The sequence below is a fragment of the Nocardiopsis sp. CNR-923 genome (assembly GCF_001942255.1).
Lineage (GTDB): Bacteria > Actinomycetota > Actinomycetes > Streptosporangiales > Streptosporangiaceae > Nocardiopsis.
The window spans coordinates 1-57,054 of sequence record NZ_MKKC01000060.1; the positions used below are offsets into that span (position 1 = coordinate 1).

The 57,054-nt window shown below is 72.1% G+C and carries 50 protein-coding genes and 8 pseudogenes; 31 read left to right on the plus strand and 27 right to left on the minus strand.

Going from position 1 to position 57,054, the window contains the following annotated elements:
* Positions 1-165: pseudogene (locus BJF83_RS30855) on the plus strand (hypothetical protein); the annotation flags it as partial.
* 75 nt (positions 166-240) lie between these two features.
* Here the strand turns inward: BJF83_RS30855 and BJF83_RS03815 are convergent.
* Positions 241-1,026 (minus strand): sporulation protein, encoded by a 786-nt coding sequence (locus BJF83_RS03815; RefSeq protein WP_075925192.1) that lies wholly within the window; start codon positions 1,024-1,026, stop codon positions 241-243.
* A 119-nt stretch (positions 1,027-1,145) separates the two neighbouring features.
* On the minus strand, positions 1,146-1,766 hold the full coding sequence (locus tag BJF83_RS03820) for a TetR/AcrR family transcriptional regulator (protein WP_075925193.1): 621 nt from the start codon (positions 1,764-1,766) through the stop codon (positions 1,146-1,148).
* 269 nt (positions 1,767-2,035) lie between these two features.
* Between BJF83_RS03820 and BJF83_RS03825 the strand changes: the two genes are divergently transcribed.
* On the plus strand, positions 2,036-2,422 hold the full coding sequence (locus BJF83_RS03825; RefSeq protein WP_075925194.1) for a hypothetical protein: 387 nt from the start codon (positions 2,036-2,038) through the stop codon (positions 2,420-2,422).
* A gap of 115 nt (positions 2,423-2,537) precedes the next feature.
* Positions 2,538-2,900 carry a GntR family transcriptional regulator gene (locus tag BJF83_RS03830; RefSeq protein WP_075925195.1) on the plus strand — a complete coding sequence of 121 codons (363 nt, stop codon included), beginning with the start codon at positions 2,538-2,540 and terminating at the stop codon, positions 2,898-2,900.
* 42 nt (positions 2,901-2,942) lie between these two features.
* On the opposite strand, the gene BJF83_RS03835 is transcribed toward BJF83_RS03830, so the two are convergent.
* The 3 genes from BJF83_RS03835 to BJF83_RS03845 all read right to left on the minus strand — a co-directional run bounded on the left by BJF83_RS03835 (position 2,943) and on the right by BJF83_RS03845 (position 6,693).
* Positions 2,943-3,305, minus strand: a complete 363-nt coding sequence (locus BJF83_RS03835) for a hypothetical protein (protein WP_075925196.1) — start codon at positions 3,303-3,305, stop codon at positions 2,943-2,945.
* Positions 3,306-3,591: 286 nt separating this feature from the next.
* On the minus strand, positions 3,592-5,007 hold the full coding sequence (locus tag BJF83_RS03840) for an RNA polymerase sigma factor (RefSeq protein ID WP_075925197.1): 1,416 nt from the start codon (positions 5,005-5,007) through the stop codon (positions 3,592-3,594).
* 537 nt (positions 5,008-5,544) lie between these two features.
* Positions 5,545-6,693: an AMP-binding protein gene (locus tag BJF83_RS03845; protein ID WP_394329290.1), complete on the minus strand. Its 1,149-nt coding sequence runs from the start codon at positions 6,691-6,693 to the stop codon at positions 5,545-5,547.
* Positions 6,694-6,970: 277 nt separating this feature from the next.
* On the opposite strand from BJF83_RS03845, the gene menB reads away from it, so the two are divergent.
* The 5 genes and pseudogenes from menB to BJF83_RS30315 all read left to right on the plus strand — a co-directional run bounded on the left by menB (position 6,971) and on the right by BJF83_RS30315 (position 11,783).
* Positions 6,971-7,810, plus strand: a complete 840-nt coding sequence (gene menB / locus BJF83_RS03850) for a 1,4-dihydroxy-2-naphthoyl-CoA synthase (RefSeq protein ID WP_075925198.1) — start codon at positions 6,971-6,973, stop codon at positions 7,808-7,810.
* Positions 7,807-8,787, plus strand: coding sequence for an o-succinylbenzoate synthase (locus BJF83_RS03855; RefSeq protein WP_075925199.1), 981 nt, complete (start codon positions 7,807-7,809; stop codon positions 8,785-8,787). The genes menB and BJF83_RS03855 overlap by 4 nt, the downstream gene beginning before the upstream one ends.
* 335 nt (positions 8,788-9,122) lie before the next feature.
* Positions 9,123-10,837, plus strand: a pseudogene (gene menD, locus BJF83_RS03860) (2-succinyl-5-enolpyruvyl-6-hydroxy-3-cyclohexene-1-carboxylic-acid synthase).
* A gap of 87 nt (positions 10,838-10,924) precedes the next feature.
* The gene (locus tag BJF83_RS30310; protein WP_316042195.1) at positions 10,925-11,419 is read left to right on the plus strand and encodes a DUF952 domain-containing protein; all 495 of its coding nucleotides are present in this window, start codon (positions 10,925-10,927) and stop codon (positions 11,417-11,419) included.
* Entirely contained in the window at positions 11,343-11,783 is a 441-nt protein-coding gene (locus BJF83_RS30315; protein ID WP_316042198.1) for a cupin domain-containing protein, read from the plus strand. Before BJF83_RS30310 ends, BJF83_RS30315 begins: the two co-directional genes overlap by 77 nt.
* A 27-nt stretch (positions 11,784-11,810) precedes the next feature.
* On the opposite strand, the gene BJF83_RS28415 is transcribed toward BJF83_RS30315, so the two are convergent.
* Both BJF83_RS28415 and BJF83_RS03870 read right to left on the minus strand, forming a co-directional pair.
* Positions 11,811-11,945: a hypothetical protein gene (locus BJF83_RS28415; RefSeq protein WP_262391292.1), complete on the minus strand. Its 135-nt coding sequence runs from the start codon at positions 11,943-11,945 to the stop codon at positions 11,811-11,813.
* Positions 11,915-13,171, minus strand: coding sequence for an acyltransferase (locus BJF83_RS03870; RefSeq protein WP_262391293.1), 1,257 nt, complete (start codon positions 13,169-13,171; stop codon positions 11,915-11,917). The genes BJF83_RS28415 and BJF83_RS03870 overlap by 31 nt, the downstream gene beginning before the upstream one ends.
* Before the next feature lie 421 nt (positions 13,172-13,592).
* On the opposite strand from BJF83_RS03870, the gene BJF83_RS03875 reads away from it, so the two are divergent.
* The 5 genes from BJF83_RS03875 (at position 13,593) to BJF83_RS26520 (ending at position 17,515) form a co-directional block, all read left to right on the plus strand.
* A complete protein-coding gene (locus BJF83_RS03875) occupies positions 13,593-13,964 on the plus strand; it encodes a hypothetical protein (protein ID WP_075925200.1) in 372 nt (123 codons plus the stop codon).
* Positions 13,961-14,329 (plus strand): DUF6507 family protein, encoded by a 369-nt coding sequence (locus BJF83_RS03880; protein ID WP_075925201.1) that lies wholly within the window; start codon positions 13,961-13,963, stop codon positions 14,327-14,329. Before BJF83_RS03875 ends, BJF83_RS03880 begins: the two co-directional genes overlap by 4 nt.
* Positions 14,326-14,898, plus strand: a complete 573-nt coding sequence (locus BJF83_RS03885; protein ID WP_075925202.1) for a hypothetical protein — start codon at positions 14,326-14,328, stop codon at positions 14,896-14,898. The genes BJF83_RS03880 and BJF83_RS03885 overlap by 4 nt, the downstream gene beginning before the upstream one ends.
* The gene (locus tag BJF83_RS03890; RefSeq protein ID WP_075925203.1) at positions 14,850-16,553 is read left to right on the plus strand and encodes a hypothetical protein; all 1,704 of its coding nucleotides are present in this window, start codon (positions 14,850-14,852) and stop codon (positions 16,551-16,553) included. The genes BJF83_RS03885 and BJF83_RS03890 overlap by 49 nt, the downstream gene beginning before the upstream one ends.
* 539 nt (positions 16,554-17,092) lie before the next feature.
* Positions 17,093-17,515 (plus strand): hypothetical protein, encoded by a 423-nt coding sequence (locus BJF83_RS26520; protein ID WP_143831776.1) that lies wholly within the window; start codon positions 17,093-17,095, stop codon positions 17,513-17,515.
* A 4-nt stretch (positions 17,516-17,519) separates the two neighbouring features.
* Here the strand turns inward: BJF83_RS26520 and BJF83_RS03895 are convergent, their stop codons facing one another.
* Positions 17,520-18,992, minus strand: a complete 1,473-nt coding sequence (locus tag BJF83_RS03895) for a DUF6177 family protein (RefSeq protein ID WP_075925204.1) — start codon at positions 18,990-18,992, stop codon at positions 17,520-17,522.
* A 168-nt stretch (positions 18,993-19,160) separates the two neighbouring features.
* Positions 19,161-19,391 (minus strand): hypothetical protein, encoded by a 231-nt coding sequence (locus BJF83_RS03900; RefSeq protein ID WP_075925205.1) that lies wholly within the window; start codon positions 19,389-19,391, stop codon positions 19,161-19,163.
* Positions 19,392-19,725: 334 nt separating this feature from the next.
* Here BJF83_RS03900 and BJF83_RS03905 point away from each other — a divergent pair, with 334 nt between their 5' ends.
* The 3 genes from BJF83_RS03905 to BJF83_RS03915 all read left to right on the plus strand — a co-directional run bounded on the left by BJF83_RS03905 (position 19,726) and on the right by BJF83_RS03915 (position 21,278).
* Entirely contained in the window at positions 19,726-20,580 is an 855-nt protein-coding gene (locus BJF83_RS03905) for a helix-turn-helix transcriptional regulator (RefSeq protein ID WP_075925206.1), read from the plus strand.
* The gene (locus BJF83_RS03910; protein WP_075925207.1) at positions 20,577-20,840 is read left to right on the plus strand and encodes a DUF397 domain-containing protein; all 264 of its coding nucleotides are present in this window, start codon (positions 20,577-20,579) and stop codon (positions 20,838-20,840) included. The genes BJF83_RS03905 and BJF83_RS03910 overlap by 4 nt, the downstream gene beginning before the upstream one ends.
* A gap of 75 nt (positions 20,841-20,915) precedes the next feature.
* Positions 20,916-21,278: a VOC family protein gene (locus BJF83_RS03915; protein WP_262391294.1), complete on the plus strand. Its 363-nt coding sequence runs from the start codon at positions 20,916-20,918 to the stop codon at positions 21,276-21,278.
* 45 nt (positions 21,279-21,323) lie between these two features.
* Here BJF83_RS03915 and BJF83_RS03920 read toward each other — a convergent pair.
* From BJF83_RS03920 to BJF83_RS03965, 11 genes and pseudogenes are all read right to left on the minus strand, one after another.
* A pseudogene (locus BJF83_RS03920) lies at positions 21,324-22,750 on the minus strand (glutamine synthetase family protein).
* Complete coding sequence (locus BJF83_RS03925) at positions 22,747-24,588, minus strand: IucA/IucC family siderophore biosynthesis protein (protein WP_075925209.1); 1,842 nt, start codon at positions 24,586-24,588, stop codon at positions 22,747-22,749. Before BJF83_RS03925 ends, BJF83_RS03920 begins: the two are co-directional and overlap by 4 nt.
* A 27-nt stretch (positions 24,589-24,615) precedes the next feature.
* On the minus strand, positions 24,616-26,439 hold the full coding sequence (locus BJF83_RS03930; protein WP_083678402.1) for an IucA/IucC family siderophore biosynthesis protein: 1,824 nt from the start codon (positions 26,437-26,439) through the stop codon (positions 24,616-24,618).
* Entirely contained in the window at positions 26,429-26,779 is a 351-nt protein-coding gene (locus BJF83_RS03935; protein ID WP_143831777.1) for a hypothetical protein, read from the minus strand. Before BJF83_RS03935 ends, BJF83_RS03930 begins: the two co-directional genes overlap by 11 nt.
* Positions 26,776-27,831 carry an MFS transporter gene (locus tag BJF83_RS03940; RefSeq protein WP_075925212.1) on the minus strand — a complete coding sequence of 352 codons (1,056 nt, stop codon included), beginning with the start codon at positions 27,829-27,831 and terminating at the stop codon, positions 26,776-26,778. The genes BJF83_RS03935 and BJF83_RS03940 overlap by 4 nt, the downstream gene beginning before the upstream one ends.
* A pseudogene (locus BJF83_RS30860) lies at positions 27,828-29,173 on the minus strand (lysine N(6)-hydroxylase/L-ornithine N(5)-oxygenase family protein). The gene BJF83_RS03940 and the pseudogene BJF83_RS30860 overlap by 4 nt, the downstream one beginning before the upstream one ends.
* Positions 29,170-30,753 (minus strand): pyridoxal-dependent decarboxylase, encoded by a 1,584-nt coding sequence (locus tag BJF83_RS03950; protein ID WP_083678403.1) that lies wholly within the window; start codon positions 30,751-30,753, stop codon positions 29,170-29,172. Before BJF83_RS03950 ends, BJF83_RS30860 begins: the two are co-directional and overlap by 4 nt.
* 205 nt (positions 30,754-30,958) lie before the next feature.
* Positions 30,959-31,222: a hypothetical protein gene (locus BJF83_RS28430; RefSeq protein WP_262391296.1), complete on the minus strand. Its 264-nt coding sequence runs from the start codon at positions 31,220-31,222 to the stop codon at positions 30,959-30,961.
* Entirely contained in the window at positions 31,219-31,530 is a 312-nt protein-coding gene (locus BJF83_RS28435; RefSeq protein WP_262391297.1) for a hypothetical protein, read from the minus strand. Before BJF83_RS28435 ends, BJF83_RS28430 begins: the two co-directional genes overlap by 4 nt.
* A 158-nt stretch (positions 31,531-31,688) precedes the next feature.
* Positions 31,689-32,933, minus strand: coding sequence for an alanine racemase (locus BJF83_RS03960; RefSeq protein ID WP_262391298.1), 1,245 nt, complete (start codon positions 32,931-32,933; stop codon positions 31,689-31,691).
* Positions 32,934-33,068: 135 nt separating this feature from the next.
* The gene (locus tag BJF83_RS03965; RefSeq protein WP_262391299.1) at positions 33,069-33,929 is read right to left on the minus strand and encodes an iron-siderophore ABC transporter substrate-binding protein; all 861 of its coding nucleotides are present in this window, start codon (positions 33,927-33,929) and stop codon (positions 33,069-33,071) included.
* Between the two features lie 490 nt (positions 33,930-34,419).
* Here BJF83_RS03965 and BJF83_RS03970 point away from each other — a divergent pair.
* The 7 genes and pseudogenes from BJF83_RS03970 to BJF83_RS03990 all read left to right on the plus strand — a co-directional run.
* Positions 34,420-35,211, plus strand: a pseudogene (locus BJF83_RS03970) (FecCD family ABC transporter permease); the annotation flags it as partial.
* Positions 35,212-35,255: 44 nt separating this feature from the next.
* A complete protein-coding gene (locus BJF83_RS28440; protein ID WP_262391300.1) occupies positions 35,256-35,372 on the plus strand; it encodes an iron chelate uptake ABC transporter family permease subunit in 117 nt (38 codons plus the stop codon).
* 166 nt (positions 35,373-35,538) lie between these two features.
* Positions 35,539-36,270 (plus strand): annotated as a pseudogene (locus BJF83_RS28445) (FecCD family ABC transporter permease); the annotation flags it as partial.
* A gap of 68 nt (positions 36,271-36,338) precedes the next feature.
* Complete coding sequence (locus tag BJF83_RS28450) at positions 36,339-36,473, plus strand: iron chelate uptake ABC transporter family permease subunit (RefSeq protein WP_262391301.1); 135 nt, start codon at positions 36,339-36,341, stop codon at positions 36,471-36,473.
* Positions 36,470-37,324 (plus strand): ABC transporter ATP-binding protein, encoded by an 855-nt coding sequence (locus tag BJF83_RS03980; RefSeq protein WP_075925213.1) that lies wholly within the window; start codon positions 36,470-36,472, stop codon positions 37,322-37,324. Before BJF83_RS28450 ends, BJF83_RS03980 begins: the two co-directional genes overlap by 4 nt.
* Positions 37,325-37,649: 325 nt before the next feature.
* A pseudogene (locus BJF83_RS03985) lies at positions 37,650-39,669 on the plus strand (PhoX family protein).
* Between the two features lie 239 nt (positions 39,670-39,908).
* Complete coding sequence (locus BJF83_RS03990) at positions 39,909-40,097, plus strand: DUF2293 domain-containing protein (RefSeq protein WP_394329291.1); 189 nt, start codon at positions 39,909-39,911, stop codon at positions 40,095-40,097.
* Between the two features lie 25 nt (positions 40,098-40,122).
* Here BJF83_RS03990 and BJF83_RS30320 read toward each other — a convergent pair whose 3' ends face one another.
* Both BJF83_RS30320 and BJF83_RS30325 read right to left on the minus strand, forming a co-directional pair.
* Complete coding sequence (locus tag BJF83_RS30320) at positions 40,123-41,490, minus strand: PEP-utilizing enzyme (RefSeq protein WP_316042196.1); 1,368 nt, start codon at positions 41,488-41,490, stop codon at positions 40,123-40,125.
* Entirely contained in the window at positions 41,436-42,617 is a 1,182-nt protein-coding gene (locus tag BJF83_RS30325; protein WP_316042197.1) for a PEP/pyruvate-binding domain-containing protein, read from the minus strand. The genes BJF83_RS30320 and BJF83_RS30325 overlap by 55 nt, the downstream gene beginning before the upstream one ends.
* Positions 42,618-42,814: 197 nt before the next feature.
* Between BJF83_RS30325 and BJF83_RS04000 the strand changes: the two genes are divergently transcribed.
* Positions 42,815-44,221 (plus strand): sulfotransferase, encoded by a 1,407-nt coding sequence (locus BJF83_RS04000; RefSeq protein WP_083678404.1) that lies wholly within the window; start codon positions 42,815-42,817, stop codon positions 44,219-44,221.
* 219 nt (positions 44,222-44,440) lie between these two features.
* Here the strand turns inward: BJF83_RS04000 and BJF83_RS04005 are convergent, their stop codons facing one another.
* On the minus strand, positions 44,441-44,950 hold the full coding sequence (locus tag BJF83_RS04005; protein ID WP_075925215.1) for a pyridoxamine 5'-phosphate oxidase family protein: 510 nt from the start codon (positions 44,948-44,950) through the stop codon (positions 44,441-44,443).
* A gap of 118 nt (positions 44,951-45,068) precedes the next feature.
* On the minus strand, positions 45,069-45,584 hold the full coding sequence (locus tag BJF83_RS04010) for a helix-turn-helix domain-containing protein (RefSeq protein WP_262391302.1): 516 nt from the start codon (positions 45,582-45,584) through the stop codon (positions 45,069-45,071).
* 298 nt (positions 45,585-45,882) lie between these two features.
* On the opposite strand from BJF83_RS04010, the gene BJF83_RS04015 reads away from it, so the two are divergent.
* On the plus strand, positions 45,883-46,773 hold the full coding sequence (locus BJF83_RS04015) for a trans-aconitate 2-methyltransferase (RefSeq protein WP_075925217.1): 891 nt from the start codon (positions 45,883-45,885) through the stop codon (positions 46,771-46,773).
* Positions 46,774-46,954: 181 nt separating this feature from the next.
* On the opposite strand, the gene BJF83_RS04020 is transcribed toward BJF83_RS04015, so the two are convergent.
* The gene (locus tag BJF83_RS04020) at positions 46,955-47,707 is read right to left on the minus strand and encodes a nuclear transport factor 2 family protein (RefSeq protein WP_075925218.1); all 753 of its coding nucleotides are present in this window, start codon (positions 47,705-47,707) and stop codon (positions 46,955-46,957) included.
* Between the two features lie 621 nt (positions 47,708-48,328).
* Here BJF83_RS04020 and BJF83_RS04025 point away from each other — a divergent pair.
* The 6 genes and pseudogenes from BJF83_RS04025 (at position 48,329) to BJF83_RS04050 (ending at position 52,902) form a co-directional block, all read left to right on the plus strand.
* A complete protein-coding gene (locus BJF83_RS04025; RefSeq protein WP_075925264.1) occupies positions 48,329-49,096 on the plus strand; it encodes a trans-aconitate 2-methyltransferase in 768 nt (255 codons plus the stop codon).
* 140 nt (positions 49,097-49,236) lie between these two features.
* Entirely contained in the window at positions 49,237-49,638 is a 402-nt protein-coding gene (locus BJF83_RS04030; RefSeq protein ID WP_075925219.1) for a molybdopterin-binding protein, read from the plus strand.
* A pseudogene (gene modA / locus BJF83_RS04035) lies at positions 49,631-50,478 on the plus strand (molybdate ABC transporter substrate-binding protein). The gene BJF83_RS04030 and the pseudogene modA overlap by 8 nt, the downstream one beginning before the upstream one ends.
* Positions 50,475-51,284, plus strand: a complete 810-nt coding sequence (locus BJF83_RS04040) for an ABC transporter permease (RefSeq protein ID WP_075925220.1) — start codon at positions 50,475-50,477, stop codon at positions 51,282-51,284. Before modA ends, BJF83_RS04040 begins: the two are co-directional and overlap by 4 nt.
* Positions 51,281-52,384, plus strand: a complete 1,104-nt coding sequence (locus BJF83_RS04045) for an ABC transporter ATP-binding protein (RefSeq protein ID WP_075925265.1) — start codon at positions 51,281-51,283, stop codon at positions 52,382-52,384. Before BJF83_RS04040 ends, BJF83_RS04045 begins: the two co-directional genes overlap by 4 nt.
* Before the next feature lie 182 nt (positions 52,385-52,566).
* The gene (locus BJF83_RS04050) at positions 52,567-52,902 is read left to right on the plus strand and encodes a DUF3040 domain-containing protein (RefSeq protein WP_075925221.1); all 336 of its coding nucleotides are present in this window, start codon (positions 52,567-52,569) and stop codon (positions 52,900-52,902) included.
* Positions 52,903-53,033: 131 nt separating this feature from the next.
* Here BJF83_RS04050 and BJF83_RS04055 read toward each other — a convergent pair whose 3' ends face one another.
* Both BJF83_RS04055 and BJF83_RS04060 read right to left on the minus strand, forming a co-directional pair.
* Positions 53,034-54,818 carry a penicillin-binding transpeptidase domain-containing protein gene (locus BJF83_RS04055; protein WP_262391303.1) on the minus strand — a complete coding sequence of 595 codons (1,785 nt, stop codon included), beginning with the start codon at positions 54,816-54,818 and terminating at the stop codon, positions 53,034-53,036.
* An 815-nt stretch (positions 54,819-55,633) separates the two neighbouring features.
* Positions 55,634-56,980, minus strand: coding sequence for an FAD-dependent oxidoreductase (locus BJF83_RS04060; protein ID WP_075925222.1), 1,347 nt, complete (start codon positions 56,978-56,980; stop codon positions 55,634-55,636).
* Between the last annotated feature and the right edge of the window lie 74 nt (positions 56,981-57,054).

The window sequence follows — 57,054 nt, forward strand, 5'->3', positions numbered from 1 at the left end:
ATGCGTGGGGGCGAGGTCGTGGAGTTGGGCGACAGCGACAGTGTGTATGAGTCGCCGTCCTCGGAGTACACGCGTCAGTTGCTGGGGGCGGCGCCGGTGTTGGATCCGGACGAGGCTCGGCGCCACCGCGCCGAACGCGTCGAGCGGCGCACGAACATGCGCTGACCGGTGTGCGGGCCGCACGGTCGTGAGGCGGTGCCGGGCCCGGGGACGGCGGCCGTGCCCCCGGGCCCGCCGGGATCAGAACAGGCGCCTGCGGCCGGCCAGGGAGTCGATCCACTGGTGCAGGAATCCCGCCCAGTCGCGGCTGGCGCCCTCCTGGTGGGTGACGGTCACGTGGTGGTAGGAGTCGCTGCCCTCGGAGAAGAGCAGGCCGCGCCTCTTGTCGAGTTCCAGCACCACGTCCATCCCGTGCTGGTCGGCGACGAACGAGAGTTCGAGCGCGTTGAGCCCCTCGTACTGCCTCGCGGCGTGGTACTCGATCTCCTGGTAGAAGGGCAGCGTCTGCCGAGTCCGGAGGATGCGTCCCTGCTCCAGGTCCGCGTGTTTGAACTGGAAGCCGATGGCGGCCAGCGCGTCCAGGAATGCCAGCTGTGACGGCAGCGGCTCGATCGCCACCGGGTCCAGGTCGCCCGGGTCCACGGCTCCGGCCAGGCTCAGACGCGTGTTCACGCCCACGTTCATCGGATACAGCCGGTGCCCTCGGACACTGGTGAGCGGAGCCTCGAAGGGCACGTGGAGCTCGAACGGCACCCGGAAGTTCTGGCCCGGCGCGATCACCGCCTGACCGCCCACGCGAACGCGCTGGAACTCCACGTCGCGCGAGTACTCGTGGTCACCGGACTCGACCTCGACACGGGACTCCAGACCGACGGTGAGTTCGTCGATCCGCTGCTCGACGTCGCCCGCCTGGATGTGCACGGTTCCCCGGATGACGCCGCCGGGATGGGCGGTGGGCGTGTCCAGTGTCGTCTCCACCGAGGCTCCGCCGACACCGAGTCCGGCGAGAATGCGCTTGAAAACCATGGCTGTGCTCTCTAGCCCACTCGGCCGTGGGGCGGCGGTCCGAGGAGCGTGGTTCGACGGCGTTCCACCCCTTGGTACAGACGAGCGGCGGTCGCCCATGGTTCCGCCGGTCAACGCCATCACCTCTCCGGGTGGGCGAGCCCCCGCAGCAGAGCCCGGAGGCCGAACCCGAACCGGGCCTCGCGCTCGGCCGCGTCCGGGGCGTCCTCGTCGTCCTGGTGGCGCACCTCGTGGATCACCGAGCCGATGCAGTAGGAGTACAGGGCGTCGGCGGCGCGCTCCACGCCGGAGCCGCTCAGTCCCGCGTCCTCGAACGCGCCGTGCACGAGGGCGTGGGTGGCTCCCTGCACGGGTGTGCGCGGGGCACGGTGGACCAGGAGGGACAGGGCGCCGGAGTGCTCCAACAGGCGGGCGCGGTAGGTGCGGGCCCAGTCGGTGAGCCGCGCGTCCCAGGGACCGGGGTCCACCGCCTCGGTCGTGTCCGGGCCGCCGTCCTGCTCGCGCTCCTCGGCCGCCGTGTCGGCGAGGGGTGTGCCGGTGGGCGAGGTGACATAGGCGGCGATGGCGTTGAACAGCTGGTCTTTGCCGAGGGGGAAGTGGTGGTAGACCGCCATCGCCTCGACCTCCAGGGCGTCCCCCAGGCGGCGCATGGACAGGCCGCCCAGCCCGCGTCCGCTGATGATGTGCAGCGCCTCGACGATGATGCGCTCCCGGCTGAGTCCGGCGTAGTTCCTGCTCACGGTTGTCCTAGTTGGTGTGTAAGCGGTTCCGGCGGGCCCTGGTGAAGGGGCTGCTGGACTGGTCGAGGACGAGTCGGTTCCGTTCACCTCCGATCTGGCGGTCGCGGCTTGACAACGTGGTCACCCGAGATGTCTTTCTGGGATGTGCACCGACAGCGTGGCGGCGCGGCGCGCGGGTGGCCATCTTCGACGCGCGGAACCGGTCGCGAGATGATCCACGCCACTTTAGAGTGGCGGGTACCGACGGCACGCGTGTACGGAGCTGACACATGGCACTGACCGAGCAGACCAGGACGCAGGCGCGGGAGAGCCTCGAACACGACCGGGAGGAGGCCGCGCGGCTGCCCGAACTCCTGGCGGGGGTCGCCGACGCCGAGACGGCGCTGGCGGAGGCGCACGAGCGGCACGCCTCGGCGACGGAGCTGCGCCATCTCGGGCTGGTCCTGGACGGGGTGCTGACCGAGGCCATGCGCGCCGCCTACGCTCGCGAGCGGGTGCTCGTCGGCGTCCGGGGCTACCGCGACCGCATCTACCGCCGAAAGCGCCTGGCGCGACCCGAGGTCCGGGAGGCGACGCGCGTCGCCGAGCGCCTGCTCACCGCCCGTGAGGACCATCGCCTGCACGGAGTCCAGCGGATCCCGCGCCCGGTCGCCTGAGCGCCCTCCCCGCCGATGAGGGTTGGTCACGCCAGGTGGGTACGTTGGATTCGGCTGACCGGACACGGTCCCCCGCGCGCGCGGGGATGGAGCCTGGTGGGGAGAGCAGAAGGTGATGGCGGAGTTCATCCGCATCGATCCGACGTCGAAGGTACCGCCCTACGAGCAGATTCGGACGATCGTCGCGATCGCGGCGGCCAACGGCGATCTGCCCGTGGGGTACCGGCTGCCCACGGTGCGGGCGCTGGCCGGACAGCTGTCCGTGGCCGTGAACACGGTGGCCCGCGCCTACCGGGAGCTGGAACAGGCCGGTGTCGTCGAGACGCGCGGCCGGTCGGGGACCTATGTTGCCGCCGCGGGTGACGACCAGCGTGCTGAGGCCCTGGCGGCGGCACGCGCCTACGCCGAGGTGATCTCGCGGGTCGGGCTCGACCACGAGGAGGCGGTCCAGATCCTGCGCGCCGCCCTGGAGGGCTGAGCCGACGCTCGGGCCCGGCCGTCCCGAGTCCCGGCGCCTCGGTCAGCGGCTCAGGCCCCTGGCGACCACGACGTAGAAGATGATCATCCCCGCCCAGAGGAACACTACGGCCTCGCCCCCGACCAGCGTGGCGGCCATGGCGGTCAGCGGGACGCTCAGGCCGAGGATCACCAGGGCCAGGACGAAACGGGCGGTGTTGCCGGACATCCCGCGACGGGAACGGGACACCTCGCCGAGCTGTTCGGCGACGTGGTGGCGCACCCGTTCGTCGATAGTGTGGTCGATCCGGTCCACCAACGACGCGGCCAAGGCGTCGTCGTACTCGGGGCCGAGTTCGCGACCGGCGCGCAGGGCGGCCGCTATCTCGTCCTGCCGTCGTGAGGGAATGTCCGTCATGGCGTCCATCGTCGCATCGCCGCAGCCCGTGTGATCGGGATCGGACGCCGAAATCAGGGAGATCTCCGGGTTCTCCCTGACCGTTCCCGCGCGCCTTGACCGGTGGCTGGCCGACCGCAGGGATCCGGACGGCTGGTCCGGTGACCCCGCGAACGGTCTTCGAGGCGGCCCCGGTCACACGAGTGGGGCCGCTCCCCGGTGAGGGAGCGGCCCTGAGACGGGGCGCCGTGGCCGTTGGGGCGTGTGCCGCGGACACTCACCCTGCTGCGCGACGGGCGGCGTCCATGCACGCGCTCTAGCTGGCGAAGTCCAGCAGCTGCTGTGCGCGGCTCGGGTGACGCAGCTTGGACAGCGACTGCTTCTCCAGTTGGCGGATGCGCTCTCGGGTCAGGCCCAGATGCTTGCCGATCTCGTCCAGCGTGCGGGGCCGGCCGTCCATGAGACCGAACCGCAGGGACATGATCGTCGCCTCGCGCGGCTCCAGGTCGGACAGGGCGTTGCGCAGCTGGTCGGCCATGAGCTGACGGTCGACGACCTCGGAGGCCTCCGAGGCGTCCACGTCCTCGATCAGGTCGCCGATGCGGGTCTCGCCGTCCTCGCCGATGGTCGAGTCCAGGCTGATCGGCTGGCGGGTGACGCGCAGCAGCTCCTCGATCTGGGCCGGGGTCTTGTCCAGCTCCAGCGCCAGCTCCTCCGGCGTGGGCTCGCGGCCCAGCGCCTGGTGCATGTCGCGCTCCAGTCGGCTGACCTTGCTCAGCAGCTCCAGGACGTGCACGGGCAGGCGGATGGTGCGGGCGGAGTCGGCGAAGCCGCGCTGGATGGCCTGGCGGATCCACCACATGGCGTAGGTGGAGAACTTGAAGCCCTTGGTGTAGTCGAACTTCTCCACGGCCCGGATGAGGCCGAGGTTGCCCTCCTGGACCACGTCCAGCAGCGACATCCCCCGGTCGCTGTACTTCTTGGCCACCGACACGACCAGGCGCAGGTTGGCCTCCAGCATGTGGGACTTGGCCTGGCGGCCGTCCTCGGCCACCCACTCCAGTTCCTCGATCTCGGCCTCGGCCATCTTCGCCGAGCCGTCCACCTCACCGTGCAGGCCCAGGCGGTACTCGGCGTACAGTCCGGCCTCCACGCGCTTGGCCAGGTCGACCTCCTGCTCGGCCGTGAGTAGCTGACGGCGGCCGATGGCCTTGAGGTAGGTGTGGACGGAGTCGCCCATGGCGGGCGACTGGTCGTCGAGATCGGCCTCACCGGTCTCCGGATCGGTGGTCGCCTGGGTGGTCTCGGTCTTCTTGGCGCGCCGCGTGGAACGGGTCTTCCTCCGGGGGGAGGGACCCTTGCCCTTGCGGGGCGCGACCTTGCCGGATGCGGCCTTGGGTGCCTCGTCGGTGTCGGGCACCGTCGCGATGAGAGTGTCTTCCAGCACGTCGTCCTCGGCGTCAGGATCGGCCACCGGCGCGGAGTCGTCGCCCCCGTTGGCGAGTCGGACTCCGTTCTCGGTGAGTTCACGCAGGATGGAGCGGCCGTCGGGAGCGGAGACCCCGGCCGCGGAGAAAGCGGTACGCAGTTCGGAGAGGGACACGTGTCCCTGAGCGCGTCCGCGGGTGATCAGGTCGGACAGAGCCGCCTGGGCGGCGGGCTCCTGGTGCGGAGCGGTGCCTGCGTGGACCTCGTCGGCGGGGGCCGAAGCGGCTGAGGCAGTGCTCGTCATCTGGGCACCTCCCTCCCTTCCATGACGTGTGGCACGTGGCGGAGGGTTCCCGCCGACTGGACGCGCCAATATGTCCAACGTGTCGGGGAGTCAAATGTTCCCTGTCTCGATTGGATATCGGAGGGAGTGGCATGGATCACGGTGTGATCGGTGGCCATGCGTGTCAGCGAACGGGTAAGAGGGCCCGCCTCCGGCCCGGATTGACAGGGACCCCACGGGTCGGGCACGGGGGAGGGCGCAGGGCCGGGAACGAGTGGACCGATGGCTCTCGCCAACTGCGGACCTCCTTGCGAAAGAGGGGCCGGGGGACCGGATACACAGGTAGACGTTGGGACACGTCCGGAAGTTCCCCGACCTGTCCTGACACGGCGCGTGGGGTGCGCGCGGGCCCGGAGGGCGTGGTCCGACCGTGTTCCCAGGTCCCACCTGGTGCGGGTGTCGTCGCCCTGGGCTGGGGCACCCGCTGAGGTCAGGGTCCCATGTGTTCGGAGTGACCCGGTAACGCCGGTTCGGTGGGGCGCGGGCGGCCCCGCGTGTTCAGGCGACAGGGGAGCGCAGCGCCACCAGGTCCGGCTTGCCCGACGCCAGTACCGGCAGGGCGTCGCGCACCTCCAGTTCACGCGGCGCCGCGTAGGCGGGCAGGCGCTCGCGCACCCAGGCGCGCAACTCCCGCAGCGTCGGCGGGTCGGCCGGGTCGGCGGGGACCACGACCGCGCACACGCGCTGCCCCCACTCCGGGTCGGGGCGGCCCACGACCACCGACTCGGCCACCGCGGGGTGCGCCAGGAGCAGGTCGTTGACCTGTGCGGGCACCACCTTGTGGCCGCCGGTGTTGACCACCTCGTCCGCCCGGCCCAGCACGCTCAAACGCCCGCGCCCGTCGACGCGCCCCAGGTCGTTGGTGCGCAGCCACCGGCGGCCGCCCGAGTCGGTGACCAGAGCGCCGGGACCGGGCGCCACGCCCGGGGCGAGCCGATAGGCGGTGAGCAGCATCGGGCCCGACAGCAGGATCCGTCCGGGCGCGCCGGGACTGTCGCCGTCCACGCGCACGCGCGCCCCGTTCAGGGCCACACCGTCGTACACGCAGCCGCCGCAGGTCTCGGTCATGCCGTAGGTGGTGACCACGCGGCCCCCGGCGTCGCGGGCCGCGGTGAGCAGCGCTGGCTCGGCGGCTGCCCCGCCCAGCAGGATGGTGCCGAACACGGACAGGTCCGTCCCGGCGGCCAGGAGCCGGCGCAGCTGTGTCGGGACCAGGGACACGTGTGGGCGCAGGCGGGAGGCCAGGTCGGTCACGGTGCCGATGTCGAACGGGGCGTGCACGGCCTCGCTGCCGGTGGCCAGAGCCCGCAGGATGACCTGTAGGCCGGAGACGTGGCCGGCGGGCAGGACGCACAACCACGCGTCGCCCGGCGCCGCGCCGACGCGCTCGACCGACGCCCGGGACGAGGCGCGCAGTGCCGCGGCGGACAGCTCCACTCCCTTGGGCGGTCCGGTCGATCCGGAGGTGGTCACGACCAGCGCGGTGTCGGCGTGGACCGGCGGTCCGCCGCCGAGGTCGGCGACGCCGTCGGGGGTCAGCAGGGACGAGGGGCGCATCGCGGCCAGGAGCTCACCCACGCGGGCCTCGGGCGTGCCGTCGGGGACGGGCAGCAGGGCGGGGCCGTCCCCCTCCAGGGCACGCGCCACCAGGTCTCCCAGGCGCCCGGGGTCCAGGCCCCTGACGGCGCGGAGCGGGCGGCCGTCCCCGGACGCGTTCGTCGGTCCGGGGAATATTCCTGGCGTCTGGTCTACCACGCGGGACAGCCTACGCCCGAGTAGCCTCCCGGAGTCCCAACGGGGCCGGGAACGCAGGGGTGTGCCCCCAGGTCCCCGCTCGCCTGGCACAATGCGTAGGGTCGACGCGTGGACGCGGCCCCCCGTGTCCACACCGTTCCCCGTGTCCCCGTGAGGAGAAGCAGAAGCCGTGAGCAGCGTGATCGACTGGCAGCGGTCGGGCGAGTATTCCGACATCATCTACGAGACCGCGGAGGGCATCGCCAAGATCACGATCAACCGCCCTGAGGTCCACAACGCCTTCCGCCCGCAGACGCTGTTCGAACTCCAGGACGCGTTCAACGTCGCCCGGGACGACTCCGAGGTCGGTGTGATCATCTTCACCGGCGCCGGTGACCAGGCGTTCTGCTCCGGGGGCGACCAGAAGATCCGCGGCGACGACGGATACATGGGCGACGACGCCGTGGCCCAGCAGGGCATCGGCCGCCTCAACGTGCTCGACCTCCAGGTCCAGATCCGCCGCCTGCCCAAGCCGGTGATCTGCATGGTCGCCGGGTGGTCCATCGGCGGCGGCAACGTCCTCCAGGTCTGCTGCGACCTCACCATCGCCGCCGACAACGCCAGGTTCGGGCAGACCGGCCCCCAGGTCGGCTCCTTCGACGGCGGGTACGGCTCCTGGCTGCTGGCCGAGACCGTCGGTCTGAAGAAGGCACGCGAGATCTGGTACCTGTGCCGCCAGTACAGCGCCCAGGAGGCCCTGGACATGGGCATGGTCAACACCGTCGTGCCGCTGGCGGATCTGGAGAAGGAGACCGTCCGGTGGGCGCGTGAGATGCTCACCAAGTCGCCGCTGGCCCTGCGCATGGTCAAGGGTGCGATCAACGCGGTCAGCGACGGCGCCGCGGGCATGCAGCAGTTCGCCGGGGACGCGACGATGCTCTACTACATGAGCGAGGAGGCCCAGGAGGGCCGGGACGCGTTCAAGGCCAAGCGCCGTCCGGAGTTCGACAAGTTCCCGCGCCGCCCGTGACCGCCGACCCCGGCTCCGGGCCGGTGGACGGCCCCGCCGGAGGGCGCTCGTTCGCGATCGGCCTGCGTCACCGTTTCCGCGGCATCACCGTGCGCGAGGGCATGCTCGTCCGCGGACCGGCCGGGTGGGGTGAGTTCTCGCCCTTCGCCGAGTACGGGCCGCGCGAGTGCTCGCGCTGGTGGGCGGCCTGCCACGAGGCCGCCCACCGGGGCTGGCCCGCGCCGGTGCGCGACCGCGTGCCGGTCAACGTGACCGTGCCCGCCGTGGACCCCGAGCGGGCCGCCGCGATCGTCCGCGCCGGGGGCTGCGCCACCGCCAAGGTCAAGGTGGCCGAGCGCGGTCAGGAACCGGGCCAGGACATCGCCCGCGTCGAGGCCGTGCGCGACGCCGTCGGCCCCTCGGGGCGCGTGCGCGTGGACGCCAACGGCGCCTGGGACGTCGACACGGCCGTGCGCATGGTCCGGGAACTGGACCGGTTCGGTCTGGAGTACGTCGAGCAGCCGTGCGCGACCCTGGACGACCTCGGCCGGGTGCGACGTCGGGTCGCCGTCCCGGTCGCCGCGGACGAGTCGGTGCGCAGGGCCGAGGACCCGATGCGCGTCCGCGCGGCCGGGGCCGCCGATATCGTCGTGCTCAAGGTGCAGCCGCTCGGCGGCGTACGCGCGGCCCTGCGCGTCGCCGAGGCGTGCGGTCTGCCGGTGGTGGTCTCCAGCGCCGTCGAGACCTCCGTCGGCCTGGCCGCCGGGGTGGCGTTGGCGGCGGCGCTGCCGGAGCTGCCGTACGCGTGCGGGCTGGCGACCGCGCAGATGCTGACGGACGACGTCACCGCCGACCCGCTGCTGCCCGAGGGCGGGTACCTGCCGGTGCGCGCGGTGCCGGTGGACGAGGAGCGCCTGCGCGCGGTCGAGACCGATCCGTCGGTCTGGCGTTCCCGTGCCGAGGCCGCCCGCACGGCGGGAGGCTCGGCCGGACCCTGACCGCGTCCCGGAGGGGCGGGGCGCAGATCACAACCGTGACCTGCCGCCGTACCCTCGTGAACGGGGTTCACTGGACAGACGGGGTCCCCCCGGACCCGCACGAGTCAGGAGCCAGGCAGGAGGTGACCGACGTGGCGACGTCCGGTCGCGCCGCCCGGCCCCCGGCCCGCGCCGTCGCACACCTCGACGCCGCCGCCCACGGCACCGACCAGGGCACCGACGACCGGTACTCCCGCATTCGCGAGCGGGCTGACGGCCACCGTGACACCACCCGCAAGGAGGCAGGGGCGTCCCTCCCGGACCGACCAGTCCAGGGAACCGGCCCCGAGAACCCGATGAATCCGTCTACCGCCCTGGCCCGGGTCCTCGTCGACGAGCTGGCCCGGTGCGGCCTGGAGGAGGCGGTGGTCGCGCCGGGGTCGCGCTCGACGCCGCTCGCGCTCGCCCTGGTCGCCCACCCCGACGTCCGCGTCCACGTGCGGGTCGACGAACGCTCGGCGTCCTTCCTCGCGCTCGGTCTGGCGCGGGCCTCCCGGCTTCCGGTGGCGGTGGTGTGCACCTCGGGGACGGCGGCCGCGAACTTCCACCCGGCGGTCATGGAGGCGGACGAGAGCGGGGTGCCGCTGTTGGTGCTCACCGCCGACCGGCCGCCCGAGCTGCGGGGCACGGGAGCCAACCAGACGGTGGACCAGATCGGCCTGTACGGCGGCGCCGTGCGCATGTTCGCTGAGGTGGGCACCCCCGACCCGGTTCCGGGCATGGTGCCGTACTGGCGGTCGTTGGTCTGTCGCGCGTGGAGCTCCGCCGTCCACCGCCGCCCCGGCCCCGTCCATCTCAACGTCGCCTTCCGCGACCCGCTGACCCCCGACGGCCCCTCGGCCGTGGCGTGGACGGCGCCGCTGGAGGGCCGGGTCGGCGACCGTCCGTGGATCGACCGGCCCGGCCCGTCGGCCGAGCCCGCCCCGTACGTGCTGCCCGATGTCGAGCGGGGCGTGATCGTGTGCGGCGACGGCGACTACGACCCGGTGCCGTTCCTGGCCCTGTCCGAGTCGACCGGGTGGCCGCTGCTGGCCGAGCCCACCTCCACGCCCGCCGGACCGGTGCGCTGTCCACCCACCGCCAGCTGTTGGCCTCGCCGCGCTTTTGCGCCGAGCACGCGCCGGAGCTGGTGGTCAGCGTCGGTCGCCCGAACCTGTCCCGGCAGGTCCTGGCCTACCTGCGGCGTGCGCCCCGGCACGTCGTGGTGACCGCGTCCGCCGTCGGCGATCCCGCGGCCGGGCTGGCCAACGCGTTCTCCGACCCGGCCCGCACCGCCACCGACGTCGTCGCCGACGTCGCACCCCCGGCCGGGGTGTCGTGGGACGAGCCCGCGAACTCCGACTGGACGCGCTCGTGGTGGCGGGCGGAGCAGGCGGCCCGCGTCGCCCTGGACCGGGTGCTGGACGCAGACGAGATGCTCAGTGAGCCGCGCCTGGCCCGTGACCTGGCCTCGCAACTGTCCGCGGGGTCGCTGCTGTTCGCGGGGGCGAGCATGCCCATCCGCGACCTGGACGCGACGATGCGCGCCCGCTGCGGGCTGCGGCTCGTCGGTAACCGGGGGGTGAGCGGGATCGACGGGACCGTCTCCACGGCCGTCGGCGCTGCGCTCGCGCACCAGCACGACGGCGGCGGCCGGGCCTACGCCCTGTTGGGCGACCTGGCGATGCTGCACGACCAGAACGGTCTGATCATCGGGCCGGGGGAACCGCGCCCGGACCTGGCCGTGGTGGTGGTCAACAACGACGGCGGGGGGATCTTCTCCGGCCTCGAACAGGCCGGGCACCCGGATTTCGAGCGGGTCTTCGGGACGCCGCACGGGGTGTCGATGGAGCGTGTGGCGGCTGTGGCCGACCTGCCGTACACGCGCCTGGAGTGGGCGGCCGACCTGCCCAAGGCGCTCATGGGCGAGGGGCTGCGCGTGGTCGAGGTACGCACCGGGCGGTCCGACAGCGCCGCGCTGCGCCGCAGGATGCAGACGGTGGTCGACGAGGCGGTCGACGCGCTGGTGTGAGGGGTCGTCCCAGGGTTGGGCGCGGGTCGCGGAGGGAAGGACGCCCAACAAGGGACCGGCGAGAGACCTGATCCCCGGGGGGCGTGCGTGGCAGGGCCGATCACGATGAACTACGTGCTGCACATGACCGAACTGGCCCGTTGGCGCGGCGGTGAGGGCGATCTGGAGCCGGACAGCCTGCACACCCACGGGTACGTCCACGCCTCGCCCAACGAGCACGCCATGCTGGCGGTGGCCAACTCCCTGCACCGGTCCGCGACCGAGCCCTTCTGCGTCCTGGTGGTCGACACCGCGCGCCTGTCCTGCGAGGTGCGCTGGGAGGACCCCTGCACCCACATCGCGTTGGACGAGCGGTTCGGCGCGGCCCTGGCCGATGACCTCCTCTTCCCCCACATCTACGGAGCCATCCCGCGTGAGGCCGTCGTGGGCGTGCGTTACCTGCGACGCGAACCTCCGGGGGTGTCACGCCGTCGACCAACGCGGATCGACGGCCGAGGCGCTCGACCTGTTCCCGCATCCCGAGGGCGGATGGTTCCGTGCCACGTGGCGCAGCGGGGTGTACGTGCGGCCGGAGGGCTATGACGCCGAGCGCGAGACCGCGTCGGCGCTGCAGTACCTGCTGTGCCCGGGGGAGCGCTGCCGCTGGCACCGACTGCGGTCGGCGCAGATGTGGTCCTTCTGCCGTGGCGGGCCGACCCGGGTCGAGTTGGGCGGGACCGGGCCCCAACCCGAGGCGGGCGAGGGGTACACGTTGGGGCCGTACGTGGAGGCCGGGCAGTCGCTCCAGGTGCTGGTGCCCGCCGGGACCTGGCAGACCGCGCGCACGCTCACGGCGGAGGAGACCCTGGCGACGTGCTTCACCTCGCCCGCGTTCGAGTTCGAGGACCTGGAGGTCGCCGACGCGGGCGGGAGTCTGCGGTTCCCGCTCTTCGACGTCCGGCCCTGAACCGGGGCGGGCCGTCCGCCGAGGCGCTCAGCCGCCGGACCACCGGTGGCGGGCCAGGCGCAGGACTGCGGCGCCCACGGCGTAGGAGCCCAACACGGCCAGGGTGAACGCGTCCACCTGGCGAACTCCGGTCAGGGCGATCCCGGCGAGTCCGGCCACCATCGCGACCAGGGCGAACACCAGCAGGGAGCGCCAGGCCGCGGTTCCGATCGGCGACGCGGTCCGGATCCGCCATCCGGAGCTGGAGGGGGCGGTGCGTGCCTCGACGCCGCCGAAGGCGACCACGAGGACCGCCAGCACCAGGCGACCGAGACCAGCCACGGCACCCGTTGCAGCAACCACGCGGCCGAGTCCACGGGCCGCTGCGCCAGCAGGCCGGTGCCGTACAGGGCCGCGCCGGTGATGACCGCGGCGCTCATGTGCCACAGGAACACGGTCAGCACCACCGAGTTCACCGCCACGACCGCGGTCCAGGGCCGGGGACGCCGCAGCAGCCGCCGCGCCGGACGCGCGAGCCACAGTACGACCGCGGTCTGGGTCAGACCGAGGACCAGCAGCGCGAACGTCGGCGGTGAGGTGTTGCCGAACTCCTGACCCGGGACGGTCACCATGCTGATCGGGTAGGGGCCCAGCACGGTCAGTCCGAGCAGCAGCGCGCACCCGCTCAGCGCGGCCATGGCCGTGACGAGGGGGCGCGGACGGGCCAGGCGGTCCCGCCACAGGTACCCGAGCTGGTGCATGGTGAGCCAGACCAGCAGGTAGTTGGCGGCGCCGACGATCGGGACCCCGAAGCCCAGCCGCGCGGCGTCCAGGACCAGGACGATCCCGACGAGCACCAGCGGCACCGCCGCCCCCCACCGGCGGTGCAGCCCGTGCGTCACAGGGGCGAGGACGACGACGCACAGGTAGACGGCCAGGAACCACAGGGGGATGGCGGCGGCCCAGACCGCCAGGCCGACGGCCTCGGGCGGAACGTCCAGCAGCAGCGCCCCGAACGCGACCGCCCACACGGCGGCGAGGAACGCCGAGGTGGGACGGAGCAGGCGGTCGGTGCGCCCCAGCACCCAGCCGAGCGCGTCCCCGCCCCTGTCCCGGTGCGAGATCAGCGACGCCGCGTTGGCGTACCCGCCGACCAGGAAGAACACCGGCATGACCTGGAACAGCCAGGTCAGCGGTTGGCTCCAGGCGAGCTCGCCCAGGGCGTTGCGCCCGGAGATCCCGTCGTCGTTGGTCACCACCACGGCCAGCCAGTGGCCCAGGACCACCAGCACGATGGCCAGGGCGCGCAACAGGTCCACGTAGCGGTTGCGGCGCTCCGGGGTCGATCGCGCGGTCTGGCGTATCCGGCGCAGGACCGCTGGTGTTCTGGGACACCACGTGTGGGGCATGGGACGCGACCACCGATCCGGATCCGACTGCTTGCCAGTGTGTGGGTTCACCTATCCGGAGGGCGGACTCTGACACGGACCGAGGGAGACCTTGACCGCCTCCATACCTTGGGCGCGGGTCGACCCCGGCCGCGGCGGGGCGGCGGCCACTTTCGGCCACACCCGTTCCGGTCGCGTATGCATCACGGCAGGTGAGGGCGGATGTTCTCCGTTTCCCCGGGCGTGAGCGGGTCGTCGTGTGGCTCACGTCACATGCCGGTGGAACTCACTTTCCCCTCCGCCGTGCATGCGTTCCGAACTGCGACGACGGCGAATCCACCCGCCTTCTTCCGCGCTGTCCGGTGTCGGTGCCCGTACGGATAATCCCTACGAACCCCGAAACGACGGTTTCACCCCCCTGTTGCCCGACGGGAGTCGATGGATGAAGTTCGAGTTGGTGGATCCTCCCGAGGACGCGGCCTCCGGCGCCTGCGATCCGGAGGCCGCCCGTTCCCTCACCGGACGTCGGAGCGGCATCGGACCGAGCGCAATCCCCCATGTCGGTCCGATCGAGGGCGATCTCGGCCGGGTGCGCCTGAACCGCGCCGTCGAACAGGCGCGTGCCGTGGTCGAGGATCTGCGTGCGCGCGCCGCCGAACAGAGCATGGCCGAGACCGGGACGAACGGCACGAACACACCCGACCCCGGCGACGATGTCCAGCCTCTCCTCTTCCGTGCGCGAAGCGGGAGGAAGGCATCGGAAACGGAGGCGCGAACCGGCGGTGTCGTCACCCCCGAGGAGCGTGACCGATGAGCCAGTGGAATCTCTATGTGCCCGGGGTGTCGACGGTTCTGACCAATGTCAGCGCTGAGTTGGGTGTCGACGAAGCGGGCGGCGGACTGTCCGACTGCGTCGACCGGACGTCGCGAAAGATCGACGACGCGCTGGAGGCGGCGGGGAGCGGCCCCGTCGAGTCGGAACTGCTGCGCTTCACCGGCGCGTACAACGGCGCGGCCGGGGAGATGCTGCTGCGCGGGCTGTCGTGCGTGGTGGGCGCCGGTGAGGCGACCCGCGCGTACATGGACGGCAACGAGGAGATGGCCCTGGAGGCGCAGAACAACGCGGGGACCATGGAGAACCTTGATCTCGGCGGGGACGGGTCCGGAGGTCCGCATTGAGCGGCTTCTCGTTGACCGAGGCCCAGGCGGGCGTCGACGGCAACATGTTCCGCCTCATCGACCCCGCGGAGATACCCACCCCAGCGGGTGACGCGGGGGCCCTGGAACAGGCCGCGGCGGACCTCCGGTCGGGCGGTGAGGAGATCCTGGAGCTCGCCGAGGGCGCCGAATCGACGTGGATGGGGTTGTCCGCGCACTACGAGGCTCCCGAGTCCGGAGAGCTTCTGGCGGCGATGGGACCGACCGTGGAGAAGGCCGAGGGCGTCGAGTCCGACCTGAGCACGGTCGCCGGAGCTCTGGACGACTTCGCCTCGGCGATCCGCACCGCGAAGAGCTCGCTGAACGCGCTACGGGCCCATGCCGAGGAGCTGCGATCGGAGGTCGACGCCGACTCCGCGATCTGGTGGTTGAAGAAGCCCTCGGCCGTCATCGAGAACAAGGACCTCAAGGACGCGGTCAACCGTGCCTGGCAGGCCTACAACGACGCCGAGACCGACTGCGCCAACGCGATCTCCGCCCTGTGCGGCGCCCGACCTACGTCGCGCCCGACGAGTACACCGGTGGGCTGAACGAGATCCCCTACGGGCTGCCCACCGAGGCCGGGGCCGAGAGCACAGGTGCCACCGACTTCGTGGGCCGGTACCTGGGTGATTCGTACGAGTGGGCGCGCGACGCCGACGACGGTCCCTGGCCGCTGGACTGGGTGCTGGGGTACGGCCTGGGGTCGTTGGAGACCATCTACGTCGACGTCGGGTGGCAGACGGGTGTCGCCATCGTCTCCCTCGCCGGTGTGTGGGGCCCGAACACCGGGTGGACCCTCAAACCGAACGAGATCCTCCGGAACAAGCTGGAGTTCGGCGAGGGGGCGATCGAGGGAATCGCCGGTCTCGTCGGGTTGCACGGCGAGGACGGGTGGTTGATCAACCCGTTCGGCGACGAGCCCTACTGGGGCTACGACGGGGACACGCAGGCCGCCAACGCCGGAGCGGCGTGGGCGGAGCAGCGCGAGGTGTTCTTCGCGTGGTCCGAGTGGGGCGAGAACAACGAGTACGCGGCCGGGGTCTCGAGCACGAACATCGCGATGCTGCCCGTGTCCGGGACACTGCGTGCGGTGCGCACACTGCTCGACGGTGGGCGGCGCGACGGAGCTGACGGGCCGGACGGTCAGCCGGAGGATTTCGACACGGATGCCGACGGGTTTGTGTCGCTGGATCTGGACGGGGCTTCCAGCGGGCGGTTCGAGTCCGTTGACGAGCTGCTGGAGAATCTGGACGGGGACCCGACGCCCGGCGGGCGGTCCGAGGATCTCGTCCCCGACCTGGACACGGGTTCCGTCGGGGGACCGGGGCCGAGGGTTCCGACACCGACTCCCGAGCCCGACCCCACTCCGAACCCCCGCCCGTCCGTGGAGGAACCACGCCAGGACGGCCCCCGGCCGGACAGAGAACCCGAACCGCAGCGAGACGGCGATACGTCGAACGAGGCCGCCCGCGAAACTGAAGATCCTGACTCGCCTCTGACCTTGGACAGGAATCCCGAACGCGACGACGCGGACGAGTCTCGCGCCGAGGACCGGGTGGAACCGGAAACCGTTCGCCCGCGCGAGGAATCTGCGGATCCGGAACCCTCTCCTGACAGTGGTGGCGATGGCGGAGGTGACCAACCGCCCGGTGACCGTACCGGAACCGGCGGAGACGGTGACCGTGGCTCCGACGACCTCCGTGAGTCTGATACCGAGCTGGCCCATGACTCCGACGGAACCGACGGCGATATTCAGTCCTCTCAGAGCCATGACTATGAAAACTTCCCTCTGATTCAGGAGATTGCCGAAGGGAAGCCTGGGGGGAATAGGTTCGTGGCGGATCTGAGTCATGTTACTGGATCTACCGCCGCTTCACGGAATCGGGCCATTGCTGCGATTATTTCTGAAGATTTTCAGGACCTTCGGTTCACCCATAAACCTGTTTACAGTCCCTGGGTTAGTAGTGGGATTGCCCAAAAGGGAGGTGGGACGCATGTCGGTGCGGAATCGTTCGTGAGCAGAGCGGAGCTTCGTGATAGTCTCGTGCATGAGGAGCTGCATCACCGGTGGTTTTCACGTGAGATTAACTCGAGGCACCATCGCGAGACGGATCTGGTCGGTCGGCGCGGTTCTATGAGATTGTCCGTAGGTATCAAGCTATGCGGGGGTGGCGGTGAGCGAGCAGGCTGTTCGTTTGTCTGATGTGTGTAAGGAGTGTGGCAATGCCAGAGAAGGTTGGGTGGTGCAGTTAGTTAAAGACAGGAAGCTTCGATGGGAAGTGGAGTGGGAGTGTGTAAATTGCGGAGTCTCGCACCACTGGGCGTGGGGTTCGGCTCCTGCTGATGTGCGCGATTTGCTTATTAAGCAGCATGGTGTGGAATGCCTGACGATCGTGGATTCCCATCGACGCAAGGGTGTAGTTCTCAAGGTTTTCAGGGAAGCGTTTGACGCATCTATTGGTGAGGCTAAAGACTTCAGTCGGAAGGTGACTGGGTGTGGGTACGAGGGGACGCATGTTGAGGTGGATCTTCTGTCAAAGCTTCTTCGTGAGAGAGGTGTGAAGAGTCAGGTAGCGCCTGGTTCGTGTGGGTGAACTTTGATTCTTGGGCCGTGGGAGCTGTTTTGAAAATCTTGGCTTCGACCTGTGCGCGGTCACGCGAACCACGGCGAACCACTGGTTCAGGTCTGGGCCGAGACATGTCTGTGGCTCGCATCCTTCAGGTGATTCTGGGAAAATTTGGGTGATTGAAATATGCGATCGCGATCCGGATCCTGCTCACGCTATGTCTCGGGGGGATGCCTGGGAAGATCTGCAATTGAAATGGGTGGGTTCGAGGCCAAGATATGATGGGATCACTGATGGTGCACTGGTCTACGTTCCGGTGCGCAAGAGCGATGTCGTGATTGGATATCTTTGGGCGTCGGAAGACGGGAAAGCCGCGAACTTTCTGAACATCGAGTCGGTTGGGGTAGAGAGTATCAATGCCAAAGGTGCTTGGATACGCCGTCTCCTTGAGGCGAAAGAGCGTGGACTGACTTCTGTCCAAGCTCTTGAGGCGTGGATTGGCTCGCCTGAAGACGAGCGAGCAGGTTGTATCCCGGAAGATGCGTCACGGGTACGACTCGGCGGTCTTCAGGAACTCATGGACATCGCGAACGCCTGACGGATCAGGTGCGACCGACCATCGCTAGGTGGCCAAGTTGGGCGTGCATCAGCTTCAGCGCACGCGTCGGGGACTCGGCCGTGCCGAGAACCGGATACCACACGGAGCGACCGGCCCCCTCACCGATGACGGTGCCCCGAATCGGCCCGGCCTGGACACGCCGCAGCCCGATGCGTTCCACACGGGCGGGGCCGACCGCCACACCGACCGGAACCGCCAGACCCGCCCAACGCGGCTCGTAGGTCAGATCGCTCCGACCCCGAAAACGCCGAACCTGGAGCCCCTCCAACAGACCCTCGGCGGCCAGCGCCTCGACCGCCTCGGGAAGGGCGTCGAACGGCACGTCATCCTCGTCCTCGAAGCCGATCGCCATCGACACCTGCTCTCCCACCCGTTCGCCCCCGGTGGTCTCCACGCGCAACGTTCCGCCGAACGGGTGGCCGACGCCGTGCGGCCCGGTGAAGTGCACGAGCGAGCGCCGGGGCGACCGGTCGCGCACGAACGCGGTCAGCCGCTCCCGATCCCACACGGCGAGGGTCGGTTCGTGGGGACCCCATCCCGTTGGAGCCGGTCCGGCGAGGCGTTCGGTCAGGATCTCGACCGCTCGGCCGAGGCGGGATTCGGCTTCGCTCGGGTGCAGCACCGCTAGATCCAGGATGAGCTGCGTGTCCATCGGGTCAGGGTCAAGGAACCCGGGGTGGGCGTCGGGGCGGTCGGCGTCCTCCTCTCCGGGCTTGTGACCCCTCGGCCCGTGTCGCGCCTCGTCCAGCGCGCCCTTCGGGTCGCTCAGATCCGCCCGTTCCGGAACGAATCCGTACTCGTCGTCCCAGCGCAGGGCCAGACCGGTGAGGCCGTCGAAGTGCGTGCCGTCCTCGCCGCGGACCACCCAGCGGCCGAGCGGTCCGGCGAGGAAGGTCCGCAGCGCGTAGGTCAGCCGGGAGGTCGGCGGGGTGAGAACCTGGACCACGTGCTCCCCGCCGTGCACCCCCACCGCGTCGTTGAGCCACGACGAGAACCCGACCACCTCGCGATCCTGGGCGACGACCACCGCGTGCCGCGCGGTGTGTTCGACGGTCGGGTGCGCGGTCTCCTCCCACAGATCGGCGTCGCCGCTCGATCCGTCCGGGGACGACGTCCACACGAGCCCGCCGAGGCGCAACGCGAGGGCGTCGGCGATCCGGTGCGCGGTCTCGCGGCCCGTCGCGTCGGGACGCGCGCGCAGCTCCACCCACCAGCACGGGTCGGGGAGACCCACCGTCGCCTCGTCTTCGAGCAGTCGTCGGACCTCATCACGTGTTTCGACGCGCTGTCCTGGTTCGATCGTCACCAGGAGGCGTTCGTCCGTATCGCGGACCTGGAGGACTCCGGTGTCGCCGTGGCGGCCGACGAGAAGATCGGGATCGAGGTCGGTCAGGGCGCGGGTGAGCGCGGGAGCGTCGGGCTCCTTGGCCACCAACGCGACGACGTCGTAGCTCAACGGTTCTCCGTCTGGTTGGGGGGTACGAGGCGACGCGGAACGCTGGATTCGTCGCCTCTGGTGGGTGAGCATAGCCAGGTCGTGATTCCGCAGAGGCCGCGCCCATGAGCTGACGGCACGGCGAGCCCGGGGCCGGTTCCGCTTTCGGCCCCGGGTGGTCGGGCCCGATCAGGAGCGCGCTTCGGGGGAGAGGAGCCGGGCGATAGCGGAGGCCGTCTGGAGGGCGGTCGTGCCGGGCACGATCTCGTCGTCGCCGCGCAGACACCATTCGGCGCCGCGGTCCTCGCGCAGGTTGAGTTCGACGGTGAAGCTGGTGTCGGGGTGCCCCACGTCCAGGTGGCCGGGGTCGGAGTCGCAGGTGCGCGCCTCCAGACCGGCGGCGGTCAGGAGAGCGGCCACGGTCTCGACGTGGCGGTCGAACTGGTCATCGGAGAGCAGTTCGGGGTTTCGGTGTCGATGGACGTGTCGACGCCGTCCGCCGCCTTCGGGAGAATGGGGGTCGGGAGTGCGCGGACTTGCGTCATAGGGGTCCCCTCTTCCTGTGAGGCACTGCCCGGAGCGCCAGAGAGGCCCTAAATCTCAGCTGACCGCTCCGGGCAGTGGTCTTCGGGAGCGAGCACGAGGCACCGTCGCACCTCGGTTGCCCTGGGTGAGATCTGCTCACTTGCTGCAATGCTGACTGATGCCCAAGATGGTGTCAAGCAATCTCCCAAATTTGGCATGAGGAGTCTGGATGCCACGCAAGCGCAAGGCCACTCTGCGGGCCCAGTGGCTCGGCAAGCTCCTGAAGGAACTCCGCCAGGAGAACGAGATGACGCTCAAGGAGGTCGGCGAGCACATACGACGTGATTTCAGCACGCTGAGCCGCATCGAGGCGGGGATTCAGCCGATCCCGCAGTCCGAACTGGTTGCGCTGATGGACCTGTACGGGCTGGAGGGGCAGCACCAACGTGACGCGTTGTTGCAACTCGGAGCTGAGCAGACCAAGACCGGCTGGTGGGACAAGTACGCGCGCGAGTCCACGGACTGGTTCATCGACTACGTGTGGCTGGAGAGCCGTGCACGTAGCATCCATGCCTTCGACAGCATCGCTCTCAACGGTCTGCTTCAGACCCCTGAGTACGCAGAGGCATTGATCCGCGCGGTCAACCCCACTGGTTCGGCGACGAGGATCGAACGAGGTGTAGAGCTACGGATGACCCGGCAGGGCATCTTGGAGGGCGACGACTCGACAGAGTTGCACATCGTCATGGACGAAGCGGTGCTTCGGCGTAGCGTCGGGGACAGGTCCGTGATGCGGGCTCAGCTGCGGCATCTGATGGAGCGGGCCGAGGAGCCGAATATTACGGTGCGGGTCATCCCCTTGGCGCACGGCATCCTCGCCAGTCTCAACGGAGGGTTCCGTCTCATCAGAATGGATGACCCGTTTCCCGTCATCGGTTACCTGGAGTGCCCGGCAGGAGGGCTCTACCTCGAATCCGCAGAGGCGGAGCAATTGGAAGCCCGATACGATCGGCTGCGCGCGGCGAGTTTGCCCCCTCATGAGTCTGCTGACCTTGTTGCGTCGATTGAAAGGGAGCTTCGATGAAGCACGAGGAGTCCGCCGTTGGTGACTGGCGGATCAGTAGCTACAGCGCAGATACGGGCGCGAGCTGTGTGGAGGTCGGTTGGCAAATCAGCAGCCACAGCCCGGATGGAGGTCGGAGCTGCGTCGAGGTCGGCTGGCACGAACGTGCTGCCGCCGTCCGCGACTCCACCCAGCGCGAACTCGGCTACCTCCCCTTCGTCACCGACGCGTGGGTCCGCCTGACCTCCGCGCTCAAGGCCGCAGGACCGCAAGCCGGGTGATCCCTGGCCTCCCAGCCCGCCCGCGCCCGGCGCGGACACGCCTCTTTGTCGTACTCGCACGGCACAATGCGGAACATGAACGACAGGCACCACAACATCGATTACGTCGAACTGACCGTCACCGACCTCGACCAGGCCAAACGCTTCTACACCGAGGCCTTCGGCTGGAGCTTCAACGACTACGGACCCGAGTACTCGGGCATCCAGAGCCCCGCGGGCGGGGACGCCCCCGAGATCGGCGGTCTCGCCCTGGGCGAACGGCCCAGCAGGGGCGGGCCGTTCGTCCTGCTCTACTCCGAGGACCTGGACGCCTCCGCCGAGGCCGTGCGCAAGGCGGGCGGCGAGGTCGTCAACGGCCCCTACGGCTTCCCCGGCGGGCGGCGATTCCACTTCACCGACCCCAGCGGAAACGAACTGGGGGTCTGGGCGCAGGAGTGACCCCGGTGTCCCCGCCGCCCCGGGCGGCGGGGACACCGCCCGAGGTCAGCCGCGCTCGAAGTGGCGGCGGCGCTCGAAGTCGGTGACCGACGCCGAGAACGCGGCCAGCTCGGCGCGGGCGGCGGCGGCCTGGTGCCGCACCACGTCCGGGCCGAAGCACGCGCGGGCTATCTCACTGCCCTCCCACGCCAGGACGGCCTCCTCCAGCGAGGTCGCAGTCGGGGCCCGTCCTGGGCGAACGCGTTGCCCACCGTGGGCTCCGGCAGGGGGAGCGCCTGCTCGATCCCGTACAGCCCCGCCGCGACGATCGCCGCCACCGCCAGGTAGGGGTTGGCGTCCCCGCCGGGCACCCGGAACTCGATCCGCGCCGACTCCCCGGAGCCCACCACGCGGACCGGGCACGTCCGGTTGTCCAGCCCCCACGCGATGCTGCTCGGCGCGAACGCGTCCGGCGCCAGCCGCTTGAACGAGTTCATGTTCGGCGCGTACATCAGCGCGAAGTCGCGCATGCACGCCAGCTGCCCGGCCACGAAGTGCTCCATGTGCTTCGACATGCCGTACCGGCCGGTCCCGTCGTCGGCGAAGACCGGCGTCCCGTCCGCGTCGCGCAGCGACAGGTGCACGTGGCAGGAGTTGCCCTCACCGCCGTCGTACTTGGCCATGAACGTCAGCGCCACACCGGCCTGCGCGGCCAGCTGCCGGGCGCCCGCCTTGTACACGACGTGGTTGTCGCAGGTGCGCAGCGCGTCGTCGTAGCGGAACACGATCTCGTACTGCCCCGGGTGGCACTCACCGCGCGCCGACTCCACGGTCATCCCCGTGCGCTCCATCGCCGTGCGGATCCGGCGCATCAGCGGGTCGATCTCGGTGACCTCGGGGACGGCGTAGTCGGAGTTGAACCGCGTCGCCGGGGTCAGGCCCCGGTAGTCGGCCTCGAACGCGCTCTGGTAGTCGTCCCGGAACACCAGGAACTCCAGTTCGGTCCCGGCCAGCGCCCGCCACCCGCGCTCGGCGAGCCGCGCGAGCTGGGTCTGGAGCACCCGGCGGGGCGCGACGGCCACCGGCGCGCCGTCGGCGCCGCGGGCGTCGCCCAGGACGAGCGCCGTCCCCGGGTCCCACGGAAGGTACCGCAGGGTGGACAGGTCCGGCATGATGTCGAAGTCGCCCAGGCCGCCGCCCCACGGGTCCGTCGCGTACCCCGGGCGCGCCTCCATCTCCACGTCCGTGGCCAGCAGGTACAGGCACGCGCCGAACCCGTCCCGGACGATCCGGTCGGTGAAGTCGCGCGGGTTGACCCGGCTGCCCTGCACCCGGCCCTGGAGGTCGGGCAGGGCGACCAGCACGTCGGTGATCGCACCCGAGGCCACGTCCGCGCGCAGCTTCTCCAACGGGACGGGGAAGGGCGGCGGCGGGGGAGACGGCGGCAGCGTCTCGGTCAGCGGCGGCAGGTCGGCGCCGAACCCGGTGGTCACTGCTCCCCCTCCGACGAAGGACCGCGGTGCAGCGGGTTGGGGATCGGCGGCGCGTCGAGGTGGAACTCGGCGTCGCGCTCGGCCCGCTCGTGGTACCCGCCGCCCAGCAGTCGCTCCCGGTTCAGGCACACCCGCTCGAACTCGGGCTGGAGCAGGTCGAAGGCGGCGAACCGCTCGGCCAGCTCGGGGAACTCCTCCTGGTAGCGCAGGATCTCGGCGCGCACCAGCTCCCAGAACCGGTCCTCGGCCACGCCCAGTTGCTCCTCGACCAACGGCGCCAGGTACCGGAAATGCCCGATGAACAGCGACTTGGCGATCGAGGACGTCAGCTCCCGGGCGTCGAAGCGCATGAGCACGCCCAGCGCCGCCCCGGGCAGGTCCGCGTACTCCGGCAGGTCGGTGTCCAGCAGCTTCATGTCGTCCACGAAGTCCTTGACTGCGAGCCGGGTCGGGCGGTCGCGGTCGTCGTAGACCACGATCGCGTTCTCCCCGTGCGGGTTGAACGCCAGTCCGTAGCGGTAGAGCAGGTGCAGGACGGGCGGCAGGATCGCGCCGAACAGCGTGGTCAGCCACTCCTCGGCGGACAGCCCCGAGCGCTCGACCAGCTCGGCGGTCAGCGCGCGCCCGCGCCCGTCAACGCGCAACAGGGCCGCGAGCGTGCGGGCGGTCTCGCCCTGACGCAGGTGTTCGGTGACCGGCTCGCGCCACAGCGCCCCCAGGAGCTGGCGGTGCCGGTAGGGCGCGTCGGGGATGTCCTCCAGCACGCGGTGGCGGACGGCGACGGCGGCCACCTCACCGGGCAGGATGACCTCGCACCGCTCGGACAGGAAGGCGTCCTTGTCGCGGAGCTGGTGCACCCACGCGGTGCTGGCGGGCGCGGCCCGGCACAGCTCGGTGGGGATGCCCCGGTAGACCATCGTGTTGAGGATGGCCAGCGACAGCTTCACGTTGAGCCGGTCGGGACGGGTGAGGTTGGTGAAGGTCCGGATCGACTGCTGGGGCAGGTAGTCGTCGGAGGCGGTGCCCAGCGAGACGATCAGCCCGGCGGCCACCTCGGCGGCGAACAGCGGCACGACGACCTCGTCCCACTGCCAGGGGTGGACGGGCATCCACACGTACTCGTCCACGCGCTCGCCCGTCTGGTCCTCCAGGCGCGCGGTGAACCGCTCCAGGACCTCGGGGTCCAGCTCCTGGGCGCGCAGCTCGGGCTGGGACAGCCCGGGCACGCCGTGGTGCTCGGCCAGCGAGCGGTGGACGGCGATCCACGGCAGGCGCTGGGCCCGGCGCTCCTCCGGCGGGTACAGCGCCCGGTCGCCCGCCGAGAACCCCACCCGGCCCTTGTTGGCGAAGATCCACGGGTGCCCGTCCTGGTGCCCCTCCAGGTGGGCGTGGTCCAGGTCGGCCAGGTCGGCGGCGGTCGCCTCGTCCTCGGCCAGTCGGGTGTCGCAGGAGAGCGTGGACATCAGCTCGCCGACCGTGAACGCCTCCACCGCCGGGTCGACGACCCCGGCCGCGCCCAGGTCGCGCAGCAGACCGAAGGGCGTGGCCGGTGCGCCGCCGCCGGGGACGCGGCGCTCGACGCTGCCGGGCTCGACCCGCCAGGCGTCCATGCTGGTCCGGCGGCCGGTGAACGTGTAGGCGGCGCCCGCACCGGTCTCGGCCCGCCACCGGCCCTCCCCCTCGGGGGTGGGCCGCAGCGCGTACTCGAAGCACAGCTCCGCGACCATCTTGGCGGTCAGGTGCTCGCAGGCGCGGTCCCACCGCTCCTGGGAGAGCTCGGTGGGCACGGGCAGCGGATCGGGCGGGGTGACGGGGGGCCGGGCGGCGTGCGTGTTCATGGTGTTCTCGCTTACGGGGAGAGTGGTTCAGGGCTGGGCGAGCGGGTTGTCCACCATGCCGTGCATGACGTCGAACTCGGCGTCGCGCTCGGCGCGGTCGTGGAAACCTCCGCCCATGAGCTGCTCGCGGTTGAGCGCGACCCGCCCCACCTCGGGGGCCAGCAGGTCGAACCACGCGAAGCGCTCGGCCAGCTCGGGGAAGCGCTCGTGGTAGGCGACGACCTGCTCGCGGGCCAGCGCCCACAGCCGCTCCTCGGAGACGCCGAGCTGGCGCTGGACGATGTCGGCGAGGTAGCGCAGGTGTCCGGCGCAGATCGCTGACAGCACCGAGTGGGCCAGCTCGCCGGGCTCCCAGCGGTGCAGCATCGCGCGCACGTGGTCGGGGATCTCGGCGTACTCGGGCAGGTCGAAGGGGAGCAGTTCGACGTCGGAGCCGAAGTCCTTCAGGGCGATGCGCACCGGCACGTCGGCCTCGTCGAAGATCAGCACGACGTTCTCCCCGTGCGGGGTGAACGACGCGCCGTACCGGTACAGGTAGTGCAGCACGGGCGGGAACAGCGCCCCGACGAAGCGCCGCAGCCACTCCTCGGCGTCCAGCCCCGAGCGCTCCACCAGTTCGGCGACCACCGCCCGCCCGTCGGTGCCCTCCAGCAGCAGGCACGCCATGGTGCGGGCGCGCTCGTCCGCCGCCAGGCTGTTGTGCACCGGCTCGCGCCAGATCGCGCCCAACAGCTCGTTGAACCGGTAGGGCGCCCGGGGGAGGCGGTCGAAGACCGGGTGCGGGACGGTCGCGGAGGCGACCTCGCCCAGCATGACCACCCCGCACTCCTCTCGCAGGAAGTCGTCCCGCGCGACCAGCGACTGGAGCCAGGCACTGGTGTGCGGCGCACACGCGGTCTGGGTGCCCGACAACCCCCGCCACACCAGGGTGTTACGGATCATCAGCGGCACCTTGACGTTGCGCCGGTGCGGCCGGTCCAGGTTCATCAGGGTGCGGATGGACTGGAAGGGGCGGTAGCGGTCGCGGCTGCGGCCGAGCACGACCACCCGGCCCTGGGCGATCTCGGCGGCGAACAGCGGCGCCACGATCTCGTCCCACTGGAACGGGTGGACCGGCAGCCACAGGTAGGCGTCCGGGTCGCCGCCGCGGGCGCGCACGGTCCCGGCGAAGTCGGCGCGCTGGTCGGCGTCGAGTTCCTCCTCGACCAGGCGACGCCGGTCGGTGCCGGGCATGGTCTGGAAGCGGCCCAGGTCGGGGTGGACGGCGATCCACACCAGCTGGAAGGCCCCGCGCGCCTCGGGCGTGTACCGGTCGACGTCGGAGGCCGAGAAGCCGAGCCTGCCCTTGTTGAGGAACATGCACGGGTGCCCGGTCTGGTACCCCTCCAGGTCCTCGTAGGCCAGGTCGGCCAGGGCGGCGGCGCCCGGGGTGGTGGCCAGCAGGCGGGCGTCGGCGGTGTGGGTGGCCAGCAGGTCGCGGACCACGTCGGCCAGGGAGTCGCCGGGCAGGCCCACGGTCTCCTGGGCGTCGGTGACGAACACCGTGGGGTCCCAGGCCGGGGCGGCGCCCTCCGGGGTGGTCCGGGTCAGGGAGTGGGGGTCGAGGTGCCAGGAGCCGAACCCGCCCCGGCGGGCGGTGAACCGGTACTCGACGCCGCCGTCGACCGTCAGCGACCACGCGGGGTCGCCGTCGCCGTCCCCCTCGGCGGGGACGGGCACCACCATCTCCTCGTAGGCGGTCTCGGCGATGACCCGCGCGAGCAGGCGGCGGCCCGCCTCGCGCCAGTCGCGCGCGTCGGGGTGGTCGGCGGCCCCGGTCGCTTCGGGCGGCGCGGTGGTGTCAGTGGACATGCTGGTCCTCCTCCTCACGGTCCCGCGCGGACGGCTGGGGGTCGCGCGCGGTGCCGGGTGCGGGGTCGGTGGCGGTCGGGTGTGCGTGGACGGTGGCCGACGTGGGGGCCGCGTGGGACGCGTGGCGCTCGCCGGGGGTCTGGTGGGATCCCGGGCCGGGGTTGGCCTCCGGGGTCGCGGGGGCCTGTGAGGTCTCCGGGTCCTCGGGCGGGCCCTCGGGCAGGGCGATGAGCAGGAGGGACAGGACCGCGAACAGCGCGGCCCCAGCGGCCAGCGGCAGTGCGAGTCCGCTGGCGGCCAGCCCCGTCGCCAGCAGTGGGCTGATCAGGGTGGCGCTCACGCGCACGGTCTCCACTGCGGCGAAGGCCGGGCCGCGCGCCCGCGTGACCGCGAACACCCGCAGGTCCAGGGCGACGTGGCCCAGGCCGAGTCCGACGCCGAAGGCCACCCGGCCCAGGGCCAGGAGGGCCAGGTCCGGCGCAGGAACTGGACGAACAGCCCCAGCGCCGCGACCGCGCACGCGATCGGCAGCAGGGCCCGGCCCAGCACGGCGTGGACGCGGCCGGCGAACGGCAGCACCGCGAGCACGGTCAGCTGCGGCAGGAGGAACAGGGCGGCGGCCACCGTGGGGTCGATCCCCGAGTCCTCGGCGTACAGCGTGAAGAACGGCCGGACCACCAGGCGGGCCGACTCGGCGGCCAGCACGGCGGCGCACACCGCCACCAGCGGCAGCAGGGCCGGGCGCGCCCGGACACGGGCGGGGCGCGCGCCCGCGGCCGACCGGGACGGGGCCGTGCCGTCGGTCCCGGGCCGCTCGCGGTCCCTGACCGCGGGCTCGCCCGCCCGCCCGCGCGGCAGATGGCGGTGGCACAGCACCGCCAGCGCGACGTACAGCAGCGCGCACGCGGCGATGCCCCAGCGCGGGTTGGGCAGCGCCATGATCCCCGCGCCCAGGACGGTGGCGGTCACCGTCCCGACGTTGATGATGTAGGTGTGCGCGGTGACGTCGCGCATCCGGTCGCTTCCGCTGCCCACGAAGGCCGGGTAGGCCAGCGCGAAGGACATGGTGACCGCCACCTGCACCGCCGAGAGCACCGTGAAGACCGTGTAGGTCGGCGCGGCGGCGATCATCAGCTCCAGGGCGGCCGCCACCACCAGACCCCAGGTGACCAGCGACGCCATCGAGAAGCGGCGCGCCACCAGCCCCCACAGCGGCATCGCGACCAGTGCGGTGACCCGGCACACCCAGATGTAGGTGCCGGTCGCCGACATGTCCGTGACGCCGAACAGCCGCTCGAAGAGCTGGGGGTAGAAGGGGCTCAGGGCCACGTCCGAGACCAGGTGCAGGACGATGACGAGCAGGTACAGGCGGCGGAAGGCGGGGGCCGTCACTCGCGGTCCTGCGGGGCGTCGGGCGCGCCGAAGGACGTGAAGGCGGTCCGCTCGGGCAGCCGGTAGACGGTCCGGCCGGTGATGCTGTTGAGGATGGTGGCGGCCCGCCACGCGCCCAGGCCCAGGTCGGGGGCGCCGACGCCGTGCGTGTGCAGCTCGGCGTTCTGCACGTGGATCGGCGCGGTGAGCTCGGGATCGGTGCGCAGGCGGTGGTCGGCGTCGATCGCGAACCGGCCCCGCTCGTCGGTCTCGATGAGCTTCAGGACCGGCTCCAGGAAGTCCGGGCGGCGCTGGGCGTACCCGGAGGCGGCCACGACGCCGTCGGTGCGGGCGGTGAACACCCGGTCCTGCTCGCGGTGGCGGAAGGTCAGCGCCAGGCGGTCGCCGTCCTCGCGGGCCTCCAGCAGTTCGCACTGGGCGCGCAGGGTCACGTCGACCGGGGCTCCGCCCACGCCGCGCTCGTACAGCGCGTCGTGGATGTCGGAGACGGTGTCGGCGCTGATGCCCTTGTACAGCTGCCACTGGGAGGGCACCAGACGGTCCTTCACCGGCTGGGGCAGGGCGTGGAAGTAGCGGGTGTAGTCGGGGGTGAAGTGCTCCAGGCCGAGCTTGGAGTACTCCATCGGCGCGAACGCGGGGGAGCGGGTCAGCCAGTTGACCCGGGTGTCGGCGTGCGCGGGGGAGCGCAGCAGGTCGAGGAAGACCTCGGCGCCGGACTGCCCGGACCCGATCACGGTCAGGTCGCGCGCCCCGGCCAGACCCTGGGCCCGGTCCAGGTACTCGGCGGCGTGGAACACCCGTTCGCCCGCCAGGTCGCGCAGCGCCTCGGGCAGGACGGGTTCGGTGCCGATGCCCAGCACCAGGCGCGACCGCGCACGGTGTGCGCGGCGCCGGAGGAGTCCACGTGCTCGACGGTGAACACCCCGTCGTCGTGGCGCACCGAGCGGACCCGGGCGTCGAAGCGGCACGAGTCCAGGCCCTGGGCCGCCCAGCGGCAGTAGTCGTCGTACTCGCGGCGCGGCACGTGGAAGCTCTCGGTGAAGTAGAACGGGAAGAGCCGGTCGTGCTCGCGCAGATAGGACAGGAAGGACCACCGGCTGGTCGGGTCGACCAGGGTGACCAGGTCGGCGAGGAACGGCACCTGGAGGCGAGCGCCCTCCAACAGCAGGCCCGGGTGCCAGGAGAAGCCGGGGCGGGCTTCCAGGAAGCGGGCGCTGAAACCGGGGACGGCGTCGGCGAGAGCGGCCAGGGCCAGGTTGAACGGACCCAGGCCGACGCCCACGAGGTCGTGCACCCGCGGCGCGGCGCCGGATCCGTCGGCGGGGTTCTGGGCGGCGGTCATCGGGCGTCCTCCGGGTTCTGGACGGCGGCGGACTCGGTGTCGCCGGCGGCGACGACGAGGTCGAGCAGGGCAGCGGTGTCGTTGGGGGTGGTCTCGGGGTTGAGGAGGGTGAGCTTGAGCCAGACCCGTCCGCCGATGTGGGTGCGGCCCACCACGGCCTGCCCGCGTTCCATGAGGCGGCGGCGCAGCCGTGCGTTGACCAGGTCGGTGTCGGGGCCCGCGTCGTAGCGGAAGACGACGGTGGTCAGGGAGGGGGCCGCGGCCAGGGTCAGCTTCGGGGACGCGATCACCTGGGAACTGGCCGTCAGCGCCAGGGTGCGGCAGGCGTCCACCATGCGGCCCAGGCCCTCCCGGCCCAGCGCGCGCAGGGTGACGGCGATTTTGAACACGTCCGCGCGCCGGGTGGTGCGCAGCGAGTATCCGAGCAGACTGGGGTAGCCCGCCTCCTCGTCGTCGGTCGGGTTGAGGTAGGACACCGACCGTGACAGCGGCGCGAACGAGGCCCGCTCGCGGGTGAGCAGGACTCCGGCCGCCACCGGTTGCCAGCCGAGCTTGTGCAGGTCGAGACTGACCGAATCGGCGCGGCCGATGCCGTCCACCAGCCCGCGCAGCCGGTCGGAGAACAGCAGGCCGCCACCGTAGGCGGCGTCGACGTGCAACCACACGCCGTGCTCGGCCGCGATGTGCGCGATCGAGGACAGCGGGTCGATACCGCCCAGGTCGGTCGTGCCCGCCGTGGCCACGATCGCGACCGGCAGGTCGCCGTCCTCGCGCAGGCGGCGCAGGGTTCGGCGCAGGGCCTCGGGGCGCATGCGGTGGTCGGAGTCGACGGGGACGGTGACGACCGCCTCCTCGCCCAGGCCCAGCAGGGCGGCGGCGCGCTGGACGGAGAAGTGCGCGACCTCGCCGCACAGGATGCGGGGCAGAGCCCCGTTCGCGGCGGCTGCCACGCCCGTGCGGGTGGCGTCGAGGTCGGAGTGGGCGGCCAGCGCGTGGTCGCGGGCCAGGAGCAGCGCGGTCAGGTTGGACTCGGTGCCGCCGGAGGTGACCACACCGCCGGCCCGCTGCCCGTCGTATCCGGCCAGGTCGGCCAGTTCCGCGATGATTCGGGTCTCCAGGGCGGTCGCGGCCGGAGCCTGGTCCCAGGAGTCCAGGGACTGGTTGAGGATCGAGGCGACGGTGTCGGCGGCCACGGCGACGGCGAGCGGGGGGCAGTGCAGGTGGGCCGCGCAGTGCGGGTGGGCCGGGTCGGCGGCGCCCGCGGCGAGGGCGGTGGTGAGGCGGTGGAGCACCTCGGCGGAGCGGTCGGGGCCGTCGGGCTGGACGGTGTCCAGCGCGTCGGCGACCATCGCCGCCACCTGCTGCGGGGTCATGGCGGGCAGGGGGCCGCCACGGCGGGCCGAGGAGTCGACCAGGGCTCGGGCGGCGGAGTCGACGAGGGAGGCGACGGTGGCCGGTCCGCTGGTGGCCCCGGCGTGCCCGAGGGATCCGGCCAGAGCGGAGGGGGTGAGGTCGGGCAGGGGGCGGTCGGCGGCGTCGGTGACGGTCGTCGGGGGCCCGGTCCTGGGCGTGGTGCGCATGAGGCGTCAGAACTCCGTTTCTGTGACGGGTCGGCAACGCGCGGATGGGTGGGTGTGGGCAGGGGCCCGCACCGCGAACGGATGCTCGCTGGCGTCGGTGGGGTCGGGTGGTCGTGGCGGGGCCCGCCGACTCGGGCGGCGGACCGGTGCGGCCGGGGATCCGGCCCCAGCCACGGGCCCGACCGGAAGGGCTCGGGGCGGATCGTCAGGCGCGCAGCGGCATGACCAGACAGTGGTGGCGCCGCCAGCCGTCGTGCGGGGCCAGGTCGCCCACGTGCCGCCAGCCGTTGCGCAGGCTCAGGTTGAGGGCGTGGCGGTTGTCCTCGGCGACCAGCGACGCGGCGCGCTCCTCGGTCCGGCCGGACAGGAACAGCGGAAGGCCGCGCTCGACGAGCCCGCTGTGGCGGAAGGGGCTGCGGATGAGCGCCTCGCACACGGCCAGGGTGCGGCCGGGACGCTCGTCGGTCATGTCCTGGGCGTCCACGCCCGGGGCCGGGGTGAAACCGTCCCACCAGCGGTGGCGCCGGGGAGGGGGTAGCCGTAGACGAACCCGGCGAGTTCGCCGTCCGTGTGCCCGGCGGTCATCCGGAACCCGGGTCTGGCGGCGCTGAAGGCCAGCCGTTCGCCGAACGACGGGTCGTTGTGGTCGGGAAGGTGGAGGGCGTGGGCGTAGACCTCCTCGTAGGCCGAGACCCAGGGCGAGAGGTCGGCCAGGACGTCGGCGCCGGTGAGGTTGCTCAGGTCCAGCCGCGTGGTGGTCGGGGCTGAGGTGGCCATGGGGTCTCCTCGGTGGGGGATGGGGCGAACGGACAAGGAGGGCGGATCGGTCCGGGACGACCAGCACGTTTATTAGGGCAGGCTTACCTAATCATGTCAACCCTGCGAACGGGTGCCCGGCGCCACAGCCCCGACGAGCGCCGTGCGGGCGCTCACCGTCACACGCGGCGCACCCGGATGGGCCAGGAAGGCGGGCATCGCGAACTCGTGCCCGTAGCGCCCGCGTTCGGGAACACCAGCACGTCACCGGCGTGGACGGACTCCACCCGCACCTCACGCGCCAGCACGTCCTCGGGCGTGCACAGCTCCCCGGAGACGGTCACCGGCACTGCGGCCACCCCCGGTCGGGGCAGCGACGACGGCCATGCCCGCCCGGGCAGCACCGCGAAGTTGTGGCGGATCTCCCAGGAGGTCGGCAGCTGGAAGTGGTTGATCCCACCCCGCACCACCGCGAAGTGGCCGCCGTAGGCCGACTTCACGTCCGTCACACGCGCCGCGTACCAGCCGGTCGGCGCCGCGATCCACCGCCCCGGCTCGAAGACGACCTCCACACCCGGGTCGTCCAGCTCCGCGAGCGCCGCGCCGAACGCCGCCAGGTCGAAGGCGGTGTCGCCCTCCTCGAACGGCACGCCCAGCCCTCCGCCCACGTCCACGACCCGCAGGTCCACGCCCTGCGCCCTGGCCGTGGCGCGCGCCCACTCCAGACACCAGCGCACGTAGGCCGCGTGCGCGACGGCGTCGGTGTTGCCGCTGACCGCGTGCACGTGGAAGCCCACCAGGTCCAGACCGGGCAGCAGGGAGGCCGTGCGCAGCGCCGAGGGCACCAGCGGTTCGGGCACGCCGAACGGGCCGGGGGTCCCGCCCATGACCAACGCGCCGCTCACCGGCACCCGCTCGGGGTTCACCCGCAGCGTCACCGGAACGACCGTGCCCGCCTCCCGCGCCGCGGCCGAGATCCGGTGCAGCTCCAGCTCGCTCTCGGCGTTGACGACCACGTCCGCCCCCTCCTCGGCGCGCAACCTCGCCAGGCCGGCCAGCAGTTCGGGGGTCTTGCCCGGGCCGCTCACCGCGATCCGCCCCGGCCGCGGGCCGCGGCGGCGCTCGGCCAGCGAGGCGAGGCAGGCGCGCGCCTCGTGCAGCGACGCCGCCTCGAACCCGTCCACCGCCTCGGCCAGGTGGGCGAGCACGGGCGCGAACCCGTTGGACTTGGCGGCGAAGTACACCCGCGCCCATCCGGGCAGCGCGGCGCGCAGGGTCCGCGCGCGTTCGGCGGCCTGGCCGGGGTCGTAGACGTAGCCGGAGCCGGAACCGGCGGCGAGCGCGTGGGCGGCCTCGCGCACCCGCTCGGGAATCCGGTCGGCGGGCAGGCATGGGGCGTTCTCGAAGGAGCGGGGCGGTTCCACGGCGGGTCCTTCCGATGCGGTGTGCCGTCCCGGACACGCGGGGTGCCAGGAACCCGACACGGCGGAGGGGCCCGTCCGTCGACCGACGGACGGGCCCCGTGGACGGTCTCGACTGCTGGTGCGCTCGTCTGGCGCTCAGCGCTGCGGGTCGACCCCGAAGATCTCGGCCATGTCGTCGAGCACGGCGTGGGCGGCGATCAGGCCGACTCCGGAGATCCAGTGGGCGTCGTCGACCTCGGACTTGTCACCCTCCAGCTCGCCCCACAGCGGGCTGTTCGAGTACTCCTCCTGCTGCTCGGCGACACCGTCGGCGCCGTCGTCGTCGTAGGCGGCGACGAAGATGCGGTCGGCGTCCAGGTCGAGCAGACGCTCCTGGCTGTGGTAGGTGACGATGTCCTCGGCGCCGGTGGAGGTGCCCTCACCGGAGGGCAGGCCCAGGTCGTCCAGGATCACGCCGATGTAGGAGTTGCGCGTGTACAGGCGCACGCCCTCCGCGTCGCCGGCGAAACGCACGATCGAGACGGTGGGCGCCTCGCCGCCCTCGGCCTCGACGATCGCCTCGCCGATCGCGGCGGCCCGCTCCTCGAACTCGGTGATCAGGGCCTCGGCCTCCTCCTCGGCGCCCAGCGACTCGGCGGTCAGGCGCAGGTTGTCCTTCCACGTCGCGCCGGTGGTCTCCGACATGACGGTCGGCGCGACCTCGCTCAGCTGGTCGTATCCGTCGCCGTGGCGCACCTCGGCGGACAGGATCAGATCCGGCTGGGTCTGGGCGACCAGTTCGGGGCTGATGTCCCACAGCAGGCCGACCGGGACGGCCTGGTCGTGGGAGCCCGTGTTCCAGTCGCTGTCGACCAGGTAGCCGGGCAGCTCCTGGGCGTCCTCGGAGAAGGTCGTGAAGCCGACGACGTCGCCGCCCAGGGCGAGTGTGGCGTCGACGTAGGTGGAGTCCAGCGGCAGGACCCGTTCGGGGGCGTCCGGGATCTCGGTCGATCCCATGGCGTGCTCGACGGTGCGCGGGTAGCCCTCGGTGGAGCCGCCCTGGGCCGCGACGTCGTCGGAGCCTCGTCAGCGGGCCCGGCGGCGCCGCAGGCGGTGAGCAGGCTGACGGCGGCGGCGACGGCCACGGCGGGAAGGCCCGCGCGGCGCAGGAGGGTGGAGGATGTCATGAGGTAACTCGCAATCGGGGTCGGGACACGTCCTCGCGACCGTGCGAACGGGGGCAGCACTGTCGCCGGCGATGTGTTGTCCCAGGCTGGGACGTGGCAAACTTAGATCATCATCGTATGGCTAGGCAAACCTAAGTTAGGTTTGCCTGGCCCTCGTCATGAGGGGAGCAGTGGGTGAGTGACACCCCCGGGGCCGCAACGGTCGGCCCCGTCACCACGGCCGGTGGCCCCACCACCTCCGGCGCCGACGACCCCCCGCGCACGGGGGTGATCGCGCCCGCCGCGCCCGCCGCGTCGCCGGTCTGGGCCTGCTCGTCGCGGTGCTCGCGCTCGCGGCGCTGAGCAGCGTCCTGATCGGAGCCCGCACACTCGACCCCGGCACCGTCTGGCAGGCGCTGTCCCACGCGGCCGGTGACGAAGCCAACATCATCGTCAACGAGATCCGCCTGCCCCGCACCGCGCTCGGGCTGCTCGCCGGGATCAGCCTCGGCCTGGGCGGCGCCCTCATGCAGGGACACACACGCAACCCCCTGGGCGACCCCAGCATCCTCGGCGTCACCTTCGGCGCGGCCTTCGCGGTGGTCCTGGGGATCTACTTCCTCGACATCTCCGACCTGTGCACCCAGTCGTGGCTGGCGTTCGCGGGCGCCGGGGTCGCGGCCCTGGCGGTCTACCTCATCGGCTCCGTGCCCGGACGCGGACCCACGCCCATCACCCTGGCCCTGGCCGGAACCGCCGTGAGCTGGCTCATGTACTCGCTGGTCTCCGGAATCGTGCTGCTCGACCAGGCCACCATGGACGACTTCCGCTTCTGGAGAGTGGGATCGCTCACCGGGCGCGACCCCTCGGTCATCCCCCAGATGATCCCGTTCGTGGCCGTGGGGGTGCTCCTGGCCCTGGCCAACGCCCGCGCCCTCAACGCCCTGGCCCTGGGCGAGGACACCGCCCGCGCCCTGGGCTTTCGCGTCGGGCGGGCCCGGGCCACCGGCCTGGTCGCCATCACCCTGCTCACCGGTGTGACCGTCGCCGCATGCGGGCCCATCGCGTTCGTCGGGCTCATCGTCCCGCACCTGGCCCGGGCGATGGTCGGCTCCGACCACCGCTGGCTGCTGCCCTACTCCGCCCTGCTCGGCGCCATCCTGCTCATGGCCGCGACGTGGTCGGCCGTTTCCTGGCCCCGCCCGGGGAACTCCAGGTCGGTGTGGTGCTCGCCCTCCTGGGCGCCCCGTTCTTCGTCTACGTCGTCCGACGCAGGAGACTCCTCAGCCTATGAGTCCCACCCTCGTCCCCACCGACCCCCGCCCCCCGCGCCCGCGCGCCTGCGCGCGGTCCGCGCCCTGCGCGTGGGGCCGGTCGCGCTCCCCGTGCGCCCGAGGGCGCTCACGGTCTCCCTCCTGACCTGCGCGGCCATCCTCGTCCTGGTCAGCCTCAACCTGGCCATGGGCGACACCCCCGTCTCCATCCCGCAGGTCTGGGCCAACATCGTCGGCACCAGCGGCGACCAGTACTTCACCATCTGGCGGGTGCGCATGCCCCGCGTCGTGGTCGGACTGCTCGCCGGAGCCGCCCTGGCCGCGGCGGGCGCCATCACCCAGACGATCATGCGCAACCCCCTGGCCAGTCCCGACCTGCTCGGTGTCACCCACGGAGCGAGCGCGGGCGTGGTCGCGGTCATGGCCTTCGGCGGCAGCTACGGCATCGTCACCGGCCCCCTCGCCGACATCGGCGTGCCCGCCGTGGCCCTGGCGAGCGGCCTGGCCGCCGGAGTCGTGTGCTACGCGCTGGCCTGGCGCTCGGGTGTGGACGGCTACCGGCTGCTCCTGGTCGGCGTGGGCCTGTCCGCGGTCCTGATGAACATCACCCTGTGGATGCTCACCCTCGGCGAGGTCAGCGACAGCGGCCGCGCCATGGTGTGGATCGCGGGCAGCCTCAGCATGCGCACCTGGCCCGACGCCGTCCCCGTCGCCCTGGCCCTGCTCGTGTGCCTGCCCGCCGCCCTGGTCATGGCCCGCACCCTGGACGCGCTGGCCTACGGGGACGACGTCGCCCGGGGGCTGGGCGTGCGCGTGGAGCGGGGCCGGACCGCACTCCTAATCCTGGCGGTCCTGCTCGCCGCCTTCGGCACCTCGGCCGCCGGTCCCATCCTGTTCGTCGCCCTGGCCTCGCCGCAGATCGCCCTGCGCCTGGCTCGCGCGCCCCGCCCGCCGGTCCTGCTGTCCGCCCTGGTCGCGCCGGGCTCGTGTGCGGCGCCGACCTCATCGCCCGGAACCTGTTCGCGACCATCCAGCTCCCCGTGGGCGTGGTCACCGGCAGCCTGGGCGCCCTCTACCTCATCTACCTGCTCGTCCGCGGCAACCGAAAGGTCCAGGCTTGACCACGACCTCCAGCAACCCCACGCACGTCGACGCCCCCGCCGCCCAGCCCGAAGCCCGGGTCCGGCTCAGCGCCCGTGGCCTGACGCTCGCCTACGACGACCGCACCATCGTCGACGGTCTGGACGCCGACGTCGTCGAGGGCACCATCACCTGCGTCATCGGCCCCAACGGGTGCGGCAAGTCCACCATGCTGCGCGCCCTCGGGCGGCTCATGCGCCCCCGCGCGGGCGTGGTCGAACTCGACGGACGCGACATCCACCGCGCCCCCACCCGGGAGGTCGCCCAGGTCCTGGGCATCCTGCCGCAGCAGCCGACCGCGCCCGACGGCCTGACCGTCGCCGATCTCGTCGCCCGTGGCCGCCACCCCGCCCAGCGCTGGTACCGGCAGTGGTCGGGGGACGACCACCGCGCCGTCGCCGACGCGCTGTCCCAGACCGGTCTGCTGGAACTGGCCGACACACCGCTGGACGAACTGTCGGGCGGGCAGCGCCAGCGGGCGTGGATCTCGATGGTGCTGGCGCAGGGCACCGACCTGCTGCTGCTGGACGAGCCCACCACCTTCCTGGACCTCGTCCACCAGGTCGACGTGCTGGACCTGGTCCGCGACCTGCACCAGCAGGGCGGGCGGACGATCGTCATGGTGCTGCACGACCTCAACCTGGCCGCCCGCTACGCCGACACCGTCATCGCCATGCGCGAGGGAAGGGTGGTGGCGTGCGGGCCGCCCGCCGAGGTGCTGACGCCGGAGCTGCTGGCGGAGGCGTTCGGTCTGGAGGCCGTGGTCGTGGCGGACCCGGTGACCGGCGGGCCGATGGTCGTGCCCGTGGGGCGGAGCGGCCACGCGTCCTAGGTCGATACACCGGGGCCGGAGCGGAGCGGAGGACGCGCACGGAGAACACGGCCCCCGGGGGTCTGGCGCGGGACGTCCGGTTGCGCGAGGATCACGTTCGGTGCCGGCCACGAACGCCCGGGCGCCGGTAGCGCCGCCCACACAGGGATGGACGGGTGTTGTCAGGGCGTTCACCCTGGTTTCACCGTCGCGTGTGGAACCTCGGACAAGGTCGAGACCGGCCGGTGGACTCGCCCACCGGTTGACCAGCTTCGTCCTCCGCGTCGGCCACCGGTTCCCGCACGGGCGCGGCTCGGAGGAGCAGTCACGATCCCGAGGAGAACGTGTGTCCGAGTCCGCGCCCCGCCGCCGCACCCTGCCGTTGACCGGCCAGGTCGGAGGCGGGCGTTCCCGCGCCACGTGCAGACTGCGCTGCGGTGACGCCTGCTTCCACCCCGTACCCAACACGAGCGACAACGCCTACTTCGGCGACATCTTCCAGAACGTGGTCTCCCGGCGCGCCGCGCTCCGGACCAGCGCGGTCACCGCCGCGCCGGCGCCCTCGGATTCGCCGCACTGAGCCCCGCCCATGCCGGCCGCGCCCGGACCGACCCAAGCGCAACCCCCGCGCCACGTTCCGCGCCGTCGCGCCCAACGGCGACGACCAGGTCACCGTCCCCCGCGGGTACGAGCAGCACGTCGTCATCCGGTGGGGCGAGCCGGTCGTCCCCGGCGCGCCGGAGTTCGACATCGCCAACCAGTCCGCCGAGGCCCAGGCGCGGCAGTTCGGCTACAACTGCGACTACGTCGGCTTCCACGAGCTCGACGACGACCGCGCCCTGCTGTGGGTGAACCACGAGTACACCAACGAGGACATCATGTTCCCCGGGTACCCCGGCGGCGACGCGGCCGACCCCGAGCTCATTCGGATCGCCATGGCCGCGCACGGCGGTTCCCTGGTCGAGCTGCGACGGGTGGGCCGCACCGGGCAGTGGCGGCTCGCCGGGGGCGAGCGCCCCTTCAACCGTCGCGTCACCGCGACCACGCCCTTCCGCATCGCGGGCCCGGCCGCCGGGCACGAGCTGCTGCGCACCGAGGCCGACCCGGCGGGCGCCGAGGTCCTCGGCATGCTCAACAACTGCTCGGGCGGCATGACACCGTGGGGCACCTTCCTCAGCGGCGAGGAGAACTTCAACCAGTACTTCAACTCCGCGCCCGGCACCCGGGAGACCGACCGCTACGGGCTGCCCACGGGCGCGTCCGACCGCCGCTGGGACCGGGTGGACGAGCGCTTCGACCTGTCCAAGCACCCCAACGAGGCCAACCGGTTCGGCTACGTCGTCGAGATCGACCCGCTCGACCCGGAGTCCGCCCCCGTCAAGCGCACCATGCTCGGCCGCTTCAAGCACGAGGGCGCCAACACCCGCCTGACCGAGGACGGGCGCGTGGCCGTCTACATGGGCGACGACGAGCGCTTCGACTACATGTACAAGTTCGTCAGCGACGGCCGCTACGTCGAGGGCTCCCGCCGCCGCAACCTCACCCTCCTCGACTCGGGCACACTGTACGTGGCGCGGTTGGCGGGCGACAGCCCCGCCGAGGAGATCGACGGCTCCGGCGCGCTGCCCTCCGACGGAGAGTTCGACGGCACCGGCGAGTGGATCCCGCTGTGCAGCGCCACCGAGAGCTTCGTCGAAGGCTTCAGCGTCGCCGAGGTGCTCGTGCACACCCGTCTGGCCGCCGACGCCGCGGGCGCGACCAAGATGGACCGGCCCGAGGACTTCGAGGCCAGCCCGGTCACCGGCAAGGTCTACTGCGCGCTGACCAACAACTCCGCCCGCGAGCCAGGCCAGGCCGACGAGCCCAACCCGCGCGGTCCCAACCGCTACGGGCACATCCTGGAGATCGTCGAGGCCTGCGACGACGCCGGGGCGACCTCCTTCACCTGGAACGTCCCCATCGTCTGCGGCGACCCCGAGGACGACGACACCTACTTCGCGGGCTTCGACAAGTCCCGGGTCATGCCGATCTCCGCCCCGGACAACCTCGCCTTCGACGCTCGGGGCAACCTGTGGATCTCCACGGACGGCCAGCCCGGCAGCCTGGGCCACAACGACGCCCTGCACGTGGTGCCCGTCGAGGGCCGCTTCCGCGGCGAGCTCAAGACCTTCGCCACCGTCCCCGTGGACGCCGAGGCCTGCGGTCCGTTCGTCACCCCGGACAACAAGACCGTCTTCCTGGCTCCGCAGCATCCCGGAGACGGCGGTTCGTTCGACGCCCCCACCAGCACGTGGCCCGACGGCGACTTCCCGCGCCCGTCCGTGGTGTGCATCTGGCACTCCCACCGCCGCGACGTCGGCGAGTAGTCCGAACGCCGGGCCCGACCGTCCTCCGCGTCCCCGCCCAGGGCGAAGAACAGCCAGGTCAGCGCGTTCGCCCTGATCTGCGCGGTCCCGCCACCGGGGCGATCGCCCCGTGCCCCGGTCCCGTGCCCCGGACCGTCGGCGTCCAGGGCGCGGGGCCGCGCCAGGACGTGTTCCGCGCACACCTACCCTGCCGCGTGACGGGCGGCATCCACGGCGCAACCCCTCGATGAGTGAGCTCGATGTCTGAACTGGTTACGGACATGGCGAAGGGGGTGAGTTCAACCGGGGCGGTGCGCCGTGCGGTGGTGGCCTCCGTCCGGCACGAGGACACGCCCTACGACCGGTTGCTCATGGAGGGAGTGCCCAGGGACGAGGCCAGGGCGCGAATCGCTGACGTCATCGACCGCGTCCTGGCCGGGTGGTCCTGACCGTCCGGTGCGCCGCGCGGCGCGATCACCGACCAGGTCCCTCGGCTTCCTGCGGCCCTCCCCCCGTCCCCTGAGCCTCCTCCGGCGTCACCGTGACCGTGCCAGCCGTGCCGTCGACCGTGATCATCTGACCGGTCCGGATCGCGCGTGTCGCCTCACGCACACAGATCACGGCGGGGATTCCGTACTCGCGCGCCACCGTGGGACCGTGCGCGACCGGGGAGCCCGTCTCGGTGACCAGCCCGGCCGCCGTCATGAACAGCGGGGTCCACCCGGGGTCGGTGGTCGGCGCGACGAGGATCTCCCCGGGCTCGACGCGTGCCCCGGACGGGTCGCGGACCACCCGGGCGCGCCCGGTGGCCCGACCGGCCGCCGCGGGCATCCCCGGCAGCGTCCCCTCCCCGACCTCCGCGGGCGGCAGGATCGCCTCCACGTCGGTGCCGTCCGACAGCAGCAGAGCCGGGACGCGCGGCCGGCGCACCTCCCGGTCGTGGACGGCCCGCCGCTCGGTGACGAGGGAACGGTGGTCCACCCCGTCGTGCACGGCCGCGCGCACCTCGTCCAGGACCAGGAACACCACGTCGTCGGCCCGCTCCAGCAGGCTTCGCCGCACGAGGTCCTCGCCGACGAGCAGGAGTTGGCGGCGCGTCTCGGCGAACGGGATCAGCCAGGAGAACTTGGCGAGCTCACGCGACCCCGTGAGCTCGCGCGACCGTCGCATGGCGAAGGAGGCGATCCGCCCGCGGACCGGGCGCCGGGCGCGTCCGCGCAGCGACAGTTCGCTGATCGTCCTGCGAGCCCGCAGCGCCGCCCTGTCGAACCTGCGGTCGGGGGCCTGTTCGGGGTCCTCCACCCGCAGGTAGTTGGCGATGGCGGCGAACAACGGGGAGGGGTGCTCCGCCCAGCGCGGCGTGCCGATGTCGACCTCTGCCGCGGCGCGGTGGCCGTACACCTGCAGAAAGTCCGCCAGACCGATGTCGGGCAGAGCGCCCCGGAGGTACATGTCGCAAAGATCGGCCGGGTGGGTCTCCAGAAAGAGCGCACGGTGCTCGTCCGCGTTCCCGGCCACCCGCCACAGGGCCAGGTCCATCTCCGTGGTGACGTTGTGCGGCATTCCGCCGAGCACGGCGTCGAGTTCGTCCTCGCTGGCCACGCCGTTGAGTAGGGCCGAGGGCAGCGTGCCGAGGATGATCCCGGCGAAGGCGGGCCAGATCACCGCCATCATGGGGGCGCCCAGGATGGGGGCGTAGGCGTCCTCGCTGACGAAGGCGAGCCGCTGGGCCGCGGACGCCTCCGCGCCGGGGTGGGGCTGGTTCCGAAAGACCCGGAGCGCGCGGGTCACCCGGGCCCTGGCCTTGTCCGGACGGGCGATCGTCGCGGCGATGTGCGCCACGGTGGTCGGCAGGATCCGCGCACCGACCTCAAGGCGGGGCCCAGGGCGAAGGGCGGGCCCGGACGCGGGGGAAACCGCGGGTCCTCCAGGAGGTACTCGATCGAGCGCCTGACCCGCGGCCCGTAGATCTCCATCGCCCTCGGGAGCAGCCCGCGCACCGGCGCGCTGCGCATGACGTCGGTGAGGTCGAGGTACAGGCGCCCCCCGATGGGTGTGAGGGCCGATGTCCCCGCGCGTGGGTCGGTGTCGATGCCGTGGAAGGAGCACCACCTCGCCCAGACACGCGTCATGCAGTCCATGCCCATGGGGGTGAACGGCCGGAGCATGCCCTGCATGTGCCCGGCCTCCAGGTACACGCGCGGCCCCGGCTTCCCGGCGTCCGGGGGCAGGGGGAAGAGAGTGGTGATCGGCCGGGATTGGAGCAGCCACAGGACTCCGTCCGCGTCGTAGGCCCACTCCACGTCCTGCGGTGATCCGAAGTGCTCGCCCAGGCGCCTGCCCGCCGCGCGCAGTTCCTCCAGTCGCGCCGCGGTCAGGCAGCCGCCCTCGATCACCGCAGCCGGTTCGCCGTCCACCAGGACGTGGTGGTCGGGGGTGACGCTTCCGTCGACCACGGCCGTGCCAGGCCCGCGGGCGGCGTCCACGACCATCCGGGACCGGCCGCCGGTGAGCGGGTCGGCGGTGAACAGGACGCCCGCGACCGTCGCGTCGACCATGCGCTGCACGACGACCGCCATGCGCGTGTCCGCGCGGTCGACTCCGGCGGCCTCCCGGTAGGCGACCGCGCGCTCGGAATCCAGTGACGCCCAGCACCGGCGCACCGCCTCGACCAGGGCGTCGGCGCCGCGCACGTCGAGCACGGTGTCCTGCTGCCCGGCGAAACTGGCGTCGGGCAGGTCCTCGGCCGTGGCGCTGGAGCGCACGGCGACCGGCCCGCCGCCCAGACGCTCGTAGGCGGCGGCGAGATCGTCGGCGGGAACCGTACCGGAGGCGTGCGCCTCCACGGTCAGGCAGAAGCCCGGCGGCACCCGCTCTCCCGACGCGATCATCTCACCGAGACCGGCGGCCTTGCCGCCCACCGACTCGAACATGCCGGCGTCGATCCGGTCGAGTCCGATCACGTTCATCCCGAAGCCTCCTCGCGCACTCCGCCGGACGCCCGTCGTGGCCGCCGCACCGGTAGCCGCTGTTGAGCAATGAACCTACGCCTGCGCGCCGCACACGTCGAGGGGTGGGCGACCGCCTGAGCACGGCCTTTGCGACGCCCGTCCAGGCATGGTCGAATCGTGGTGCCCCGTTCGGCCCGAGCGTGGAAGGACCCTCCGTGAACGTTCGCCCCCCGTGGTGGGTGCATCCGGTCAACGCCCTGATCGCCCCGGCGGCCGGGAGGCGGCCACGCTCTCCCGAACGGTCCTTCGAAGCCGCGATGCGCGCCGCCTCCCGGACCAGCGGGCTTCCCTGGCTCACCGACGAGCCCTTCCTCTCCGACCTGCGGGTCCTGCACGATGCCTGGCACGAGGTTCCCGACCTCACCCCGATCGGCCGGATCGCCGTCCAGGCCGAGATTCGTCGACACCTGGCGACGCGCCTGCGGATGCTCCACCTGCTCGACGTCCACCCGGAGGTCGCCGAAGAGCCGATCGACCGGCCGGTGGTCATCACGGGTCTGCCCAGGACCGGCACCACGTTCGGGCACGGGCTCCTGGCCCAGCGCGCGGACGTGCGCGCCCCGAGACTGTGGGAACTGTGGAGTCCCGTTCCCGACACCGGCAGGCCGGGGGAGCGCACCCTGAGCCGACGCCGGCGCCTGGCCGCGGCGCGTACCCGGGTCCGGTCCTTTGACGCGATGATCCCCGGCTTCCAGACCATCCACCCGATGCACCCGCTCGAACCTGAGGAGTGCGTCTTCGCGCTCCCGCACAGCCTGGGCCACCACGTGCGCGCGCCCGTCCCGGGCTACCGGGCGTGGTTCGAGCGCCGTGACACCGTGCCCGACTACCTCCACCTCAGACGCCAACTCCAGGCTCTGCAATGGAGAAGGAAACGGCGGCGCTGGGTGCTCAAGTCACCGTTCCACCTGCTGACCCTGGACGCCCTGCTCACGGTCTTCCCCGACGCCACGGTGGTGCTGACCGACCGCGACCCGGCGCGCGCCATGGCGTCGTGGGGCAGCCTGGCCGAAGCCGGGATGAGCGCGCACTGCGCCGACGTGAACCCCCGGTGGATCGGCCGGGAGTGGTTGGAGATCTGGTCACGGGGCGCGGAGCGGGCCAGGGCGGTCCGCCGCGCCCACGACCCCGAACGCTTCCTCGACATGCCCTACGGCGAGCTGACCGCCGACCCGGTCGGGACGGCCGAACGACTCTGGCGGCGCATGGGCGAGGGCTTCGACGCCGACTGCCGCGCGCGGGTGCTCGCCTACACCCGGCGCGACCGCAGGAAGGATCCGGGCGGACACCGGTACGGTCTCGACCGCTACGGTCTGGACCCCGACCGGGTGCGCGCCGCGTTCGGGCCCGACCCGAGGTCGGGGCCGAACGCGGCTGAGAGTCCGCGGCGTACCCGCCCAGCTCGCGGGTGTGGCGGCGAACCCGGCGCCGTCGTGCCGGGTGCACCTCCTCCAGAGGCACGACGGTGGTGCCCGAGAGCGGTCCGTAGACGAGTCCGGCCAGGTCACCGACCCGCTCGACCTCGCCCTCCGTGCCCGGGGGCGTCGGGGACAGGTCCTTGACCGCGGTGTCCGGACCGTAGGACTTCCCCCCCCAGGAGCACGACCCGCCCGGGGCCCTGCGCCTCCCCGGGGAGCACAGGGCCCCGGACGGCTCACCGGTGGGGGGATGGGTGGTCTGGTTGCGGGGTTCTGGGGGGTTGGGGATGGGTGCCGTGCCGGTCGGGTCACCACGGAGGGTCCAGGGCCACCGTTTCCGCCCGGCTTCGCCACAGGGTCTGCTCAGGGGTCGAACCGCCATCGGGTGGGGCCGTGCGGCGCGTCGTCGGAGGGGAAGGCGTAGACCGTCGTGGGGATCACGGTGTACACCGCGTACGGCGGGGGACCGGCGGTCGGCGCCCCCTCCGCTCCGGTCAGCGCCCCGTCACCGGCCTCCGGAGCCCAGCCGTACCGCTCGGCGTAGGCGTGGGCGACGCGGCGCACGCGGTCGGGGTCCGCCACCCGCTGCGCCGACCCCTCCACCACCAGATCCATGCCGCCCGCCTGGAAGGCCAGGCTCACCTGGGGCGCCGCCGACAGCAGCCCCGCCTTGACCGTGTTCTCGCCCGAGGCGAACCACGGCTGGCCGGACACCCACACCGCGAGTACCGGGCGGGTGTGCGGGCGGTGGTCGGCGCGGGGCACCGACAGCCAGTAGGTGCCGGTGTGGCTTTCCAGGAGGGGAAGGGCCTCGGCCCACGATCCGGGCACGCCGCCCGTCAGGGCCTCGGCGCGGGGCGTCTGGGGTGTCACGGGGCCATCCCTTCGATTGCTCAGGTGTGTGCGGACCACGCTAGACCGGGGGAGTGACGCCTTCGGGGAACCGCGCGCGGCCAGTCTGAAGGCGTGCGTCCGATGCGCGTGGCCCGCCTCACGTGCGCGGCGGGCCGCCGTTCCTGGGGCCGGCGCGGACGTGCACGCGCTCGCCCTGTCTGCCGAAGAGACTGAGGATTTCGGCGGGGCCCTCACCGTCGGTGCCGAACCAGTGGGGGAGCCGGGTGTCGAACTCGGCGGCCTCTCCCGAGGTGAGAAGAATGTCGTGGTCGGCCAGAATCAGGCGCACCCGTCCGGAGAGCACGTAGAACCACTCATAGCCCTCGTGCTCGCGGGGCTCGGGAGCGCTGCGCCGGGCGGGCAGGATTATCTTGAAGGCCTGCAACGGCCCGGGGAAGGCGGTCAGCGGAACCACCGTGCTTCCGTGGACGCGCCTCGGCCGGAGCCGCACGCGCGGATCGCCGACCTCGGGCGCGCCGGCCAACTCGTCCAGGGGAACCTGATGGGCCTGGGAGATCGGCAGCAGGAGTTCGAGGCTGGGGCGGCGCTGGCCCAACTCCAGCCGGGACAGGGTGCTCCGGGAGATACCGGTGAGTTCCGACAGCGCGGCCAACGTCAGACCTCGGTCGGTGCGCAGCCGACGCAGCCGGGGACCGACCTCGGACAGGCGCGGGTGATGGCGTCGGGATCGTGCACGCCTCCATCCCACCCGCTCGGCACGGATGTGGCAAACGCGCGTGCCGTTTCCGGGAAGGCGGGGCGTGGCGGGGCGGGGACGGCGGTTCGGCGGCGCGCGTCCCGGAACCGGCAACGGAAGTTGCACCGCTCAGGAGGCCCGCGCACTCTGGTCCTGTCCTGGCCCCGTCCCCGACGGTCGGGGCGACACCGTGCTCGACGAAGGCAGGCCAGACATGAGCTCCCACCACGCACACCACGGCGACGACATCGACTGGGAGGGCATGGCCGCGCACCTGGAACGCAAGGCGGAGGTGAACGCGCCCTACCTGCGGGCGGCGGCCGACTGGCTGCACGGGCTCCTCGGCGCCGCCGACTCCGGCGCCGTGGGCCGCGTCCTGGACGTGGGCAGCGGACCCGGCGCCATCACCTGCCTGCTGGCGCGGCGCTTCCCCTCGGCCCGCGTGGCCGCGGTCGACCAGTCGGAGCCGCTGTTGGACCACGCGCGCTCGCGGGCCGAGTCGGAGGGCCTCGGCGGGCGGGTGGAGACCCTGCGGGCCGATCTGCCCGACGATCTGGGGGCGCTGGGCGCCGCGGACCTGATCTGGTCCAGCCAGGCCGTCCACCACCTCGGCGACCAGCAGGGGGCCCTGAACGGGCTCGCGGCGGCACTGCGCCCCGGCGGGCTGCTCGCGATCGCCGAGACCGGTCTGCCGCCCCGCTTCCTGCCCCGTGACATCGGCATCGGCCGCCCCGGGCTCCAGGCCCGTCTGGACGCGGCGTGGGAGGAGTTCTTCGCGGACATGCGCGCGGGGCTGCCGGGGTCGGCGTCGGTGGTCGAGGACTGGCCCGCCATGCTCACCCGGGCCGGTTTGGTCCCGTCGGGGACCAGGACCTTCCTCGTCGAACACCAGGCGCCGTTGGACGGCCGGGTGCGGGAGTACCTGCGACTCCACCTGACGCACGTGCTCGGCGCCCTCGGCGAGGGGCTCGACGCCGAGGACCGCGGCACGCTGGAGGGCCTGGTGGACCCGGACGCGCCCACCGGGGTGCTGTGGCGACCGGACGCGTTCTACCTGTCGGCCGCCACGGTGCACACCGCACGCGCGTGCACCCTGGACGGCTGACCCGGGCCTGAGGCGGTGGGAGGGGCGCCGCGGTCCCGCAGGGCGTGTTCCGCGGCTGCCGCCGGTCCTGAGGCGTGGGTCGGCGCCCGTCGAAGAAGGAAGGGGCGATCGGGCGGAAGCCCGTGGTGACGGGGGAACTTCCCGGCCACCACTGGTCGGCGTTGGGCCCTTCGGAGGGACCCTACCCCTGAGTGCACTGACCTCCCAGGTCGCGCGCCTGGTTCCCCGCCTTCCAGTCGATGATGACCACGGGTTCGGCGCCGAGCACCCACGCGTCGTGGCCGGGCGGGATGCACGCGATCTGGCCGGCCCCGAAGGCAGTCTCGGCGCCGTCCTCCATCCGGCAGAGCAGCGAACCGGAGACGATGTAGCCGCAGTGGTCCAGCATGCACAGGTCGGTGCCCGCGAGCGGGCCGACGTGCTCCGCCCAGTGCCAGCCCGGATCGAGGGTGAGCCGCAGGACGTCGGTGCCGCCGACGTGGACGATGTCGACGCGGCTCAGCTCCATCTCCTCGCTCTCGGCCGGTGCGGTGAAGTCGCCCACCGCGGCCCGCGTCGCGTGCTCCTCGTCGAAGGCCTGCACGGTGGCCTGGTGGACGATGCGGCCGTTCCTCAGGTCCAGCATCGCCATGCTCATGACCTTGCCGCCGTCGGGGTAGGAGCACCGCTCGGTGTAGGCGGCGTGGTCGCCCTCGACGACGCACTGGAGCACCTCGTGGGTCATGTCCCTGGCGAAGAGCTCCCGCATGGTCGCCCCGATGGCCTCCCGGCCGTGCAGCACGGTCGGGGCGCTGGGCGGTGTGCGCCGGTCGAACATCTCCAGCTCCGCGTCGTCGGAGAACTGTGTGAGGAATGTGTCGGCGTCGCGCGCTTCCACGGCCCGCTTGAGCAGATCAGCGTCGAAGGGGCGGGTGGTTTCGGCTTCGGCGGACATGATCCGCCTCCTTCCGGACGCGGGCGTGTGCGCTTGCACTCCCAGTGTGCGCCCGACACCGGTCCCGGTTCAGCCAAGGAACGGTCAGTTGACCGCTCCCGTCGCCCGTGGCGAGGGAGCGGTGTCGGCCCGCGCGCAGCCGCAGACGGAGCGGGGGAGGCCCCGATCCGCGTGCGGCGGCCGACCGCGGCCGTGGTGTGGCGTCACGCCTTCCGATCCGGCTGGAAAATGGTCCGAGTATTTCCCTTTTTCGAGCGCGTTTCCGTGGCGTGAAGCGGTTTCACCGCGGTTCGGCGTTCCCGGGCGGCGGTTTCGCGTCGCGGGATTTCCGCGTTCCGGGCCGACCGTCCGCCGAACCGGAGTTCCCGCCCGTCCGGATCCGGGAGAACCGTAGGGTGCCAGGCGCCCCAATGTCAGGATTATCCAGGTGGAACGCGCGAAGACCCCTTCGGGCTCCACCCGTGCGGACGGCGCCGTATCGCCGGTCGGGTACGGTGGTCGTCGTCGAGATCCGTTTCCCGTTCGGTTTTCGCACAGCTGCTGATTCGGGTGGGGTTCCGTGGTATTTCCCGTTTGTTCTGTCCAAGGGGACCCACCGGCCGTTTCGGAAGGGACGTGGGCGTGGGGAAGAAACAGAAGTTCGACGGCCTGAGTGAAGACTATGACCAGTATAGGCCTCGATATCCGGAGGAATTCTTCAGGAAGATCGCGGCCGAGATCTCGGCCTTTCCCGAGGTGACGGTCGTCGACGCGGGCGCGGGCACCGGAATCGCCCTGGAGGGGCTGCGTCCCGCACTGGGGGAGGCCGTCGGCTACCTGGCCGTCGACGTGTCCGAGGACATGGTCGACCGCGGCCGGGAGAAGTTCCCCGACGTGCGGTGGACGGTCGGCGCGGCCGAACCGTTCATCGAGGGGCTCGACGCTCCCGTCCAGCTCGTCATGGCCGCGCAGGCCTACCAGTGGATGGACCGGCCCCGGTTCGTCACGGCCTGCGTGGCGGCGCTGGCGCCGGGAGGCCTGCTCGCGGTCATGCAGAACAACCGCGACTACACCCTCAGCGCGTTCCTCGACGCCTACGAGACCCTGCTGGAACTGCACAGTCCCGGATACACCCGCCGGTACCGCGACTTCGACGTCGCCGGTGAACTCGCCTCGGGCTTCGACCCGACCGGAGGCCACGTCGGCGTCTCCGTCCTCACCTGGCGCAGGCGTGTGGACGTCGCCGACTTCGTGCGGATGGCCGCGTCCTCGACCCAGGTGCGGCGGGCGGCCGACCAGGAGGGCGTCGGGTTCCTCGACCGGGTGCGCGAACTGTGCGAGGCCCACGCGCGGGACGGGCGGCTGGAGATCGCCTACCGCTCCGAACTCTTCCTGGGCCACCGCGGCTAGGCCGCTGCGTGGCCGTGGGCACGGACGAACCCACAACGACGCACTGATCTCGCACATCGGCGTCGAAGATCTACACAAGTTCGCAGATGCGAGCCTTTCTTTCGTAGAAAGGTCGCGGAAGCCAGTGCTACGTTCTCCCTATGCCCACGTACCAGATCAGTGACGCCGCGGAACTGCTCGGCGTCAGTGCCGACACCGTCCGGCGCATGGTCGACTCCGGTCGGCTCCCCGCCACGCGCGACGAGTCGGGCCGGCGTCTGCTCGACGGCGCCGCACTCGCCCAGCACCTGCGCGCCGTCCCCGAGGACGACCCCGCCCGGGCGTTCTCCTCCGCGCGCAACCGTTTCCGCGGACTGGTCACCGGCGTCACCCGCGACGGCGTCATGGCCAGCGTGGAGATCCAGGCCGGACCGCACCGCGTGGTCTCCCTGATGAGCCGCGAGGCCGCCGACGAACTCGGTCTCCAGGTCGGCGGCCTGGCCACGGCCATCGTCAAGTCCACCGACGTCGTCGTCGAGACGACCGGGGGCCGCCATGCCTGAGAAGTCCGTCGACCGACGTTCCCGCGCCGCCGCCCTGCGGGGGGCCGCGCCCCTCACGGTGCTGGCTCTCGCCCTGACCTGCTGTTCCCCGGCCGCGGACACCGGCCAGGCCGCCTCGGGCGCCGACACGGGACGGACGGCCTCAGGCACGCTCACCGTCCTGGCCGCCGCCTCCCTCACCGACGTCTTCTCCGCACTCGCCGGGGAGTTCGAGGCCCGCAACCCCGGTGTCGACGTCGAGTTGGGCTTCTCCGGCAGCAGCGCCCTCGCCACCCAGATCGTCTCCGGCGCCCCCGCCGACGTCTTCGCCGCCGCCGACACCGGCACCATGGCCCTGGTCGCCGACGGATCCGGGTTGGACGCCGCCTGGGCCGCCGACCACGCCGAGGACGGAACGGTCTTCGCCACCAACACGCTGCGCATCGCCGTGCCCCCGGGCAACCCGGCTGGGGTCCAGGAGCTGGCCGACCTCGCCGACGAGTCCGTGGCCACCGCCTTGTGCGCGCCGGAGGTCCCGTGCGGCGCGGCCACTGACGCCGTCACCGACGCGGCGGGCGTCGAGATCGCGGCGGTCACCCTGGAGGAGGACGTCCGCGCCGTCCTGACCAAGGTCCAACTCGGCGAGGTGGACGCCGGACTGGTCTACGCCACGGACGTCGCCGCGGCCGGGGACGACGTCGAGGGCGTCGACTTCCCCGAGTCCGACTCCGTGGTCAACGAGTACCCCATCGGCGTCCTGTCCGGCGCCCCCGAGCCCGAGTTGGCCGCCGCCTGGGTCGACCTCGTCCTTTCCGGCGTCGGCGCGACGCGCTCACCGCCGCCGGGTTCGGGGCACCGTGACCGCCCCCGCCCGCGGGCGCGTGCTGCGCGCCCGCTCGGGGCGTGCGCCCTGGATCCTCGTCGCCCCCGCACTGGTGGGCGTCGCCTTCCTGGTCCTGCCCCTGGTCGGCCTGCTGGTCCGCACCCCCTGGGCGACCATGGGCGAACGGATCAGCGACCCGCAGGTGTTGGCCGCGCTGTGGCTGTCCCTGTCCACCGCGACCGCCGCCACGGCCGTGTGCCTGGTTCTGGGCGTGCCCCTGGCCTGGCTGCTGGCCCGCACCGAGTTCCCCGGACGGCGCCTGGTCCGCGCCCTGATCACCGTCCCCCTGGTCGTCCCGCCGGTGGTCGGCGGCGTGGCGCTGCTCCTGGTCCTGGGCCGCAACGGGCTGGTCGGCCGCCACCTCGACGCCTGGTTCGGACTGACGCTGCCGTTCACCACCGCGGCCGTCGTCATCGCCCAGGTGTTCGTCGCGATGCCGTTCCTGGTCGTGACCGTGGAGGGTGCGCTGCGCGGGGCGGACCGCCGCTTCGAGGAGGCCGCCGCCACCCTGGGCGCCAGCCGCACGACCGTCTTCGCGCGCGTCACCCTGCCCATGGTCCTGCCGGGCGTCGGCGCGGGCACGGCCCTGTGCTGGGCTCGCGCCCTGGGCGAGTTCGGAGCGACCATCACCTTCGCCGGGAACTTCCCCGGCACCACCCAGACCATGCCCCTGGCCGTCTACATGGCCATGCAGCGCGACCCCGAGGCCGCCGTGGTGCTCAGCCTCGTCCTGCTGTTCGTCTCCCTGGCCGTCCTGGCCAGTCTGCGCGGGAGGTGGGCATGACCACGACCGACGACCGGCACGCCCGGTCGGGCGCTCCCGGAGTCGACGGGCCCGCGCTCGACGCCCGCCTGTGCCTCACCCGGGGGGACCTCGCCCTCGACGTGTCCGTGGAGGTCGCCCCGGGGGAGGTCCTGGCGCTGCTCGGCCCCAACGGCGCGGGCAAGTCCTCGGCCCTGCGCGCCCTGGCCGGGCTGGTCCCGCTCACTGAAGGGCATGTGCGGATCGGTGGCCGGGACGAGACCACGACACCGGTCGAACACCGCCCCATCGGCATGGTCTTCCAGGACTACCTGCTCTTTCGGCACATGAGCGCGCTGGACAACGTCGCCTTCGGTCCGCGCTGTCAGGGCCTGTCCAGGGCGGCGGCGCGCGCACGGGCGGCCGAACTGCTCTCGGGCGTGGACCTGGCCGACCACGCGCGCTCCCGACCCGGCCAGCTCTCGGGGGGGCAGGCCCAGAGGGTCGCGCTGGCGCGGGCGCTCGCTGTGCGCCCCCGGCTGCTGCTCCTGGACGAACCGATGGCCGCCCTGGACGCCAGCACCCGCGTCGACGTGCGCGCGCGGCTGCGCCACCTGCTGGAGGGATACGACGGTGCGGCGGTCCTGGTCACCCACGACCCGCTGGACGCGATGGTCCTGGCCGACCGGGTCGCCGTGGTCGAGTCGGGCCGGATCGTGCAGGAGGGAACCCCGGCACAGGTCGCCCGACGGCCCCGCACTCCGTACGTGGCCCGCCTGGTCGGGCTCAATCTGTTCCGGGGCGTGGCCAGGGGGACCGAGGTGGCCGTGGGGTCGCCGGGCGCGGAGGAGTCCTCGGCGGTCCATGTGCACGAGCCGCACAACGGCGAGGTCCTGGTCGCCTTCCCACCCAGGTCCGTCGCTCTGTACGCCGAGCGACCGCACGGCAGTCCCCGCAACCTGTGGCGGCTCACCGTGGACGGCGTCGAGCGGTTCGGGGACCAGGTCCGGGTCCGTCTGACGGGTCCGATGCCGCTCGCGGCCGACATCAGCCCGGCGGCGCTGGCCGAGTTGGGGCTGGTGCGCGGCGCCGTCGTGTGGGCGGCCGTCAAGGCAGCCGAGGTGGAGTGCTATCCGGGTTGACCGCCGGGGCCGCCCACCGGCGGGGCCGGCGACGGACATCCCGACCAGGACATACGTGCGGTGGGGACTGCCCGAATCCGTCCGAGGAAAACCCGTGGACCCTGGATATCCGACCCCGACCCGGGGGACACTGAAAGCACCCGGTGATGACAGTCCTTCCCCCGGCGGCTGAGGAGGGTGCCATGTCGTTGAGAGAGCATGAGCGAAGAATCCTCGCGGAGATCGAACGGCAGCTCAGCGAGGAGGCGCCGGATCTGGCCGGACGCCTGTCGGCGTTCGGATCGGACGATCCCGACGCCCCGCTCGACCCCAGCCTGACCGGTTGGCGGCCGTGGGTGGCGTGCGCCGTGATCGCGGCGGTCACCGCCGGGTTGTTGGTGCTGCTCTTCGTCCTCACCCCGAGCGCGCCGTCGCCCTCACCGTCCGAGACCGCAGAGACGCCCGAGACCAGCGAGCCCGCCGACACGCCGGTGGCCCCCGCCCCGGTCGGGATGGACCCGGCCGGGACGATGCCGTGAGCCACGGCGCTCCGGGGGCGCTGGTCAGAGCGCGTTGGTGAACCGCGCGGCGATCGGACCGGCCACGGACCCGCCGCCACCGCCGCCTTCGACGACCAGGGCGAAGGCGACGTCACCCTTGTATCCGACCATCACGCGTGCGAGGGCAGTTCCTCGTCCTCACCCTCCGCCGTGCCGTACTCGGCGGTGCCGGTCTTGCCGTACACCTCGCCCTGGAAACCGGCGTCGCTGGCCGAGCCGTCGGTGACGACCGCGCGCATCATCGGCCGGATCGCCTCGGCGTGAGGGATCGGCGTCGGCTCGGGCAGGCCTTCGCGGACGGGATCGGTCACCAGCACCGGGTGGCGCCAGGAGCCGTCGGCGATCGCGGCGGGCACTGTGGCCATGTGCAGAGGCGAGGACACGATCTGGCCCTGCCCGATGCTCTGCGCCCCCAGCATGACGGCTCCCTCGGGCGTCGGGAAACTGGGTTCGAGGGCAGGCACCCCGATGTCCAGCGGCGCGTTCATGCCGAACTGCTCCGAACTGGCCCTCAGCGCGTCCGGTGAGGAGCGCTCGATGATCTCGGCCACCAGCGCCGTGTTGCAGGAGGTCGCGAACGCCTCGGTCATCGTCTGCTCGCCGTAGCCGGCCCCGCCCGCGTTGACGAACTCCCAGCCGCCCGGATCGTAGGCCTCCGGGCACTGCATCACCGCGTCGGTGGTCATCCCGGAGTCGAGCAGCGCGCTGTAGGAGATGATCTTGAAGGAGGATCCGGGCGGGTACTGGCCCTCGAAGGCCCGGTTGAAGCCGCCCGGAACGTTCACCGTCGCCAGGATCTCGCCGGTCGAGGGACGCACCGCGACCATTCCGGCGGGTTCGTCCGCGGTGAGGATCGCGGTGGCCGCCGCTTCCTGCACGGCCAGGTCGATGCTCGTGGTGACGTCCTGGCCGTCGCTGCCGTCCAAGGTCGCGAGCGTGTTCTCCTCGGTGGCCTCCAACGAGTCGGGGTCCTCGGCCGCGGCGGCGTCGACCCGCAGGATGCTCGTGGCCGCCTCACCGGCCAGCGCCTCCTCGTAGGCCTGCTGGAGCCCGGAGACTCCGATGGTGTCGCCGACGCGGTAGGCCGGGCCGAGCCGCTCGACGTCCTCCTCGGTGGCCTCGCCCAGAGTGCCGACGAGCATCTGGAGCGAACCCGTCGCGTCGTCGAGCTGGGTGCCGTCGGCGGCCAGGACGTGGCCTCGCTCGCCCCAGACCGTCGTGCGGGCCAGGACCTGGCCCTCCCCGAGTTCGGGATGGGCGACGTCCGGGGCGAAGACGACCCGCCACTGGCCGTCCTCGCGCTGGAGGGGGAGTTCGCCCTCCCAACCCCACTCGCTGGCGTTGGCCAGGCCGACGGTCACCTGGTAGGGCGCGCTGCCGCTGCCCCCGTCGACGGTGGGGGCGCCGACATCGACGGAGACGGACTCCAGTCCGAGCCCCTCGTCGACCGCGGTCATCACGGCGGCGGCGTCTCCTCCGGTGGTGACGGCGGCCAGGCTCTCGTAGTCGCGCTCCTCCCATGCGGTGGAGTACGCGGACAGCGCATCCTCCGGTTGGGGCCGGGTCAGCACGAACCAGGACACGCCGCCGCCGACCAGTGTCAGCACGACCACCGCGGCGATCACACCGATGAGCAGGCCGCGCCGGGAACGGCGCCTCGGCGGCTCGGAAGAGGCGGGCTCGCCGGGTCCGCCCGGGCCCTCGGGACCCCTCGGACCGCCAGCACCGCCGTGGAGGTGCTCGAAACCGGCGCCGCCCGGACCGTCCGCGGTCGGCTCGGTCCGGTCCGGCCGCTGGGGGTCGTTCGGACCGTCGGGGTGTTCGGGCCGGTTCCAGCCGTCGGCGTGCGCGGACGCGGGGATCGGGGAGGGTGAGTCTCCCTGGTGCACGGGCACGTCCTGGCGGGAGGGGACGCCGGGGTGCCAGGCTCCGCGCGGGGTTCCTCGGGGGCGTCCTCGGGAACGCCTGTGTACGGCTGGGGAACCGGAGTGCCCAGCCGTCGTGTGGGCCGTCGGGGATGTGGGATGGCCCGGGGGCCGTCGGGGGGGGCTCGGGGAACCTGGGAAGCCTCGGGGAGCTGGGAGGCGGGTGGGGTCTCGGGGTGAGCCACGGGGCCGGAGGGCCCTGGCGCTGCTCCGCGGGGTTCCTCTGGCCGACTCGGGATGCGGTAGGGGTTCCCGGGCCGGGGGCCCTGGGGTCGCGCGCCGTCCGCGTCGTCGGGGGGCCGGAGGAATCCGGTTGCCGGGGGGACCAGTCATCCACGCCTGATCGTCCTTCGCTGCGTTCTGAGGGGAGATGCCACGATGCCCCGCTCCCACCACGAGGCGGGAGCGGGGCACGAGGTCTGATGGTCGGTATGGCGGTCGCCTCTCGGCGCGGGGCACAACGGGGCTCCTGTCCGTACGGTCACCCACCCGGAGGGCGGGGCCGCACGCGGTATTCCGCGAAGGCAATTGTTGAGGCCCGGGGGACACTTGCTACCACACCGACCAACAGTGACTCTAACCCATGAGGCCCGCGTGTTGTTCCGGGACACGGCACCGATCCGCATGAGCGATCTCACGGTAAGAACCCGCCAGTAGGGGGAACAGCGAGGGGCCGGTCCCGCAGAGGGGCGCGGGACCGGCCGGGACGCTCACGCGCAGGGCCGGGCGGTGCGCCGCGGACACGTGCCCCGCCGTGCGGCGGGGCGGCGGCCACGGCGAACGGCCTACTCCTGACGCGCGATGCTGGTCTGTTCCTCTCGGGAGAGCAGCTTGAGGCGCTTGCGGCCGCGCTCGGCGCCCAACTCCTCCTCGCGGGCCTCGATTCGCTGCCACCCCTCCCAGGTGGTGTAGCGCACGCCGCGCTCCTCCAGCAGGGCCCGGAAGGCGACCGGGTCGGGATCGCCGGCGGGGGTGAGGGACTCGCGGTCGGCCACCAGGTTGGTGACGGTCTCCAACGCGTCGCCCTTGGTGTGGCCGATCAGGCCCACGGGGCCGCGCTTGATCCAGCCGGTGGCGTACACGCCGTCGATCGGCTGTTCGTCCAGGTCCAGGACGCGGCCCTCGGCGTTGGGGACGACACCGCGGTCCCCGTCGAAGGGCAGGTCCGCCAGGGGCGAGCCCAGGTAGCCGATGGCGCGGTAGACCGCCTGGACCTCGTGCTCGACGTACTCGCCGGTGCCCCTGGCGTTGCCGTCGCCGGTCAACTCCATGCGTTCGGTGCGCAGGCCGGTGACGCGGTCCTCGCCGAGGATCTCCACCGGGCGGTGCAGGAAGTGCAGGTGCAGGCGGCGCTCGGAGCCCTTGGGGTCGCGGATCGCCCAGTTCTGCAGGACCTTGACGTTCGTCCTGACCTGGTTGGACTCCTCGCACGCCTGGAGGCTGCCCTCGTCCATGTCGAAGTCCTCGGCGTAGACGATCACCTCGACGCCGGGCTGCTTGTCCAGCTCGCGCAGCTCCATCGGGGTCGCCTTGCACTGGGCGATGCCGCGGCGCGCGAAGACGTGGACGTCGGTGACCTGTTTGGCGCGCAGACCCTCGTAGACGTTGTCGGTGATGTCGGTGTCGAGGAGGTCGTCGGCGCTCTTGGCCAGGATCCGGGCGACGTCGACGGCCACGTTGCCCGCGCCGATCACGGCCACGCTGGTGCCCTCGACGTGCCAGGAGGGGGAGACGTCGGGGTGGGAGTCGTACCAGAAGACGAAGTCCGCAGCGCCGTGGCTGCCGGGCAGGTTCGCACCCGGGACGTCCAACGGGCGGTCGCGGTCGCTGCCCGTCGCGAAGATGACGGCGTCGTAGTGCTGGCGCAGGTCGTCGAGCTTGAGGTCCACGCCGTACTCGACGTTCCCGTAGAAGGTGATCTCGGGCTTGTCCAGGATCTTGTGCAGGGCGCCCTGGATCTGTTTGATCCGGGGGTGGTCCGGGGCGACGCCGTAGCGGACCAGTCCGTAGGGGGAGGGCAGTTTGTCGAGGATGTCGATGCTGACGGACGTGCCGCACGCGGACAGGGTCTCGTCCTTGGTGAGCAGGTCCGCGGCGTAGATGCCGGCGGGCCCCGCACCCACGATTCCCACTCGCAGTGGTCGCGTCATCGCACAGCTCCAAGTCTTCGCGCCAAGGTCGGACGCCATTGGTGAGGCTTACCTAA

Excerpts from the sequence above, each read along its gene's own strand:
- BJF83_RS28435 (WP_262391297.1), bottom strand. The coding sequence starts at position 31,530 with ATGGCCACCTCAGCCCCGACCACCACGCGGCTGGACCTGAGCAACCTC.
- BJF83_RS03965 (WP_262391299.1), bottom strand. The coding sequence starts at position 33,929 with ATGGGATCGACCGAGATCCCGGACGCCCCCGAACGGGTCCTGCCGCTG.
- BJF83_RS03950 (WP_083678403.1), bottom strand. The coding sequence starts at position 30,753 with ATGCGCACCACGCCCAGGACCGGGCCCCCGACGACCGTCACCGACGCC.
- BJF83_RS03925 (WP_075925209.1), bottom strand. The coding sequence starts at position 24,588 with ATGAACACGCACGCCGCCCGGCCCCCCGTCACCCCGCCCGATCCGCTG.
- BJF83_RS04020 (WP_075925218.1), bottom strand. The coding sequence starts at position 47,707 with ATGTCCGCCGAAGCCGAAACCACCCGCCCCTTCGACGCTGATCTGCTC.
- BJF83_RS03905 (WP_075925206.1), top strand. The coding sequence starts at position 19,726 with ATGCCACGCAAGCGCAAGGCCACTCTGCGGGCCCAGTGGCTCGGCAAG.
- BJF83_RS04015 (WP_075925217.1), top strand. The coding sequence starts at position 45,883 with ATGAGCTCCCACCACGCACACCACGGCGACGACATCGACTGGGAGGGC.
- BJF83_RS04030 (WP_075925219.1), top strand. The coding sequence starts at position 49,237 with ATGCCCACGTACCAGATCAGTGACGCCGCGGAACTGCTCGGCGTCAGT.
- BJF83_RS03870 (WP_262391293.1), bottom strand. The coding sequence starts at position 13,171 with ATGCCCCACACGTGGTGTCCCAGAACACCAGCGGTCCTGCGCCGGATA.
- BJF83_RS03830 (WP_075925195.1), top strand. The coding sequence starts at position 2,538 with ATGGCGGAGTTCATCCGCATCGATCCGACGTCGAAGGTACCGCCCTAC.
- BJF83_RS03815 (WP_075925192.1), bottom strand. The coding sequence starts at position 1,026 with ATGGTTTTCAAGCGCATTCTCGCCGGACTCGGTGTCGGCGGAGCCTCG.
- BJF83_RS03930 (WP_083678402.1), bottom strand. The coding sequence starts at position 26,439 with ATGTCCACTGACACCACCGCGCCGCCCGAAGCGACCGGGGCCGCCGAC.
- BJF83_RS30325 (WP_316042197.1), bottom strand. The coding sequence starts at position 42,617 with ATGAACGTGATCGGACTCGACCGGATCGACGCCGGCATGTTCGAGTCG.
- BJF83_RS03910 (WP_075925207.1), top strand. The coding sequence starts at position 20,577 with ATGAAGCACGAGGAGTCCGCCGTTGGTGACTGGCGGATCAGTAGCTAC.
- BJF83_RS03875 (WP_075925200.1), top strand. The coding sequence starts at position 13,593 with ATGAAGTTCGAGTTGGTGGATCCTCCCGAGGACGCGGCCTCCGGCGCC.
- BJF83_RS03915 (WP_262391294.1), top strand. The coding sequence starts at position 20,916 with ATGAACGACAGGCACCACAACATCGATTACGTCGAACTGACCGTCACC.
- BJF83_RS03825 (WP_075925194.1), top strand. The coding sequence starts at position 2,036 with ATGGCACTGACCGAGCAGACCAGGACGCAGGCGCGGGAGAGCCTCGAA.
- BJF83_RS03990 (WP_394329291.1), top strand. The coding sequence starts at position 39,909 with ATGTCTGAACTGGTTACGGACATGGCGAAGGGGGTGAGTTCAACCGGG.
- BJF83_RS28430 (WP_262391296.1), bottom strand. The coding sequence starts at position 31,222 with ATGACCGACGAGCGTCCCGGCCGCACCCTGGCCGTGTGCGAGGCGCTC.
- BJF83_RS28415 (WP_262391292.1), bottom strand. The coding sequence starts at position 11,945 with ATGGTGGCCGGACTCGCCGGGATCGCCCTGACCGGAGTTCGCCAGGTG.
- BJF83_RS03880 (WP_075925201.1), top strand. The coding sequence starts at position 13,961 with ATGAGCCAGTGGAATCTCTATGTGCCCGGGGTGTCGACGGTTCTGACC.
- BJF83_RS04045 (WP_075925265.1), top strand. The coding sequence starts at position 51,281 with ATGACCACGACCGACGACCGGCACGCCCGGTCGGGCGCTCCCGGAGTC.
- BJF83_RS03840 (WP_075925197.1), bottom strand. The coding sequence starts at position 5,007 with ATGACGAGCACTGCCTCAGCCGCTTCGGCCCCCGCCGACGAGGTCCAC.
- BJF83_RS03835 (WP_075925196.1), bottom strand. The coding sequence starts at position 3,305 with ATGGACGCCATGACGGACATTCCCTCACGACGGCAGGACGAGATAGCG.
- BJF83_RS04050 (WP_075925221.1), top strand. The coding sequence starts at position 52,567 with ATGTCGTTGAGAGAGCATGAGCGAAGAATCCTCGCGGAGATCGAACGG.